This is a genomic window from Streptomyces albicerus (assembly GCF_008905045.1).
Classification (GTDB): Bacteria; Actinomycetota; Actinomycetes; order Streptomycetales; family Streptomycetaceae; genus Streptomyces; species Streptomyces albicerus.
In genome coordinates, this window is sequence record NZ_VWMY01000015.1 from 1 (window position 1) to 56,065 (window position 56,065).

Genomic DNA, 56,065 nt, shown 5'->3' on the forward strand with positions numbered 1-56,065 from the left:
TGAGGAGCGGGGGTTCGGGGGCAGCGCCCCCGACGGGGTCTGGGGCGGAGCCCCAGGGGATGGGACGGGTAGGGGCGGCGGGGGCGAAGAAAACCCCACGCCAACCCCGGACGGCGCGCTCCTAGAAACCCGCCGGCTCCGTATACACCCCCCACTCGTCCCGCAGGGCATCACAGATCTCCCCCAGCGTCGCCTCGACCCGCACCGCGTCGAGCATCGGCTCGATCATGTTCGAGCCGTCCCGCGCAGCGGCAAGCATCCCGGCCAGAGCCCCGCGCACGGCCGCCTCGTCACGCGCGCCCCTACGTCCGCCCAGCACCCGCACCTGCTGCCGCTCCACCTCATGACTGACCCGCAGGATCTCCAAGTCCCCGGTGACAGAGCCGTGATGGACATTCACCCCCACCACCCGCTTGTCGCCCTTCTCCAGCGCCTTCTGGTACTGGAACGCGGACTCGGCGATCTCCCCGGTGAACCACCCGTCCTCGATCCCGCGCAGGATCCCGGAGGTGATCGGCCCGATGGGATGCCGCCCATCGGGATGAGCGCGCAGCCCGCGCTCCCTGATCTGCTCGAAGATCCGCTCGGCGTCCGCCTCGATCCGGTCCGTCAACTGCTCGACGTACCAGGAACCGCCCAACGGGTCCGCGACATTGGCAACGCCCGTTTCCTCCATCAGCACCTGCTGCGTACGGAGCGCGATCTCCGCCGCCTGCTCGGAGGGCAGAGCCAGGGTCTCGTCCAACGCGTTCGTGTGGAGCGAGTTCGTACCGCCCAGCACCGCCGCGAGCGCCTCCACGGCCGTACGGACGACGTTGTTGTACGGCTGCTGGGCCGTCAGCGAGACACCGGCCGTCTGCGTGTGGAAGCGCAGCCACTGCGCCTTCTCCGACCGCGCCCCGTACACGTCCCGCAGCCACCGCGCCCAAATCCGCCGCGCCGCCCGGAACTTGGCGATCTCCTCGAAGAAGTCGACGTGCGCGTCGAAGAAGAAGCTCAAGCCCGGCGCGAAGACATCCACGTCAAGCCCGCGCGAGAGCCCCAGCTCCACATACCCGAACCCGTCGGCGAGGGTGTACGCCAGCTCCTGCGCGGCCGTCGAACCCGCCTCGCGGATGTGGTAGCCGGAGACCGACAGCGGCTTGTACGCCGGGATCTTCGTCGCGCAGTGCTCCATCAGGTCCCCGATGAGCCTCAGATGCGGCTCGGGCTGGAAGAGCCACTCCTTCTGCGCGATGTACTCCTTGAAGATGTCGGTCTGGAGCGTGCCGTTCAGCAGGCCCGGGTCGACACCCTGCCGCTCGGCGGCGACGAGGTACATGCAGAAGACGGGCACGGCCGGCCCGCTGATCGTCATGGATGTCGTCACGTCGCGCAGCGGAATGTCCTTGAACAGGACCTCCATGTCGGCCGCGGAGTCGATCGCGACACCGCAGTGCCCGACCTCGCCGAGCGAGCGCGGGTCGTCGGAGTCGCGCCCCATGAGCGTGGGCATGTCGAAGGCCACGGAGAGCCCGCCCCCGCCGTTGGCGAGGATCTTCTTGTAGCGCTCGTTGGTCTGCTCGGCGTTCCCGAACCCGGCGAACTGCCGTATGGTCCACGTCCGCCCTCGGTAGCCGGTCGCGTAGAGCCCTCGGGTGAAGGGGTACTCCCCCGGCCAGCCGATCCGCTCGAACCCGTCGTACGTCTCCCCGGGCCGCGGTCCGTACACGGGCTCCACGGGATCACCGGAGAGCGTCGTGAAGTCGGCCTCACGCTTGCGCGAGGCGTCGTAACGGGCCTGCCAGCGACGGCGGCCCTCCTCGATGGCGTCAGCGTCCATACCATCGAATTTACTAGGACGTCCTAGTAACTGTCGATGGCAGACCGCCACGGATCACCCGTGGCGGTGGTGGTGCCCCCATGCAAACGTCCAGAACGTCAGGCCGGGACGTCAGGCCTTGGCGACCGCGCCCGCGTCCTCCGCGACCTTGGCTTCCAGCTCGTGGCTCACCTTGCGCTCCACGAAGAAGGCGGCCGTGGGAATCGTGCCCGCGAGCAGCACCCACACCTGCTTGCCGACCGGCCACTTCGCCTTGGAGCCCAGATCGAAGGCGCAGACCAGGTAGACGACGTACAGCCAGCCGTGCGCGATGCCGACGATGCGCGTGAAGTCCGCGGCGCCGTCGAGGTCCAGCACGTACTTGGCGATCACACCGAGGGTCAGCAGGACCAGCAGCACACCGGTGACGTAGGCCATGACGCGGTAGCGGGTCAGCACGCTCTTTTTCATGGGTACGAGCGTAACCACCGGTTTCGCACGATCTTCGGGCGGCCCCCGGACCCGTACGACCCCGTACGGACCGGCCCCGCTCCCCCTCTACTCCTCTTCGAAGTCCTCCGCCGCCACTCTCAGCGGCCGCAGCATCGCGAAGATCTCCCTGCACTCCTCCGCGTCGTACACCCCGAGCCCGAAGTCCATCGCCATCAGGTCGCGGGTGGCGGCTTCGCAGACCTCTCGGCCCTTCTCGGTGATGGAGGCGAGGGTGCCGCGTCCGTCGTTGGGATTGGGGCGCTTGTCGACGAGTCCGGACCGCACGAGCCGGTCCACGGTGTTCGTCACGGAGGTCGGATGCACCATGAGCCGTTCGCCGATCTTGGACATCGGCAGCTCTCCGGCTTTGGAGAAGGTGAGCAGCACCAGCGCCTCGTACCGCGCGAACGTCAGCCCGTACGGCTTGACGACCGCGTCGACCTCGGCCAGCAGGATCTGGTGCGCGCGCATGATCGAGGTGATCGCGGCCATGGACGGCACGTTTCCCCAGCGCTGCTTCCAGTGTTCGTCGGCGCGAGCGATGGGATCGAAGGCAAGACTGAGCGGCTTCGGCACGGCAAAGACCCTACCGGCCGGTCATATCGTGGCCAGCCCCGTCTCGCGCTTCGGTACGCACTCCTTCCGTACGCCGCGATCCGTCCCCTTCGGTGCCCCTTGCTCCGGCCCCTGCCATGCCCTGCGCTCCGGCCCCCTCTGTACGCCGCGCGCGGGCGTCGTCCGTGCGCCGCACCTCCAGCACCAGGAGTACGCAGCCCACCGTCCCCACCACACCGACCCCGCCCACGACCGTGCTGACCGCCCAGAACTCGGCGGCTGCCCCGGCGAGCGCCATGCCCACGCCCTGGATCGTCATCAGCCCGGCCGTGTGCACGGTCATCGCCCGCCCGCGCAGCTCCTCTGGGACGGCGTCCACGAACCAGCGGTCGAGGCCGAGGGTGTACGCGCCCGCCGACCCGGCGAGGAGCAGCGCGAGCAGGATCCAGCCGAGGCCCGGGTGGAACGGATAGACGAGGAGCGGCAGCAGACCGGCGCCGGCGAGGGGCAGCACGATCCGGGAGCGGGCCGCGGGCGACAGGGCGGCGCCGGCGTACAGCTCTCCCGTGATCGTCCCGACCGGCATCGCGCACATCAGCAGCCCGACCCAGGCCGTGCCGACCCCGATCTCGTCCGCGTACGCGGCGGCGAGGGCCTCGGGCGCGACGACGAACATGGGCGGCACCCACAGGAGCAGCAGCAGCGCGCGGATCCGGCGGTCGCCGAGGACCTGCCGGGTGCCGGCGAGCGAGTACCGCACGAGCGTCCCGCCCCCGGCCCGCGCGGGCCTGCGCCGGGTGCCGAGGCGCAGGAGCAGCGCCGAGGCGAGGAAGGTGCCCAGTGTGATGAGCAGCGCCCCGCGCGGCGACATGAAGGTGAGCAGGACCCCGCCGAGCCCGAAGCCCACGAGCAGGGCGCTCTGCGACACGATCCGCAGCAGCGAGCGCCCGAGTACGAACAGGTCGCCGTCCCCGAGGATCTCGGTCAGCGTGGCCATCCGCGTCCCGCTGAACACCGGCGAGACGGCCGCGATGACGCACCGCAGCCCGAGCAGCGCCGCGACCGGTGTGGACGGCAGAGCCATCAGCGCCGCGCATCCGGCGCACACCAGGTCGCACACGACGAGCACCCGCCGCGCCGGAAACCGGTCGGCCACCCCGGACAGCAGCGTCCCGCCGACGAGGTACGGCAGGAAGCCCAGCGCGAACGCCAGCGCGCTGAGCAGCGGCGATCCCGTCAGCGCGTACACGAGCACGGTCAGCGCGATCTCGCTGACGACCACACCCAGCAGGGAAAGGGCGTGCGCGAGGAAGACGGCACGGAATTCCTTCACGGCGAAGGCACTGCGGTATCCGCCCTGCCGTGCTTCATCGGAACGGGTGGGCACCGTCGTCGCGCCCTTCGCTTCTTCTGGCATGCCCAGCAGCGTCACGCGTGCGTGCCGACCGCCCTAGAGTTTCGGCACAGGCCGAATCTCCCGCGAGGAGGCGTGATGCCGTTCCACCTCCACTTCGGTGAGGACGACCTTCTCAACTGCCGTTTCGCGGTGTCCCCTCTGTGGGAGACCCACGAAGCCGTACGCACCCTGCTGCGTCCGGATCGGCAGGGCTACCACCCCGCATGGCTGCGCCGCATCCGCACGGCGGCGGCGTCGCTGGATCTGGAACCCCTGTGGCTGCTCATGCCGCGCCACGGGCACAGCCCGGACTGTCTGATGCCGCCCCCGATCGGGCCCGCGGCCACGTTCGAGGAGGAGATCGCTGCCGTACGGGGTATCGATCCCGAAGTCGCGCGCGCCGAGATGGCGCTCTCGCTCGCGGACACCCCCGGTGCCGCCGAATCCCCGCTCGGCCGGGCGCTGCTCGCCGAGCCGGCGCGCGCGGTGCAGGAGCTGACGGCCACGCTGGAAGCGGCCTGGCGCACCCTCGTCCAGCCCGTGTGGCCAAGGCTGCGCGCCCTCCTGGAGGCCGACGTCGCCTTCCACTCGCGCCGTCTCGCCGAGGTGGGCCTGGGCGGGCTGCTGCCCGAGCTGGACCGGCGGTTCGCCTGGGACGCGGGCACGCTCACGGTCGACTGGAAGGGCGAGCACGTACGCGAACTCGGCGGCCAGGGCCTGGTGTTGATGCCCAGCGTCTTCTCCTGGCCGGACGTGGTCAGCGGCTTCGACCCGCCCTGGCAGCCGACGCTGGTCTACCCGGCGCGCGGTATCGCCGGCCTGTGGGCCGAGCCGTCCGACCGTACGCCCGAAGCCCTCGTACGACTCCTCGGGCGCGGCCGGGCCGCCGTCCTGGCGGCGCTCGACGAACCCGCCACGACCACGGCCCTCGCACACCGCCTCGGCCTCGCGCCCTCATCCGTGTCCGCGCACCTGGCGGCGCTGCGCGACGCGGGCCTGCTCGTCTCGCGCCGGTACGGGCACCAGGTGCTGTACGAGCGGACGCCGCTGGGCATCGCGCTGGCGTCGGGCGGCGCCTGACGCCCTGACGGTTCTGAGGCCCCGCCAGTTCCGACGGCCCGCCGGTTCCGACGCCCCGCCGGTTCTGACGGCCCGACAGGAAGCGTCGCCGCACGGTGTTGCATCCATGCCGGTTAAGTCCGTTATGTAACGATAGCCGGACACCGTCACTGATCGTTGCCTTCGCCCAAGGGGGCAGGATGTTCCGGCCGACCCGTACCCGTACTCTCGTGGTGCTCGCCGCGCTCGGACTCGCGGCGGGCTGCTCGTCCCCGTCCGAGGTCGACACGACCGCCGCCGCCCGGGAGACCCCCGCGCAGGTGAGCCCAGCCTCCGCTTCCCCGTTCTGGGTCGACCCGGCAAGCCCCGCCGCCCGGCAGGTCCGGCAGTGGGAGCGGCAGGGGCGCGGGAACGACGCCCGGCTGCTGAAGCGCATCGCGGACCGGCCCGCCGCCATCTGGCCCGCGGCGGACAACCCCGAGGCGAAGATCAGGGAGGCGACCGCGGCGGCGGCCCGGGAGGGGCGTACGGCCGTGTTCGTCGCGTACAACATCCCGCACCGCGACTGCGGACAGCACTCGGCGGGCGGGGCGCACGACGCGGACGCCTACCAGGACTGGATCGGGCGGTTCGCCGAGGCCATCGGCGACGGCAAGGCCCTGGTGGTGCTGGAGCCCGACGCGGTCGCGCACATCGTGGACGGCTGCACGCCGGGCGAGTACCACGGGGAGCGCGAGCAGCTGATCGCCGAGGCGATCGTGCGGCTGAAGCGGCAGCCCGGCACGCGGGTGTACCTGGACGCGGGCAACCCGGCCTGGGTCCAGGAGTCGTGGAAGCTCGTCGACCGTCTCAAGCGCGCCGGCATCGTGAACGCCGACGGCTTCGCCCTGAACGTCGCCAACTTCCAGCCGGACGAGACCACGAAGGAGTACGGCCGCCGGCTCTCGAAGGACCTCGGCGGCAAGCACTTCGTCGTCGACACCAGCCGCAACGGCAACGGCCCCCTGCACGGCGACCCCTCCCAGGCCTGGTGCAACCCGCCGGGCCGCGCCCTCGGCACCCCGCCCACCACGGACACCGGCGACCCGCTGGTGGACGCGTACCTGTGGATCAAGCGGCCCGGCGAATCGGACGGGCAGTGCCGCGGGGGCCCGGCGGCGGGGCAGTGGTGGGCGGACTACGCGTTGGGGCTGGCGCGCAATTCGAGGGCCTGACAAGCGACTCCGTCAGTCGTCGGCTCTCACGTGACCTGGATCCACTTCGCCTCGGACGGCGTCCCCTCCCCGTCCGTCACGAACAGCATGTACCAGCCGGGCGGCACCAGCGTCCGGTCCTCCGGTACGTCCACGGTCACCGAGTCCTTGGTCTTCGTGAGGCCGAGTGCGATGGACCGCTGCTCGACGTCCGTGGTGTGCGTGACCGCGCTGGGGCGCATCAGGCGGGCGTTCACGATCCGGTCCGGGTGCCGGGTGGCGAAGGTGGCGCGGCCCTCGCCGTCGACCTCCTGCGGGCCGTCGCCGAGTACGGGGCGCTTCTTGGCGTTCTTGTGCAGGGTGGGCGGGGTGTAGATCTCCATGCGCTGCTCGAAGTGGCCGAGCTTGGTGTTCTGCTGGTCGTCGAAGAGCGGGTCGGAGCCGAAGGTGGCGATCCGGCCGTCGGGCAGGAGCAGCGCCTCGGAGTGGTAGTTGCGGCCGACCCTGGGCGAGGCGGCGGCACGGAAGGAGTTGGACTTCGGGTCGTAGAACTGCGCCTTGAGTATGTTGCTGGCGCTGCGCCCCCGGTAGTCCTCGGCTCCGTTCGACGTGAACACCGAGTCGTCCGGCATGATCACGCTGTTCAGGTAGCGGGTGCCCTGCGGCAGGTCGGGGCCGTCCTCGAAGACGGGGTTGTTCTTCTTGAGGTCGACGACGGCCGTGCGCGGGGTCGACTTCTTGGACTCGCCGACGCCTCCGCCACCGAGGATCATCACCTTCTGGTCCTGCGCCGGGGGAAGGAGGAGAGAGGCGGAGGTCTCCGTCTGGTCGAGGTCGGTCAGACCCGGCACCTTCTCGAACTTGTTGGACTTCAGGTCCCACCAACCGGGTTCGCGGCCGAGTTCGGCCGGTCCGTAACCGGCGTTCGAGGCCGGGTAGAAGAGCTTGCCGCCCTTGGTGAGGAAGAGGGCGGGGTAGGTCGGGAAGTAGCGCTTGGGACCCGGAGTCCACTTCTTGGTCTTCGGGTCGTAGATCTCGTTGTCGCCCGGGTCGATCACACCGAGGTCGTCGAGTCCGGAGACCGCGAGCACCCGCCCGTCCTCCAGACCGACGAGCGTCGGATACCAGCGGGCCTTGTCCATCGGCTCGACGGGCACGTACTTCTCGGCCGTCGGGTCGAACTCATAGGCGGCCCTGATCCCCTGGAAGTCCTGCTTCTCCATGGTGATCTTCTCGGAGAGGCCGTACGTGTTGCTGGCGTCCTTGCCCTTCAGGCCGACGATCTCGTACTGGGCCTGCCTGTCCGTGACGGCCAGCGGGCCCCCCTTGGTGGCCTCGACGAAGACACGGGCCTCGCTCGCGGTGACCTTCGTCCGCCAGGGCTGCATCACGCCGGACTTGTTGTACCTGATCTCCTGTGTGCGCTTGGCCTTGGGGACGGTGACGTCGAACCTGCTGACGTACTCGACACCGGACGGCGCGCGGAAGCGGGTGCCCTTCTTGAGGACGATCGGCTTGTCCGGGTTCTCGTTCTTCACGCGCATACCGCCGCCGGCCCGCTCGACCTCGCCGTCGAGCAGTTCGTAGCGGGCGGTGCCGCCGGCCACGAGCAGGCGGCCGCTGGGGAGTTGTGCGTGACCTGAGCAGAAGAAGTCGTCGGGGGTGGGGATCTTCTTGAACGTGTCGGTCCTCGGGTCCCACAGGACGGTGTCGAAGGACCCCTCGTCGAACTTCTTCTGCTCATTGCCGGAGCCCGCGACGATCAGCACCTTGCCGGTGTGCAGGAGGGCCGCGTGGATGGCGTTGGTGCGGTACTCCTCGGGGATGTCCAGCTGCTTCCAGGAGCCGTACCTCGCCTTGTAGCCGGGCTGGGCGATCTTGTACTCGTAGTACTTCTCCGAGGCGAAGCCGATCGCGGCCGGGGCGTTGAGTCCGGCGAGCACCGCGATGCCGCCGATGCCGAGCAGGGTCTTCTTGGTCTTCTTCGAGGGGCGATAGGCCATGGCCTAGTTACCTCCTGTCGTACTTCTGGAGACCGTCCCGCTGGAGACCGTCCCGCTGGGGAGCGGGCCACTGGGGAGCGAGCCGCTGGGAACCGTGCCGCTCGGAACCGTGCCGCTCGGGACCGTGCCGCCGGCGTTGCCCGCGAGCGCGGGTGCCGGCTCGCCGCCGTTCGTGACCTGGGCGGCGGGGGCGACGCGCCGGCTGCCCTTGCGTTCCTGGACGCGGGTGGTGATCCATACGGCGACCGGCGAGAGGGAGATGCCCAGGGCGAGGACGGCCCAGGTACGCATGGCCGCGTGGGTGTGGCCGAGTACGAACGACACGACGAGCGAGGCCGTCAGGACCGCCGCCCAGAAGAGGTGGATCCGGAAGGTCAGCACGCGGTCGGGGCTGGTGTCACCGCCCTTCGGGGTGACGACGAAGCGGCTGGGGCGGCGGATCAGTGCCGCGCCCAGGGACCTGAGGTAGATCGGCGCGGAGAGGGCCGACATCGCCATGCCGGCGAGACCGCCCGAGCCTTCCGGTTCGTGCGGGGAGACGTTGTGCCGCCGGTTCCAGAGATAGAGGCCGATCTGGAGGGCGGCGGCGTCGCTGTAGAGCATCAGCCACATGGAGGCGGCGACCTGCGTACCGGACGCGCCGAACCACAGGAACAGGACGCAACTCAGGATGCCCAGCAGCCAGTTGACGGCCGTCATCGGGTAGTAGACGAGCATCAGCGTGTACGAGAAGAGCCGGCCGGGCGGCATCGTGAACGGTGCCTTCCAGTACTGCTTGAACAGCGTCTCGTACGTGCCCCGGGACCAGCGCATCTGCTGGGTGAAGAAGTCGGTCCAGGAGGCGGGCCCCTCACCGACGGCCAGCACGTCAGGGGTGTAGACGGACTCCCAGTGGTGCCCGGTCCTCGGATTCCTGTGCCGGTGCAGTTCGAACCCGGTAGCCATGTCCTCGGTGATGGAGTCGTACAGACCGCCGATCTGCTTGACGGCGGCTATCCGTACGACGTTGTTGGTGCCGACGAACATGGGGGCGCGGTAGCGGTTGCCGGCGCGCTGGATGAGGGCGTGGAAGAGGAACTGCTGGGACTCGGCCGCCTTGGTGACGGGGGCGGTGTAGTTGCCGTACACCTGCGGGCCGACGACGAACGCGACGTCCGGGTCGCGGAAGAAGCCCATCATCCGCTCCAGGAAGTCGGGGAGCGGGACGTGGTCGGTGTCGACGGAGGCGAAGTAGTCGTACTCGCCGCCGTGCATCGCGATCCACGCGTTGTAGTTGCCGTGTTTCGTACGGGCCTTGTGGACGCCCTTGGCCCGGTTCCACTCGGGGACGCCGTGGCGGGTGAAGTGGCGTACGCCGAGCTCCGCGCAGAGGGCCTTGGCCTGGTCGTCGTCGCCCTCGTCCAGGAGCCAGACGTCGAGGGGGCCGGCGTGGGTGACGCGGACGGCGCCCTCCAGGGTGGCCCGGACCATGGAGAGGGGTTCCTTGCCGGGCACGTACGTGGTGAGGAAGGCGACCCTGGTCCCTGCCTGCGGGACGACGGGTATGGGATCCCTGGCGACCATGGTCGCGTGGGCGATGGACACCACGTTGACGACCATGAACAGCTCGATCAGGCCGATGGATATGAGCATCGTGAGGTCGAGGCCGACCAGCCAGCGGGCGCCGCCCTCGCGGGTCACCCAGTGCGTGGGCCACACCAGGTAGACGAGCAGCACTCCCGTGAGCAGCGGCGCGAGCGTCATGAGCAGGACGGCCCGTATTCGGTGCGGCTCGCGCGCGAGGAGCTTGCTGTACTGCACCCGGTACGCGGTGCCGGACGGCTCCGTGAGCGGTCCGGCCAGTCGGCTGTGGGTGTCGTAGTCGTAGCCCTCCGGCCGCACAGCGCCCTCCAGTGATCGAACGAGCCGATACCCACACAAAAGTGGCTTTTCGGCGACGTGTCGAACGGAGGAGGTCCAGGAGAGTGGAGTTTGCCCCCGGCGGCTGGGCGGGATGGGGTTGCCTGTTTGGGTGCGGGCGAGTGGGGGCTTGTCACGCAGTTCCCCGCGCCCCTGACGGGGCGCGGGGCTGTGACAATTTGCGGCTCCGCCGCGTGGGCGCGATCAGCCCAAGAAGACCGGCACGTACCCACTACCTCGGGAGTCCGGGGGCAGAGCCCCCGCGCGGTCAGGCCGACAGATGACGCTCCACCGTTTCCACCTTCGATGTCAGCCCATCAGTCACGCCAGGACGGATGTCCGCCTTCAACACCACGGACACCCGCGGAGCGCGCGCCTCAACGGCCGCCACCGCGCGCTTGACCACGGCCATGACCTCGTCCCACTCACCCTCCACGGACGTGAACATCGCGTCGGTGCGGTTCGGCAGGCCGGACTCGCGGACGACACGCACGGCGTCGGCCACGTACTCGCCCACGTCCTCGCCGACGCCCAACGGAGTCACGGAGAAGGCGACGATCATGCGCTGACGCTGCCTTCCTTGCGGGCGCGCGACGCGATGACCGCGTTCTCGGCCTCACGCTTGAGCTTGCGCTCGGCGAAGAAGCCGCCGGTCGGGAGCACGGAGAGGACGAAGTAGAGGGCCGAGGTCTTCAGGTCCCACTTGGCGCGGTTCCAGGCGTCGGCCCAGAAGATCACGTACAGAATGAAGAGGATTCCGTGGACCATGCCCATCACCGGGACCGCGTTGAAGTCCGTGGTCCGCTTCAGCACCGAGGACACGAGCAGCAGCAGGAAGGACACGGCCTCCGGGGCGGAGACCAGGCGGAGGCGGCGGAGGGCGGAGGCGGTCTTGATGTCCACGAGTCACCTTCGGTGGAGAGGAGTCGGGAAAGGGGTCGGGAAGGCAGTCCATGCTGTGTGATCGGCTTTGTGAACGCGAGCACAAGCGTTTCCCATTGAAGCATCCGGGCCACCTAGGGGTGCCTTCAGGGTCGGATCATCCCGAAGGATCTGTTCGGTGGGAGGGCCCGACGGCTACCGTCTCAACCGTGGCGATGTTCCGACTCCAAGGCAGCAAGGTGCTGGCCGTCGACATGACCGGCGACGCCGTGAAGGCGAAGAACGGCTCCATGGTGGCGTACGACGGGCAGATGGCCTTCAAGAAGCTCAGCGGCGGCGGCGAGGGGATCCGCGGCATGGTGACGCGCCGGGTCACCGGTGAGCAGATGACCCTCATGGAGGTGAAGGGGCAGGGGACCTGCTGGTTCGCCGACCGGGCCAGTGAGATCAACCTCGTGAATCTCCAGGGCGACAAACTCTTCGTCGAGTCCAGCAATCTGCTGGCGACGGACTCGGGACTGCGTACGGGCACGTCCTTCACGGGCCTGCGCGGCGCCTCCCAGGGCAACGGACTGTTCACGACGACTATCGAGGGCCACGGCCAGGCCGCGATCATGTCGGACGGGCCGGCCGTGGTGCTGCGGGTCAGCTCGCAGTATCCGCTGACGGTCGACCCGGGGGCGTACATCGCCCATCAGGGCAATCTGCGGCAGTCCTTCCAGTCCGGTGTGACGTTCCGCACGTTCATGGGCGAGGGCGGCGGTGAGGCCTTCCAGATCCGCTTCGAGGGCGACGGCGTCGTCTACGTGCAGCCCAGTGAGCGCAACTCGATCGCGGGAGACGTGTGACATGCCCTTCCGTGAGGTCAACTCGAAGATGATCGAGGCCACGGTCATGCCGGGCCAGCGGCTGTTCAGCCAGCGCGGCGCGATGCTCGCCTACAAGGGCGAGGTCTCCTTCACCCCCAACATGCAGGGCGGCCAGGGCGGGGTCATGTCGATGATCGGGCGGCGGGTGGCCGACGAGGCGACTCCGCTGATGACCGTCGAGGGCTCCGGCACGATTCTGTTCGGGCACGGCGGCCACCACATCCAGGTGATCAACCTCACAGGCGACACCTTGTACGTGGAGGCGGACCGGCTCCTCGCCTTCGACGGCACGCTGGAGCAGGGCACGATGTTCATGGGCTCGCAGGGCGGGGTCATGGGCATGGTGCGCGGGCAGGTGACCGGGCAGGGGCTGTTCACCACGACGCTGAAGGGCCATGGCGCCGTCGCCGTCATGGCGCACGGCGGGGTGATCGAGGTGCCGATCAGTCCGCAGCGTCCGGTCCACGTCGACCCGCAGGCGTACGTGGCCCACCACGGGGACGTACGCAACAAGCTGTCCACGGCGCTCGGTTGGCGCGACATGGTGGGCCGCGGCTCGGGCGAGGCGTTCCAGCTGGAGCTGAGCGGCAACGGAGCGGTGTACGTCCAGGCGTCGGAGGAGAAGCTGTGACCACCTACCCGGGCGCCGGCCCCGTGATCCACGACCCGATGACGCTGCCCGCCGACGACAGCGTCAACGCGTACACCTTCTGCGTGGAGCTCAAAGGGAGCGAGTGGTTCCTGCAGAAGGGCAAGATGATCGCCTACTACGGCTCGATGGAGTTCAACGGCATCGGGCACGGGCGACTGGACCGGCTCGTGCGCACGTCGTTCCATTCGCCGTTGCACGCGAGCGACTGGGTCGTCGCCTCGGGTTCGGGCAAGATGCTCCTCGCCGACCGGGCCTTCGACGTGAACTCGTACGACCTGGAGGAGGGCAACCTGACCATTCGCTCGGGCAATCTCCTCGCTTTTCAGCCAACTCTCGCACTGAAGCAGTCGATCGTGCCCGGCTTTCTGACACTGATCGGAACCGGCAAGTTCGTGGCGGCGTCCAACGGTCCGGTGGTGTTCATGGAGCCGCCGATCCGGGTCGACCCGCAGGCCCTGGTCGGCTGGGCCGACTGTCCCTCACCGTGCCACCATTACGACCACGGGTACATGACAGGCTTGATGGGCGGTCTACGTGCGCTTACGGGCCTGGGCGGGGCCTCCGGGGAGGAGCACCAGTTCGAGTTCGTGGGCGCCGGTACGGTGCTGCTGCAGTCCAGCGAGACACTGATGGCCGAGCAGGCCACGGGGGCGGTCCCGCACGAACCCGGAGTACCGGGCGGCGGCGGGGTACCCGGCCGCCCGGGACAGCAAGCCGGCTCACCGCGCCTTCCCGGACAGCTGGGGGACCTCCAGCGTCGCTTCGGGCTGTGAGCGGTAGTCTGCGGAGTGTGACGTCGAACGTGTGCGCGCCGTCACGCAACCCTCACTAGTTCGCCTTTCAACATCTTAGGTAGAATGCATTCATGGAGACCGAGACAGCCCCACGCTGGCTGACCGATGCGGAGCAGTGCGCTTGGCGCACCCACCTGGAGGTCAACAGGCTGTTGACGTACCAGCTCGAGAGGGACCTCCAGCCGTTCGGCCTGACGATGAACGACTACGAGATCCTGGTGAACCTCTCCGAGTCGGAGGGCGTACGGATGCGGATGAGCGATCTCGCGTCCGCCACCCTCCAGTCCAAGAGCCGGCTCTCGCACCAGATCACCCGCATGGAGAACGCGGACCTGGTCCGGCGTGAGAACTGCGAGTCCGACCGCCGTGGGCTGTACGCCGTGCTCACGGACCACGGCATGGAGACGATGAAGAAGGTCGCGCCTCATCATGTGGCGTCTGTGCGGCGGCACTTCATCGACCTCCTCCCGCCGGAGGCCCTGGAAGAGCTCCACAAGTCCCTGACCCCGATCGCGGAGCACCTGCGGGGGCAGCGGGGGCGTCCGTAGCGTACGACCGGCCCTAGGGCCTGTCTGACAATTCCCGTCTGCCTCGCGACGCCATGCACGCACTCTCGCCGCACCGGGCACAGACCCAAGTACGTCCAGTACGAGGGTCTGCGCCCGGCACGCCGAGAGCACGCACCTGACGCCGCGCGGCCGCCCTCCGGGCGACGACGGGAATTGTCAGACACGCCCTAGGCCAAAGGCAGGCGGAGTTCGAACAGGGCTCCGCCTGCCGGCGCGTCCCGGACGGTGAGTGATCCACCGTGCCGCACGGCGACGTCGCGGGCGATGGCCAGGCCGAGACCGGCTCCGCCGTCGTCGCGGGCGCGGGACTCGTCGAGCCGCACGAACCGCTCGAAGACCCGCTCACGCTCGGCGGCGGGCACGCCCTTGCCGTCGTCGGTGACCCCCACGACGGCCCACTCCCCCGCGCGCCGCACGGTGACGGCGACCGACGACCGGGTGTGCCGCTGTGCGTTGTCCAGCAGATTGGCCAGCACGCGCGCCAACTGCCCACGCGACCCGGCCACTTCGACGGCGTCCGCGTCCACGGACACCGGGACACGGTCCCCGGCCCGCTGACCGGCCTCCTCGCGGACGAACGCCGCCAGATCCAAGCGCGCGTCCGCCGGCCGCTCCCCCGCGTCGAGGCGGGCGAGCAGCAACAGGTCGGCGGCCAGCCGCTGCAGTCGTACGGTGTCCTCGACGGCCCCCTCGACATCGAGCAGCTCAGGGTGCGCGGAGCCCACTTCGAGCTGGGTGCGCAGCGAGGCGATCGGGCTGCGCAGCTCGTGCGAGGCGTCGGCGACGAACCGCCGCTGCCGCTCCACGGACTGCTCCAGGGCGGCGAGCGTCTCGTTGGTCGTACGGGCCAGCCGCGCGACCTCGTCGTGCGTGTCCGGCACGGGGACCCGCCGGGTCAGGTCCTCGGACGCGGTGATCGCGGCCATCTCGCCGCGGATGCCCTCGACGGGGCGCAGGGCCCGGCGGGTGACCAGCCAGGTCACCAGGGCCACGAGGGCGAGCAGCAGGGGGAATCCGATGAGCATGACGGTCAACGCCGTGCTCACGGCGCTGTGTTCGGCGGTCAGCGGCGCGCCCGCGTACACGGTGAGCCTGCCCTTGTCCTTGGCGTTCACCGGCACGGCCGCGAACCGGTAGTCCGCCTCCTCGCCGTCGATCGTGGCCGACCCCTCGCTGTAGGTCGCCTCTCCGATCTCGCCGAGTTCGAGCGAGTGGCCGTCGTCCGCCTCGTCGTCGCTTTCGTCGTCGGCGTCGTCACCGCTGTCCGAGCTGTCCGACGGGGTCTGAGGGGTCTGCGGGGTCACGTCGTCGACCCCCGTACCGCTGATCCGCTCCAGGTCCTCGCTGACCGCGACCAGTTTCCGGGACGCGTCGACGATCTGGACCGGCCGGTCGTCGCTGTCCAGGGAAAGCTTGTCGTAGGGCCGCCCGGCGGCGAGTTCGACGGCGATCTCCCGAGCCGTCCGGTCGGCGTACGTGCCCGCCTGCCCGGTCAGGTTGGAGCGCAGCGACAGCAGCACCGCCGCCCCGGCCGCGAACAGCGCGACGGCGACCACGAGGGTCGCGGCCAGCGTGGCCCTGGCCCGTACGGACCCCAGGACGCGCCTCATCTCGCCTCCAGGCGGTAACCGGCGCCGCGTACGGTCCGGATCAGCGCGGCTCCGAGCTTGCGGCGCAGCGTGCTGATGTAGACCTCGACGATGTTCGGGTCGCCCTCATAGGCGAAGTCCCAGACGTGCTCCAGGATCTCGGCCTTGGACACCACCTCACCGGCTCGCACGACGAGCTGTTCGAGGACCGCGAACTCCTTGGTGGTGAGGGCGATCTCGTCCTCACCGAGGAAGACGCGCCGGGCGGCGGTGTCGACCTTGAGGTCGCCGAGCACATGCACGGGCGACGCCCCGCCCGCGGACCCGCGCCGCCGCAGCAGCGCCTTCACGCGGGCCACCAGGACGACGTACGAGAACGGCTTGGTGAGGTAGTCGTCGGCGCCCGTGTCGAGCCCCTCGGCCTCGTCGTACTCGCCGTCCTTGGCGGTGAGCATCAGGATCGGCACGTCGTGCCCGGCCGAGCGGAGGGTGGAACACACGCGGTACCCGTTCATGCCGGGCAGCATGATGTCGAGGATGACGAGGTCGTACGACCCGTCCGCGGCCTGGTGCAGGCCCTCCAGCCCGTCGTGGACGACATCCACGGCGAAGCCCTCGGCCGTCAGTCCCTTGGCGAGCGACAGGGCAAGTCGCTTCTCGTCCTCCACGATCAACAGGCGCATGCGTCAAGACTCGCAAACCGAACCTGAAGACGCCTTCAGGGTGCTTCAGCCTGCCTTCAGCGTCGTTCAGCCAGATTGGTCCACGTCGAAACGCACCGAAGACGACCGACACACGGTCGAAGCAGACGACTCCGGAGGAATCCTCATGAAGCGCAACATCGTCATCGCCACCGTAGCGGCCGCGGCCCTCGTCGGGGGCGGCACGGCGACGGCCCTCGCGGTCACGGGTGACGAGGACGCGCAGGTGAAGCAGTCCAGCGTGCGGGTGTCGGACGACGACCGCAGCGACCGCGACGACTCGGTCAACGGCACCGACGACGACCGCGACGACCGTCACGACAAGGCCGAGGACGGCGAGAACGCCGCCGAGGCGAAGGCCGCGAAGGTCGACGCGGCCGACGCGATCGCCGCCGCGCTGAAGAACACGCCGGGTACGGCGGTCTCCGCCGAGCTGGACGACGAGGGCAGCAGCCTGGTGTGGGACGTGGACGTGCTCTCCTCGGGCGGCAGCCGGCACAGCGTCCAGGTCGACCCGGGCACCGGCAAGGTGCTCGGCTCGCACGCCGACGCGGAGGACGCCGACGACACCGCGCAGGTCCGGGCCGCGCTGAAGGGCTCGTCCGTCTCCGCGGCGGAGGCCGCGGAGGCCGCCGCCGCGAAGGGTGCAGTCACGTCGGTCGACCTCGACGAGGACGGCCGCACCCACGCCTGGGACGTGGAGACGACCGCCTCGAACGGCGCCGAGAAGGAGTGGAAGGTCGACCTGAAGTCGGCCAAGGTCACCGCGGACACGTCCTCGGACGACGACTCCGCCGACGACAACGACTCGGCCGACAACGACTCCGACGACTGACGGTTCGGACGACCGGCGGTCAGCGGACCGGTTGCTCGGCGGCCTCCCCGGCACGTGGTGCCTCCGGGGAGGCCGCCGCATGCCATGAGACGAGTGCCGCGACCAGTGCCGTGGCGCCCGAGGCGACGAAGCACACGGCGAGCGGCAGCCGCCCGACCAGCAGGCCGACCGCCGCGGCTCCGGCCGAGGAACCCGCGTTCACCGCGGTGTTCACCCACGCGCCGGCCTGCACGCGGGAGCCGGGCGGCGCGCTCTCGTCGGCGAGCAGATACGACGTGGTGAGCGCCGGGGCGACGAACAGCCCCGCCACGGCCACGGCGGCGGAGAGCGTCAAGAGCCCCGGTGCCAGCCCGGCCGCGCCCAGGGCGAGCGCGAGGCCGACGGCGAGCAGCGGAAGCCGTACGCGGGCGGACGTACGCCAGTTGACGGCACCGTTCAGGAGCCCGCCCACCGCGCTGCCCGCGGACAGCGCGGCGAGCACCCAGGCCACGGCTTCGTCCCCGTGGTGGCGCTGTTCGGCGAAGGCCAGCACCAGCAGGTCGACGGCTCCCAGCGCGAGCCCGACCCCCGCCGCCACGACGACGGGCTGTACGAGTCCGCGGGCGCCCCGCATCCGCGCCCCCGCGCGTGACGCGCGCACAGCGACACTTTTCACGGCGGGGGATGTGACGAACGCCAGCGTGCCGAGGCCCACCAGCAGCGCGCTGGCGGCGACCCCGGCGGCGGGAGGCGCGAACCGCACGACCACGCCCACCAGCAGCGGGCCGGAGACGAACAGCAGCTCCTCGGCGACCCCGTCCAGGCTGTACGCGCGCTGCAACAGCCGCCGGTCGGTGATGAGTTCGCCCCAGACGGCCCGCATGGTGGCCCCGAGGGGCGGGGTGCACGCGCCGGCGGCGACGGCCACGGCTCCCAGGACCGCCGCGGGCGCTCCGGGGCGCCAGCTCACCGCCGCGAGTGTGCCGAGCAGGCCCGCGTACAGCGAGGCCATCGGCAGCAGCGCGCGGCGCGGGCCATGCCGGTCGACCAGAGCCGCCCTCAGGGGCGACAGGAACACGCTCGCGGCGCCGAAGAGCGCCATGACGGCGCCGGCCACGGCGTACGAGCCGGTGGCTCGGCTCACCGCCAGCATCACGGCGAGCGAGACCATTCCGTACGACAGCCGGCCGACGAGGGCCGCGGTGAAGGTGCGGGTGGCGTGGGGCATGCGGAATACCGCGGCATACGAAGGCCGCGTTGTGGACGCAGACATGCGAAGAGTTCCTCGAGGAGGGGGCGCCGAGACGGGCGCCCGGGCAGCGGGGACGCCTGTGCGCCGCGACGGCTACGCCGGATGCGCTGCCGATCGCGGGCCGGGGCGGGCCCTATGCCAAGAGGAGGAACACGCGGAAAAACGTACCAGCGGCCCCCGGCGGCCGACCAGGCTGTTTTCGCCCCCGCCGCCCCTACCCGTCCCATCCCTGGGGGCTGCGCCCCCGGACCCCCGCTTGTCGGCCTGAACGGCCTCGCCCTCAAACGCCGGACAGGCTGAAAATCAGCCCCTCCCCAGAAGGATGGGACGGGTAGGGGCGGCGGGGGCGAGGAAACCCTCCCGGGCTCAGCGCTCCGTCAAGCCCTCCACCAGGGAGTCCGCCGCCCGGTACGGGTCCAGCTCCCCCGCCACAATCCGCTCGGCCAGGGTGCTCAACCGCCGGTCACCGTGCAGGTCCCCGATCCGCTCCCGCAGCGCCGTGACCGCGATCGTCTCGACCTCGTGCGAAGCCCGGGCGAGACGCCGCTCCGCGAGCACTCCCCGCTCCTCCATCCACGCCCGGTGCTTCTCCAGGGCCTCGACCACCTCGTCGATGCCCTCCCCTCGCGCCGCGACCGTCTTGACGATCGGCGGCCGCCAGTCACCGGGGCCTCGGGACTCGCCGAGCCCCAGCATGTGGTTCAGCTCGCGGGCCGTGGCGTCGGCCCCGTCCCGGTCGGCCTTGTTGACGACGTACACGTCGCCGATCTCGAGGATCCCGGCCTTGGCCGCCTGGATACCGTCGCCCATCCCGGGCGCGAGCAGCACCACGGACGTGTCCGCCTGCGAGGCGATCTCGACCTCGGACTGCCCGACGCCGACGGTCTCGACGAGGACCACGTCACAGCCCGCCGCGTCCAGCACACGGATCGCCTGGGGGGCCGCCCAGGCGAGTCCGCCCAGGTGGCCCCGGGTCGCCATGGAGCGGATGTAGACACCGGGGTCGGACGCGTGCTCCGACATCCGTACGCGGTCGCCGAGCAGCGCCCCGCCGGAGAACGGCGAGGACGGGTCGACGGCGAGGACACCGACGCGCTTGCCCTGCCGCCGGTAGGCAGTCACGAGCGCCGACGTGGAAGTCGACTTGCCGACACCCGGCGACCCGGTGAGCCCCACGACGTACGCGTTGCCCGCGAGCGGAGCCAGCGCGGCCATGACCTCTCGGAGCTGCGGGGACGCCCCCTCCACCAGGGAGATCAGCCGGGCGACGGCCCGCGGCCGGCCTTCCCTGGCCTGGGCCACCAGCGAGGCGACGTCCTGCATCACAACTCCGTTCAGTAGATCACCAAGGTCGGCATGAAACGAACGTGCGTCAGGCCTTGGGTACCCGCACGATCAGCGCGTCACCCTGCCCGCCGCCCCCGCACAGCGCGGCCGCACCCACGCCACCGCCCCGCCGCTTCAGCTCGAGGACGAGGTGCAGTACGAGCCGGGCGCCGGACATGCCGATGGGGTGACCGAGGGCGATCGCGCCACCGTTGACGTTCACCTTTTCGGTGGAAACTCCGAGGTCCTTCATTGACTGGACCGCGACGGCGGCGAACGCTTCGTTGATCTCGATCAGGTCAAGATCCCCGACGCTCAGGCCCTCCTTCTTCAGCGCGTGCTGAATGGCGTTCGACGGCTGCGACTGCAAAGAGTTGTCGGGTCCCGCGACGTTCCCGTGGGCGCCGATCTCCGCAATCCACTCCAGGCCGAGCTCCTGCGCCTTGGCCTTGCTCATGACGACGACGGCGGCCGCCCCGTCGGAGATCTGCGAGGCCGAACCGGCCGTGATGGTCCCGTCCTTGGTGAACGCGGGCCGCAGCTTGCCGAGCGACTCGGTGGTCGTCTCGCCGCGGATGCCCTCGTCCTTGCTGAAGACGACGGGCACGCCCTTGCGCTGGGGAATTTCCACCGGGGTGATCTCGGCCTCGTAGACGCCGTTCTTCTGCGCGGCCGCGGCCCGCTGGTGCGACAGGGCGGAGAACTCGTCCTGCTCGGGGCGGAGGATGCCGAGCCGTGTGTTGTGCTTCTCGGTCGACTCGCCCATGGCGATGTTCTCGAAGGCGTCGGTCAGCCCGTCGTACGCCATCGCGTCGAGCATCTCGATCGCGCCGTACTTGTAGCCTTCGCGGGACTTCGGCAGCAGATGCGGCGCGTTGGTCATGGACTCCTGACCGCCGGCGACCACGACATCGAACTCACCTGCACGAATGAGCTGATCCGCGAGCGCGATGGCGTCGAGGCCCGACAGACAGACCTTGTTGATCGTGAGCGCCGGGACACTCATCGGGATGCCCGCCTTGACCGCCGCCTGGCGTGCCGGGATCTGCCCCGCCCCGGCCTGGAGCACCTGGCCCATGATCACGTACTGCACCTGGTCGCCACCGATCCCCGCACGGTCGAGGGCGGCCTTGATCGCAAAACCACCGAGGTCGGCACCCGAGAAGGATTTCAGGGAGCCGAGCAGCCGTCCCATCGGGGTGCGGGCACCCGCGACGATGACGGAGGTGGTGCTGTTCGTTCCAGACATGAGGAGCGATCCCCTTCCAGCTTGCACAGCTGAGGAGTGAACGAGGGTTTACTTCGAATGTACTGAGGGGTAGTCCACCCCGTCACCCGGCTGTCGGTGTGATCGCGCGCACGTTGCGTAACCGCCTCCGGAGCGCTGCACTAACAGCATGCTGACGCGAATCGACCACATCGGGATCGCCTGTTTCGACCTCGACAAGACCGTCGAGTTCTATCGTGCGACGTACGGCTTCGAGGTCTTCCACTCGGAGGTCAACGAGGAGCAGGGCGTACGCGAGGCCATGCTCAAGATCAACGAGACGTCCGACGGCGGCGCCTCCTACCTCCAGCTCCTGGAGCCCACCCGCGAGGACTCTGCCGTCGGGAAGTGGCTGGCCAAGAACGGCGAGGGTGTGCACCACATCGCCTTCGGCACGGCGGACGTGGACGCGGACGCCGCCGACATCAGGGACAAGGGCGTACGAGTGCTGTACGAGGAGCCGCGCAGGGGTTCGATGGGCTCCCGGATCACCTTCCTGCATCCGAAGGACTGCCACGGCGTCCTGACAGAACTGGTCACTTCGGCGCCTGTTGAGTCACCTGAGCACTGACCCCCGTACATATGGGCCGGTAGGGTTGGGGTCGGCCGTCGCCTCTTCGGGGCGGTCCGGGTCCTCATCGTCAGGATCCGAGGGCCGGGGTCCAGGTTTCGGGGGACGAGCGTCGGGGCAGCAGCCCGTGCTCCGCCGTTGATCTGACACCATTCCCCGGGGGCCCCGTTCGGCGGATGGACGGTGCTCGTTTGGAGAGACTTGCGACCAGGGGACGGATGGGACCGCGCAGTGCGGGGCTACGAACGCCAGGAGCGAGAGCCGGCGGCTGACGTCGACCACCTCTCTCGGTTCGAGGCCGAGATGGAGCGGCTGAAGACCGAGCGGGAGAAGGCCGTCCAGCACGCCGAGGACCTCGGCTATCAAGTCGAGGTGCTGCGCGCCAAGCTGCACGAGGCGCGGCGCAATCTGGCGACCCGGCCTGCCTACGACAGCGCCGACATCGGCTACCAGGCCGAGCAGATGCTCCGTAACGCGCAGATCCAGGCGGACCAGCTGCGCCAGGACGCGGAGCGGGAGCTGAGCCAGGCCCGCGCGCAGACCCAGCGGATTCTCCAGGAGCACGCCGAGCAGGCCGCCCGTCTCCAGGCGGAGCTGCACCAGGAGGCGGTCACCCGCCGCCAGCAGCTCGACCAGGAGCTCTCCGAGCGCCGGCAGAGCGTCGAGTCGCACGTCAACGAGAACGTGGCCTGGGCCGAGCAGCTGCGCGCCCGCAGCGAGCAGCAGGCCCGCCGGCTCCTCGACGAGTCGCGTACCGAGGCCGAGCAGGCCCTGGCCACCGCCCGCGCGGAGGCCGAGCGGGTCGCCTCGGAGGCCCGAGCGCGGCTGCAGAGCGACGCCGAGCAGGCGCGCGCGGAGGCCGAGGCGCTGCTGCGCCGGGCCCGCACCGACGCCGAGCGGCTGCTGAACGCGGCGTCGACGCAGGCCCAGGAGGCCACCGACCACGCCGAGCAGCTGCGCAGCTCGACCGCGACCGAGTCGGACAGCGCGCGCCGTCAGGCGACCGAACTGAGCCGGGCCGCCGAGCAGCGCATGACCGAGTCCGAGGCCGCGCTGCGCGAGGCGCGGGCCGAGGCGGACAAGGTCCTCGCCGAGGCGAAGGAATCCGCGTCCAAGGCCCTCTCCAGCGCGGAGTCGGCGAACGAGCAGCGCACGCGTACGGCCAAGGAGCAGGTCGCCCGGCTGGTCAGCGAGGCCACCAAGGAGGCCGAGACCACCAAGGCCGAGGCCGAGCAGGTCGTCGCGGACGCCAAGGCCGCCGCCGAGAAGATCATCGCGGAGGCCGAGGAGAACGCGCGCAGCCTCACCGCCGAGGAGACCGCCTCCCAGCTCTCCAAGGCGGCCCGGACGGCCGAGGACGTCCTCAACAAGGCGTCCGAGGAAGCCAAGAACACCACCAAGGCGGCGACCGAGGAGGCCGAGCGGATCCGCGCCGAGGCCGAGGCCGAGGCGGACCGGCTGCGGGCCCAGGCGCACGACATCGCCGAGGAGCTCAAGGGCGCGGCGAAGGACGACACCAAGGACTACCGCGCCAAGACGGTCGAGCTGCAGGAAGAGGCGCGCAGGCTGCGCGGCGAGGCCGAGCAGCTGCGCGCGGACGCGGTCGGCGAGGGCGAGCAGATCCGCTCCGAGGCCCGGCGCGAGGCCGTCCAGCAGATCGAGGAGGCGGCCAGGACCGCCGAGGAACTGCTCGCCAAGGCGAAGGCCGACGCGGACGAGCTGCGGTCGAACGCGACGACGGAGAGCCAGCGGGTCCGCACCGAGGCCATCGAGCGCGCCACGACGCTGCGCCGGCAGGCCGAGGAGACCCTGGAGCGCACCCGCACGGAGGCCGAGCGGCACCGGGCGGAGGTCGTCGAGCAGTCCGAGGGCATCAGGGCGGAGGCCGAGCGGGCCGCCCGGGAGCTGCACGAGGACACCGAGCGCGCCATAGCGGCCCGGCAGGCCGAGGCGGCCGAGGAGCTGACCCGGCTGCACACGGAGGCCGAGGAGCGCGTGGCCTCCGCCGAGCAGGCGCTGACCGACGCGCGCGCCGAGGCCGAGCGGATCCGCCGCGAGGCCGCCGAGGAGACGGACCGGCTGCGCGGCGAGGCCGCCGAGCGGATCCGTACGCTCCAGGCGCAGGCCGAAGCGGAGGCCGAGCGCCTGCGTACGGAGGCCGCGTCGGACGCGTCCGCGTCGCGTGCCGAGGGCGAGGCCATCGCCGTACGGCTGCGTTCGGAGGCCGCGTCGGAGGCCGAGCGGCTGAAGTCGGAGGCACAGGACACCGCCGACCGGGTACGGGCGGAGGCGCAGGCCGCCGCCGAGCGGCTCGCCACGGACGCCGCCGAGGCGCTGTCCGCCGCCCAGGAGGAGGCCGCCAGGCGCCGCCGCGAGGCCGAGGAACTCCTCGGCGCCGCACGGCAGGAGGCCGACCAGGAGCGGGAGCGGGCCCGCGAGCAGAGCGAGGAGCTGCTGGCCTCGGCGCGCAACCGCGTGGAGGAGGCCCAAGCCGAGGCCGTACGGCTGGTCGAGGAGGCGGACCGCCGGGCGACCGAGATGGTGTCGGCCGCCGAGCAGACCGCGCAGCAGGTACGCGACTCCGTGGCCGGGCTGCACGAGCAGGCCCAGGAGGAGATCACCGGCCTGCGCTCCGCCGCCGAGCACGCGGCAGAGCGCACGCGCACGGAGGCTCAGGAGGAGGCCGACCGGGTCCGCGCCGACGCGTACGCGGAGCGGGAGCGGGCCGCCGAGGACGGCAACCGGATCCGGCGTGAGGCGCAGGAGGAGTCGGAGGCCGCCAAGTCCCTTGCGGAGCGCACGGTTTCGGAAGCGATCGCCGAGTCGGAGCGGCTGCGTTCGGACGCCGCGGAGTTCGCCCAGCGGGCCCGTACGGAGGCGTCGGACACCGTCGCGGCGGCCGAGCAGGACGCGTCCCGCAGCCGCGCCGAGGCCCGCGAGGACGCCAACCGCATCCGGTCGGACGCGGCGACGCAGGCCGACACCCTCATCACCGAGGTGACGTCGGAGGCGGAGCGGCTCACCGCGGAGACCAACGCGGAGGCGGAGCGGGTCCGCTCCGAGTCCGTGGCGAAGGCCGAGAAGCTGATCTCGGACGCGACGAGCGACGCCGAGCGGCTGCGCGCCGAGGCGGCCGAGACGGTCGGTTCCGCGCAGCAGCACGCCGAGCGGGTCCGCAGCGAGGCGCAGCGGGTCAAGGCCGAGGCGGCCGACGAGGCCGAGCGGGTCACGGCGGCGGCGCGCGAGGAGGCCGACCGGACGCTGGACGAGGCGCGCAAGGAGGCCAACAAGCGGCGTTCCGAGGCGGCCGAGCAGGTCGACACTCTGATCACGGAGACGACCAACGAGGCCGACAAGCTGATCTCCGAGGCACGGCAGACCGCGCAGAAGACCACGGCGGACGCCGAGTCGCAGGCCGACACGATGGTCGGCGCGGCCCGCAACGAGGCGGAGCGGCTGGTCTCCGAGGCGACGGTCGAGGGCAACTCCCGGGTGGAGCGGGCCCGGACCGACGCGGACGAGCTGCTGGTCGGCGCGCGCCGGGACGCCACGGCGATAAGGGAGCGCGCGGAGGAGCTGCGCGACCGGATCACCGGCGAGATCGAGGAGCTGCACGAGCGGGCCCGCCGCGAGTCCGCCGAGGCGATGAAGTCGGCAGGCGAGCGCTGCGACGCGCTGGTGAAGGCCGCCGAGGACCAGCTGAAGGAGGCCGAGGCGAAGGCCAAGGACCTGGTGTCGGAGGCCAACTCCGAGGCGGGCAAGGTCCGTATCGCCGCGGTGAAGAAGGCGGAGGGGCTCCTCAAGGAGGCCGAGCAGAAGAAGGCCGCGCTCATCTCCGAGGCCGAGGAGATCAGGTCCGAGGCGGTGCGCGAGGCGCGGGCCGCGGTCGAGGAGGGCAAGCGCGAGCTCGAGGTGCTGGTCCGCCGCCGCGAGGACATCAACGCCGAGATCTCCCGTGTCCAGGACGTCCTCGAGGCGTTGGAGTCTTTCGAGGCCCCGTCGAGTGGCAAGGACGGTGGCGTGAAGGCGGGCGCTGCGGTCGGCGCGCCTCGATCGGGCGGCAAGCCGTCGGAGGGTTAGGGGACTCCAGTGGATCTCCGCGGAGGAAGGAGCGGCCTTGGGCGCGCCGCGAGCACGTGCCGGGCGTCGCGAGGCCGCGGAGGTCCCTTGGCAGCCCCCCCGGCCAAATGGCCAATTTCCGTGGGTGTAAGAGGCCTTCAGTGAAGTCTCTGGCAAGCGGTCCGGCAGTTAGCCACCAAAAAGGGTGTCATTCTCCATATCAATCGGGCTACTGCTCGATGACACACCGTCTTGACCCCTAGGATTCCCCCTATCACCTCACCGGTCTCATTCGACAGGAACCCCATGAGCGACACTTCCCCCTACGGCTTCGAGCTTGTGCGGCGTGGATACGACCGCGCTCAGGTGGACGAACGCATCTCGAAGCTCGTCTCCGACCGTGACAGCGCTCTGGCCCGTATCACTGCTCTGGAAAAGCGCATCGAGGAGCTCCATCTCGAAACGCAGAACGCCCAGGCCCAGGTCAGCGACGCCGAGCCGTCGTACGCGGGTCTCGGCGCGCGCGTCGAGAAGATCCTCCGCCTCGCCGAGGAGGAGGCGAAGGACCTGCGCGAGGAGGCCCGTCGCGCGGCGGAACAGCACCGTGAGCTCGCCGAGTCGGCGGCCCAGCAGGTGCGTAACGACGCAGAATCGTTCGCTGCGGACCGCAAGGCCAAGGCGGAGGACGAGGGCGTCCGGATCGTCGAGAAGGCCAAGTCCGACGCCTCTCAGCTGCGTGCCGAGGCGCAGAAGGACGCGCAGTCCAAGCGCGAGGAGGCGGACGCCCTCTTCGAGGAGACCCGTGCGAAGGCCGCTCAGGCCGCCGCCGACTTCGAGACGAACCTTGCCAAGCGCCGCGAGCAGTCCGAGCGCGATCTGGCGTCGCGTCAGGCCAAGGCCGAGAAGCGTCTCGCGGAGATCGAGCACCGCGCGGAGCAGCTCCGCCTGGAGGCCGAGAAGCTGCGTACGGACGCCGAGCGCCGCGCCCGCCAGACGGTGGAGACGGCTCAGCGCCAGGCCGAGGACATCGTGGCGGACGCGAACGCCAAGGCGGACCGGATCCGTTCGGAGTCCGAGCGGGAGCTGGCGGCTCTTACTAACCGCCGCGACTCGATCAACGCTCAGCTCACCAATGTGCGCGAGATGTTGGCGACGCTCACGGGGGCGGCGGTCGCTGCCGCGGGCACGCCGGAGCAGGACGAGCCGATCTCTCGTGGGGTGCCGGCTCAGCAGTCCCGGTAGGTGCGGGTTCGTGGGGAGCTGCGGGTCCGATTGGGCTGGTCGCGCAGTTCCCCGCGCCCCTTACGGGGCTGTGGCTGGTCGCGCCCGCGCGGCGGAGCCGCATATCGATACAGTCCCGCGCCCCTGAAGGGGGCGCCCCATTGAACCAAGTTCAAGGTCAAGGCCCCCTGTCGCTGAAGTGGCAGGGGGCTTTGTCGCGTTTTAGCGTTGGCGCGTGATCGAGCTCGAGGGGCTGACCAAGCGGTACGGCGAGAAGATGGCGGTGAACCATCTGACGTTCGCCGTGCGGCCGGGGATCGTCACCGGGTTCCTGGGGCCGAACGGCGCCGGGAAGTCCACGACGATGCGGATGATGCTCGGGCTCGACCGGCCGACCGCGGGGGACGTGCGGATCGACGGGCAGCACTACGACCGCCTCAAGGACCCGCTGAAGTACATCGGCGCCCTCCTCGACGCCAAGGGCATGCACGGCGGCCGCAGCGCCTTCAACCACCTCCTGTGCCTCGCTCAGAGCAACGGCATCCCGCGAAGTCGCGTGCACGAGGTCCTCGACACGGTCGGGCTCACGGCGGTGGCCCGCAAGAAGGCGAAGGGTTTCTCGCTCGGCATGGGCCAGCGGCTCGGCATCGCGGGCGCCCTGCTCGGCGATCCGCGCATCCTGATGTTCGACGAGCCGGTCAACGGGCTCGACCCCGAGGGCATCCACTGGATCCGCAACCTGATGAAGTCCCTGGCCGCCCAGGGCCGTACGGTCTTCGTCTCCTCCCATCTGATGAGCGAGATGGCGCTGACGGCCGACCACCTCGTCGTGATCGGCCAGGGCCGGCTGCTCGCCGACACGTCCATGGCCGACTTCATCCAGCGGAACTCACGGTCGTACGTACGGATCCGGTCGCCGCAGCGCGAGCGGCTGCTCGACGTGCTGTACGGGGCCGGGATCACCGTCGTGGAGACCGACGGCGGGACGCTGGAGGTGGACGGCGGGAAGCCGGAGCGCATCGGTGAGCTCGCGGCGCAGCACCAGATCGTGCTGCATGAGCTGAGTCCCCAACAGGCCTCGCTGGAGGAGGCGTTCATGCGGCTGACGGCGGAGTCGGTGGAGTACCACGCGCACGCGGACCCGTCTCTCGCCGACCCGTCACTCGCCGGCACACCGTCGCCGTCGGCTCCGCCTCCGCCCTCTGGGGGACAGGGGCGGCAGGCGTGGGGCAGCGACTGGAAGAAGGGCTGAAGCCATGGCCGCGACCCAGGTCGTCCGGTCCGAGTGGACCAAGATCCGGTCGGTGGCGTCCACGGTGTGGACGCTGAGTCTCGCCGCGGTGGTCACGATCGCGCTCGGCATGCTCATCTCGCTGCTGTCCAAGAACGAGTTCGACACCATGAGCAGGCAGGACCGGCTCTCCTTCGACCCGACGTTCATCAGCTTCGCCGGGATGAGCCTCGGTCAGCTGGCGATGATCGTGTTCGGCGTGCTGGTGGTGTCCAACGAATACAGCACCGGCATGATCCGCACCTCGCTCGCCGCCGTCCCGCAGCGCGGCACCTTCCTCTTCAGCAAGATCGCGGTGGCGACCGGGCTCGCCTTCGTCGTCGCCCTGGCCACCAGCTTCGTCGCCTTCTTCCTCGGCCAGGCGATGCTCGGCTCGCACCGGGCGTCGATCGGCGACCCGGGCGTCCTGCGCGCGGTCATCGGCGGCGGTCTCTACATGACCCTCATCGCCGTCTTCTCCATGGGCGTCGCCACGATGCTCCGCAGTCCGATGCTGTCCCTCGGCATCCTGATGCCGTTCTTCTTTCTGATCTCGGCCATCCTCGGCAACGTCGACGCCACCAAGAAGATCGGCCGGTACCTCCCGGACCAGGCCGGCAACAAGATCATGCAGGTGGTGACCCCGGTCGACGACGACACCCCGTACGGTCCCTGGGGCGGCCTGGGCATCATGGTCCTGTGGGTGGTGGTGGCGGTGGCGGGCGGATACGCGCTGCTGAAGAAGAGGGATGCGTAGGTCAACGATTTTGCATGGTCTTGGGGGGAACCGTCAGCGCCCGGCTATCCTCCTAACCCTTACGGGGGCGTGCGCCCCGACGTCCTGAACCTTTCGATGGGTGCGGAGAATGATCGAGGCAGTCGGCCTGACGAAGCGCTACGGCGACAAGACAGCCGTGTACAACCTTTCCTTCCAGGTAAGGCCGGGTTCCGTCACCGGCTTCCTCGGGCCCAACGGGTCGGGCAAGTCGACGACGATGCGGATGATCCTCGGGCTCGACAACCCCAGCGCCGGGCAGGTGACGATCGGCGGCTACCCGTACCGCAAGCTGCCCAACGCCCCCCGCCAGGTCGGCGCGCTCCTCGACGCCAAGGCCGTGCACGGCGGGCGGCACGCCCGCAACCACCTGCTGTGCCTCGCGCAGCTGTCGGGCATCCCGGCCCGTCGCGTGGACGAGGTGCTGGGCGTCGTCGGGCTCCAGGACGTGGCACGAAAGCGCTCCAAGGGCTTCTCGCTCGGTATGGGCCAGCGGCTCGGTATCGCGGCCGCGCTGCTCGGCGACCCGCAGGTGCTGCTCTTCGACGAGCCGGTCAACGGGCTCGATCCCGAGGGCATCCTGTGGGTGCGGAACCTGATGAAGTCCCTGGCCGCGGAGGGCCGGACCGTCTTCGTCTCCTCCCACCTCATGAGCGAGATGGCCCTCACGGCCGACCACCTCATCGTGATCGGCCGCGGCCAGATGCTCGCCGACATGAGCATCGGTGACTTCATCTCGCACAACTCCGCCGACTTCGCGCGCGTACGCACCCCGGACACCGATCCTCAGCAGCGCGAGAAGCTGACGGCCGCGCTGACCGAGGCGGGCGGCCAGGTGCTGCCGGAGCAGGACGGCGCGCTGCGCGTCACCGGCCTGCCGCTGCCCCGCATCAGCGACCTCGCGCACGGCGCCGACGTACGCCTGTGGGAGCTCTCCCCGCACCAGGCCTCGCTGGAGGAGGCATACATGCGGATGACGCAGGGCGCCGTCGACTACCGCTCCACCATCGACCAGCGCGCGGGGCTGCAGCAGGAGCTGCAGCCGGGCATGATGCCGCCGCAGCAGATGCCGGTGCCGGGCCAGGGCCAGCCGGGCTGGTACGCCCCGCCGCCGCCCCAGCAGGGCGGGCAGCCGTTCGCGATGCCCCAGGGACAGCCGCCCGCGGGCCCGTACGGCGCCCCGGCCGCCCCCGGAGGGGGAGAGCCCAACCCGTACGCCCAGGCCGCCCCCGCGCGGCCCTCCGCCGCCCCCGAACTGACCAAGCCCGAGGACGCCCGATGAGCACGCCCCAGCACCAGATGCAGCAGCAGGCCGCCCCTGCCCCCAACTGGCAGGCGGCGCCCGGGACTTCGTACACCTCGCCGATTCCCGTCACGCGCACCCACCTCGGTCACGCGCTGGCGTCCGAGTGGACGAAGATCAAGTCCGTGCGCTCCACGATGTGGACGCTCGGCGTCTTCCTGCTCCTGGTCGTCGGCATCGGCCTCCTGGTCGCCGCCCAGACGAGCGACGCCGACTACGCGGAGGTCCCGTACACCATCCCCGCCTTCTTCGGCCTGATCCTCGGGCAGATCTGCCTGATCACGCTGGGCGTGCTGGTGGTCTCGTCGGAGTACGGCACGGGCATGATCCGTACGACGTTCACGGCGTCGCCCCAGCGCTACCGGGTGCTCACCGCCAAGCTGTTGATCTTCTTCGTCGTCGCGTTCGTCGTGTCGGCCTTCGCCATCGGGTTCGTCGGACTCGCCACGTCGGGCATGCACGGCGGGGCGTCGGACAACAAGTGGGGCGGGACCGTCCTGATGGGCGCGCTGTACGTGTCGTTGCTGGGCGTGCTCGCGCTCGCGGTCGGCTCGATGCTGCGGCACTCGGCGGGCGCGATCACCTCGATGCTCGGTGTCGTGCTGGTGCCGGCGATCCTGCCCGCGTTCCTGATGATGTCCGAGAGCATGCGCACCATCGGCGAGAAGATGCAGGAGTACAACGCTCCCAACGCACTCGCCCAGATCTTCGAGCTCGACAGCGACAACGGTGGCGGCGGCCCCCAGCTCGCCCTGCTCGCCGGCGTGACCGCCGCGGCGATCGCCGGGGCCTACGCGCTGCTGGAGAGGCGGGACGTGTAGGCCGGCCGGGGACTCAGAACCGTGGCGCGTTCCGGGACCGCTGCACCCGCGTGGTGCGGCGGTCCTTCGCGTTCCAGCACGCCCTGTGCCAGTGGCGGCGGTCGTCCACGCCGGAGTGCTCGGGCCAGGCCACGACGTGCGGGACGCCGGAGGGAATCTGCTGCTCGCAGCCGGGGCAGCGATACGTCTTGCCCTGCGCGCTGGCGCCCGCCACATGCCGCACGCTCCACGACTCGCCCCGCCAGCTCTCCGTGGACTGCCAGCCGCCGTAACGGTCGGACGGATCCGTCTCCGCGCTCCGGCCGGAGTCACCGGCACCCTTGGGACGGTTGCGACGCGGGGACACAGGACACCTCACGGAGCTATACAGGGAGCAGGGGCGGCGTCCAGCCTACGCGGGGCGCCCAGGGGTAGTCGTACCTCGACAACCCGCACAGTCCCCCGCCCGACCGGCTCATTCTGCACACAATCCGCCAATCTCCCCGCCAGGCCGTGTCCTTGGCACGTGTCAGACGGTTATGCGGGATGGGGGAGCCGCGTCGGCACAAGGAGGCAGGAGTGCGATGCGTGTAGGAAGTTTTGTACTGGCGGCCCAGTTCCCGGGACAGGGCCAGGGGGAAGCACTGCACCGCGCGGTGCGGTCGGCCGAGGTCGCCGAGGAGGCGGGGCTCGACGCGGTATGGCTGGCCGAGCACCACTTCGTGCCGTACGGGACCTGCCCGTCGGCCGTCACGCTCGCCGCGTTACTGCTCGGCCGCACCCGTCGTATCCGCGTCGGCACGGCGGTCAGCGTGCTGCCCACCGTGCACCCCGTGGCGCTCGGCGAACAGGCCGCGCTGCTGCACGTGACATCCGGCGGACGCTTCTCGCTGGGGGTCGGGCGCGGCGGCCCATGGGTCGACCTCGAGGTCTTCGGGACAGGGCTCGACGCGTACGAGAAGGGATTCCCGGAATCACTCGATCTGCTGGTGCGCTGGCTGCGCGAACCGTCCGTCGCGGGCGGATCCGAGCGCTTCGGCTTCCGTGAAGTCCCCGTCGTACCAAGGCCTTCGGAGGCCCTGACGGGCGGTGAGGGCCCCGAGGTCGTCGTCGCCTGCACCTCACCGGCGAGTGTGCGGCTGGCCGCCGAGCGCGGGCTGGCGATGCTCCTCGGCATGCATGTCGGGGACGAGGAGAAGGCCGAGATGGTCGCGCTGTGGCGTAAGTACGCGCGCGCCGCCGGTCACTCGCCCGACGAGATCGCGGCCGCGGCCCATGTCTCGGCCGGTATCGCCCAGGTCGCGGACCGGCGCACGGACGCCGTCGAGACGCTTCTGAAGGCCATGCCGGGCTGGTTGAAGCAGGGGCTCGACGCCCATATGACGGTGGACGGCCGCGCCCGCTCGATGCGGGACCCGCTGGCGTACACCGAACTGCTCTGCGGGCTCCACCCGGTGGGCACCCCGCGCCTGTGCGCCGACCGCCTCGCGGCGACCTCCGAGCGCACGGGGATCACCCGCTTCGCGCTCCTCGTGGAGGGCTCCGGCGACCTGGCGGCGACCGAGGAGAACGTACGGCGAATGGGGGGCGAGGTACTGCCACGGCTGCGGTGAGCGGGGCTGCGCCCGAGCCGAGGGGCGCGACACCCCGGCCGAGCCGGGCTGCGCCCGGGCCGAGCAGGCCCGGGCCACGGGGAGCTTGCCGCCCCAGTACAAAAGCACCTCCCGCGTACGGGGCGGCAAGCCGTGCGGCATCGCAGCCTCAGCAGTCCCGGAACTCCGGCGACTGGTTCAGCAGCTGACTGCGCACCGAGGTGAAGCGGGCCAGGGTGTCGTCGACCGAACCGTCCAGCGGGAACACCGCCACCCGATGGCAGTTCTGGAAGGCCAGCCGCACTCCGAAGTGCCGCTGCAGCGCACCGCGTATCGCGTCACTCGCGAGCGCACGCAGCAACTGGCCACGCGCCTGCTCGTCCGGCGGAGGCGTCTGGTTGTCGGCGAACTTGCCGCCGTCCACCTTCAGCTGGGCCACCAGGGAGCTGATCATCTCCCATGCGTAGGGCAGGGAGGTCCGGACGCAGTCGACGAATTCCGCTTCGTCGACCTCGCCTCGCTCGGCCTTTTCGAGTAGGGCCGGTGAGACGTCCAGCGACATGGGTTCTCCTCTCGCACCCCCTCTGTGGAGGGGGTTGACGGACAGGGAAGGAGACCGCGATGTCGAACACGCTGGGTACATGCATCGCGACCTCCCGTTTATACGGTAAGCAACTGGTCGTGGCCGCACCAGGACATTGAGCACACAGAGGAGACTCAACCTGCTCACAACCGGCCACTTCCGAACAGGGCTTATACGGGGAAACAGGGGCGACAGGAACAGCGGCGGTCAGGGAAGTTGGAGACAAAGGGGGCGAACCGCGGGTTCTCAGTTGAGGCGGTGCTGGGAGACGGGTGGGCGGATCGCGTGAAGCCGTATCGGTCGAGTAGCGTTGCCGACCATGCGTCTCGTCATTGCCCGCTGCTCCGTTGACTACGCGGGCCGGCTCACCGCCCATCTCCCGTCGGCCCCCCGCCTCATCCTCGTGAAGGCGGACGGCAGTGTCTCGATCCATGCGGATGACCGGGCCTACAAGCCCCTCAACTGGATGTCGCCGCCCTGCACCCTGAAGGAGGGTTCGGGAGACGACGAGGGAGTCTGGACCGTCATCAACAAGGCGGGCGAGAAGCTCATCATCACGATGGAGGAGATCCTCCACGACTCCTCGCACGAACTCGGTGTGGACCCCGGCCTGATCAAGGATGGCGTGGAAGCACACCTTCAGGAGCTCCTCGCCGACCGCATCGAGACCCTCGGCGAGGGCTACTCGCTGATCCGCCGCGAGTACATGACGGCCATCGGCCCGGTCGACATCCTGTGCCGCGACGCCGACGGCCAGACCGTCGCCGTGGAGATCAAGCGCCGCGGCGAGATCGACGGCGTGGAGCAACTCACGCGCTATCTGGAGCTGTTGAACCGCGACCCGCACCTCGCGCCGGTCCGCGGCATCTTCGCGGCCCAGGAGATCAAGCCGCAGGCCCGCGTCCTCGCCACAGACCGCGGCATCGGCTGCGCTGTCCTCGACTACGACGCGATGCGCGGCATCGAGGACGACAAACTGCGGCTGTTCTGACGGCAACCGGGTCGTTTCGCACGGCTCGTTCATCACGGCTTGTTCATATGGCACGACAGTGGGCCGGGTCCTGCACACAGGACCCGGCCCACTGTCGTGCCATGCCGTACGCGGCTGCCGTACGCCGCCTCTCAGATCACCTGCGACGTGCTGGTCGTACCGGAGCCGGTGGGCGACTCGGGCGCGCTGCTGTCCGCCGGGCCGCTCGCGGAACTGCTGCTCTCGGCCGGGCTGGATGCCGGGCCGCTGGCCGAGTCGGAGGTCTCCGGTGACGACGGAGGGGCGCTCGTCGGCGGCTCGGAGGTCGGCGGCTGGGACGTGGGCGGCTTCGAGGTCGGCGGCTCGGACGTCGGCGGCCTCGACGAAGACGGCGGCCTCGACGAAGACGGTGGCCTGGACGACGACGGCGGCTTCGTCGTCGACTTCGTCGGGCTCGGGTCCTTCGACCCGCTCGGATCGTCCGACGGCTCCGTGCTCGAACTCGGCGTCGGGTCGTCCGAGGTGCCGATGACCCCGTCCTCCCCCGGGTCCGTCGGAAGGCTCGTCGAGTCCGCGTCGCTGCTGCCCTTCCTCGGGCGGTCGGCGCCGAGTCCGTCGCCGTCCTCGCCCGCGCTGGCCGAGGGGTTGACGCCGACCTTCTCCGACGGGGTGTTGTCGTCGGGGTTCGACGTCGCGCCGAGCGTCACCACCGTGCCGAGTACCGCGGCGAGGAGTGCGCCCGCGCCCGCGGCCACCAGATTGCGCCGGGTGCCGTTGACCAGGCCCTTGATGCGGCCGGGCTTCGCCGAGGAGGCGGGGCCCGTCCGGTGCGTGATCAACGTGGCGGGTTCGCCGGGCTGTTGGAGCGACGGCACCGGCGTGAATCCGGCCGGTACGCCACCGGGCGGCGACGCCGACTCCTCGTACCGCGCGTCGGGCACCTCCTCGCCCGCCGTCGAACCGATCCCGACCGGCGGCGTGGTGCCGGACCGGTCCGCGACCAGTGCGAGCGCGCGGCGGCCGGCGACGGTGCCGCGCTTGTCGGCGAGGGCGCCGCGCAGCCCGATCGAGGCCTCCAGTTCGGCGCGGGCCCGGTCGAGCTGCCCGCCGCAGAGCGCGAGGATGCCCAACTCGTGGTGGAAGTAGGCTTGATCCGAGACCTCACCGGACAGCCGGGCGGCCTCTGTGCCGGCGCGCAGCGTGCGCTCCCAGGCGCTCCAGTGCTGCCCCGCGGCGAACGCGGGCGCGGCCGTCCGGGCCAGCCGCACGGCGGTGGCGCTCTCCTCCTCCTCGGCGGGCGGCACGGTGACCGGCACCAGGGCGGCCAGCGCCGCGAGCACGGCGTCCGCCTCGGCGGCGACCCGCTCCGGGGTGACCGAGGGATGCCCGGCCCACCAGGCGTAGTGCTCGGCGGCGGCGCGCACCCGGTCCTCGGCGTCGGACGCGTACCCGACGGCCTCCAGCTGGGTCTGTACGCCGGCCGCGAGCCGGTAGTGCGAGCCGACCGGGGTGACGAGCGCGCAGCCGACGAGCTCCGCGAGCGCGGCGTCCGCGTGCGTGTCCCCCACCAGGGCGGGCAGATGGGCCTGGTGCGGCACCTCGCCGCCCAGCGCGGCCGCGAAGCGCAGCGTGGCGCGCGCGGACTCGCTGAGCCGGGACGCGAGCAGCGCGGCGGGCGCGGCGCCCTCGGCGAGGGACGGCAGCGGTACGTCATGGCCGTCCTCGGCGTCGAAGGGCGCGTCCACGGGCGCGTCCTCGTAGTAGCCGAACTCGTCGAAGGCGTTCGGGTCGGCGCGCAGCTGGTCGCGCTGCCGCAGCAGCGCGCCGGCCTGTACGAAGCGCAGCGGCAGCCCCTCGGACTCGAACCAGAGGTCGCCCGCCCAGTTCGCCTCGTCCTCGGTCAGTACGCGTCCTACGGCGCGCTCCAGCAGTTCGAGACCGCCGCCGCGGCCGAGGCCGCCGAGGAAGACCTCTTCGAGGAGCGAGTCGCTGGACGGCGCGGGGATGTCGGGCGTCGCGGAGATCAGGAAGGCGCACTCGGGTGTGGCGTCGAGCAGCTCGTCGAGCGTGCCGCCGCCGAACTCCACGTCGTCGAGGACGACGACGGCGCCGATCTCGTGGACGAGTGCGAGCAGTTCGTCCCGTTCCGGCCGGTACAGCGGTGCGTTGTAGACGTTGGCGAAGAGATCGTGCAGCACGTCGTCCACCGTGCGGCGGTGGCCGCTGAGGCGGACCACGCCGTCGGGCGCGAGATCCGCGCAGTCGTCGGCGACGGCGTCCAGGAGCACAGTGCGGCCCGAGCCCGAGGGCCCGGTGAGCCGTACGGAGCGCCCGCGAGCGAGCAGGCGCACAAGCCGCTCACGCTCCTCCTGACGCTCCAGCAGCGGCAGCCTGGGCAGCGAGGCCCCGGGTGGTACGGGCGGACGTGCCGCGCGCGCCAGTTCGGCACGCTCGGCCGCGCTGAACTTCGTGGGCCGCGGCGGCCGCTCCCCCGGTGGGCAGAGCTCGATCTCACTGCCGTCGACGGGATTGACGGTGAGCAGATGGTCGCCCGACACGAGTTGGACGGTGCGGGCGAGTGCTGGTGTGTGCTGGGCGCTTCCCTGCCCCAGGGCGTGCGTCAGCGGATCGCGCGGTGGTCGCTGTCGCGCCGCCGAGCCGTCGTCGTGGCCGTGCTCTTCGGGTCCCCGGTTCATCGGGTCCATAGGTCCAAGCCCCCCAAAAGCGTGGTGTGCCGAGCCCCTCCCGGCCTTGCTGCACACTGCGCTGTCGCTTCTGGTCCGGTGCCCACTCGCGGGTTCGTCAAGCAGCGGGCAGCCGAACCCTAAACCTTCGCACAGTATCTACGAACACACGGGGTACCGCGCCGTCCGAGACGTCACAGCTTCGTGAGGATTGTGCGCGGCATGCGCTTCGTACGCCGCTTTCCTACCTGATCTTCACTCTTTGCGGCAGTGACGCCCGGTTACACCCGAGGCAGTGATTCGACCCCGATGCCGCCCTCGATCGCCAGGATGCGGTGGAGCCGGGTGGCCACCAACAGGCGCTGCATCTGCGGCGGAACGCCGCGCAGCACAAGCCTCCGGCCGCACCGCCCCGCCCGCCGGTGGGCCCCCATGATGACACCGAGCCCGGTGGCGTCCCAGGAGTCCAGCTCTGACAGGTCGAGCACCAGGTCGCCGGCTCCGTCGTCGACGGCCGAGTGCAGGACCGTACGGGCGTCCGCCGCGCTGCGGACGTCGAGGCGGCCCCCGACGACCAGCTCGGCGTGGTCGCCCCTGATGTGCATATGCGCTCCCCGAGAGTGCGTTTTCGTATCAGCGTCTTCTCGTGTCCTGTGTTGCCAGGACTGACTGCCGTACCGGGGCAGAAGTTGCCCTCTGTAAGCGAACCGATACCGAATTCACCCCGAGGAGTGATCAGGGAAAGATCGCCGCAGAGTCAGTACGTGTATCAGTACGTGTAGAAGCCCTGCCCGCTCTTGCGCCCGATGTCACCGGCGTCAACCATCCGGCGCATCAGTTCCGGCGGGGCGAACTTCTCGTCCTGTGACTCCGTGTAGATGTTGCTGGTCGCGTGCAGGAGGATGTCGACGCCCGTCAGATCGGCGGTGGCGAGCGGCCCCATGGCGTGACCGAAGCCCAGCTTGCAGGCCAGGTCGATGTCCTCGGCGGTGGCCACGCCGGACTCGTACAGCTTGGCCGCCTCGACGACGAGCGCCGAGATGAGCCGGGTGGTCACGAAGCCGGCCACGTCGCGATTGACGACGATGCAGGTCTTGCCGACCGACTCGGCGAACTCCCGTGCGGTGGCGAGGGTTTCGTCGCTCGTCTTGTAGCCGCGGACGAGTTCGCAGAGCTGCATCATCGGGACCGGCGAGAAGAAGTGGACGCCGACGACCCGCTCCGGGCGCTCGGTGGCCGCCGCGATCTTGGTGATCGGGATGGCGGAGGTGTTGGAGGCGAGTACGGTCTCGTCCTTCACCAGCTTGTCGAGCGTGCGGAAGATCTCGTGCTTGACTTCCAGCTTCTCGAAGACGGCCTCGACGACGATGTCGGCGTCGGCGGCCGCGTCCAGATCGGTGGTCACGGTGATGCGGCCCAGGGCCTCCTCGGCCACGCCGGCGTCCAGCTTCCCCTTGCTCACGAACTTGTCGTACGAGGCCTTGATGCCGTCGGTGCCACGGGCCAGCGCCTCGTCGGTGACATCGCGCAGGACGACGTCCCAGCCGGCCTGCGCGGAGACCTGGGCAATACCGGAACCCATGAGTCCGGCTCCGATGACGGCGAGCTTCCGTGCCACTCCGACTCCCCTAACACGCTGTTTATATCTGCCTCTCCGGCGGACCCTAGCGCTCGTGAGGGGCTGTGTGACCGGTAAGTAATGCGCGTCACGTCTCAACTGACGGACATCACACCGACCGGGTCATTCCGTCGCCCGTACGGCGTAGTTGAGGACCTTCTCACTCAAAAGGTCCTCCATGTCGTCGAGCAGCGTCAGCACCTCGCGGGACACTTCGACCGGATCGCGTTTGGCCATCATCTCGCGGCCGATGGTGGCCATGACCGTCTCGTGGATCCAGCCGATCTGGCCGGCCATCAGGCCCGGCACCGGATCACCGGGGGCCGCGCCCGTGTCCTCGCGCAGGGCCGTCTCCAGGTCGTCGCGGATCTCCTGCTGGAGGCTCCACAGGTGGGACCGGAGGGCGGGCGCGCCGTGGATGACGCGCATGAAGCGGTCGTACCCCTCCATCAGGCCGACCCGGGGCGAGACCGCCTCGACCTCCTCGCGCAGCTCGCGCAGGACGGCGGCGACTGCCGACTCGCCCGCGCCCCGGCCGCGCACCCAGCGTGAGAGGCGGTCGACGACGCCGCTGCTGCGGTCGAAGAAGAGGTCTTCCTTGGCCGGGAAGTAGTTGTACACGGTGTTCACGGAGACGTCGGCCGCGTCCGCGACATCGGCCATGGTCACCGTGACGAACCCGTGCTCCAGGAACAGTCCGGTGGCGATGTCCGAGATGCGCTGCCTGGTCTCGCGCTTCTTCCGCTCCCTGAGCCCCTCTGCCATGGCTTCATCGTAGGCCGGATCAGGATTTTTGACGTTGCTGAAATTTTGGTGACGTTGCAAAATTTAAGTCCCTCTGTTTTTCTTGGCGCATGCCCATCATCAGCACGGCCGGCCTGGCCCGGACCTTCCAGACCAAACGCGGCCCCGTCGAGGCGGTCCGCGGCATCGACCTCACCGTCAAGGAGGGCGAGATCCTCGGCTTCCTCGGCCCGAACGGGGCGGGCAAGACGACCACACTCCGGATGCTCACGACTCTGCTCGCCCCCACCGGCGGCGCCGCCACCGTCGCGGGCCACGACCTGGCCACCGACCCGGCGGGCGTGCGCCGCGCGTGCGGTTACGTGGCCCAGTCGGGCGGCGTCGACCCCCAGGTCTCCGTACGCGAGGAGCTGGTCACCCAGGGGCGGCTGTACCGCCTGACGAAGGATCAGGCAGCCGAGCGCGCCGAGGAGCTGGCCCGCGACCTGGGGCTGACCGACCTCCTGGACCGCAGGACGTCGGCGCTCTCCGGCGGCCAGCGGCGCCGTCTCGACATCGCCCTCGGCCTCACCCACCGCCCGAAGGTGCTGTTCCTCGACGAGCCGACCACGGGTCTCGACCCGGCGAGCCGCGCGGACCTCTGGGACCTCGTGCGACGCCTGCGCGACGAGTACGGCACCACGGTCTTCCTCACCACGCACTACCTCGACGAAGCGGACGCGCTCGCCGACCGGCTCGTCGTCGTCGACCAGGGCGTCGTGGTGGCCGAGGGCACCCCGAGCGCGCTGAAGCTCCAGTACGGAGGGTCGATCGACGCGACGCTCCAGGACACGTTCCTCGCCATCACCGGCCGGGGCCCCGCGCCGGCCGACTCCGCCCCCGTAGCGGTCTAGCCGGCCGTTCAGTCGTTTAGGACGTCACAGTCATGCTTCTTCAGGACACCGCGCTGATCTTCGGGCGCTATGCCCGCCAGACCCTGCGCTCCAGGTTCGCGATGCTCTTCGGCGTACTGATGCCGCTGCTGTATCTGCTCTTCTTCGGTCCGCTGCTCACCGATCTGCCGCTGGGCGGCGAAGGCAGCTCCTGGCAGGTCCTCGTGCCCGGGCTGCTGCTCCAACTCGGGCTGTTCGGGGCCGCGTTCGCGGGCTTCATGATCATCGTCGAGAAGAACCACGGGATCGTGGAGCGCATGCGCGTCACGCCGGTCAGCCGACTCGCGCTGCTGCTCGGCCGGGTGCTGCGCGACGCCGCCGTCTTCGTCTTCCAGGCGGTCCTACTGGTCCTGGCCGCCGTGGTAATGGGCCTGCGCGCGCCGGTCGGGGGCATCCTGATCGGCTTCGCGTTCGTCGCGCTGCTGACCGTCTCGCTGGCCTCGCTGTCGTACGCGCTGGCCATGAGGAGCAGCTCGCCGCAGGCGTTCGGCCCGACGATCAACGCCGTGACCATGCCGTCCATGCTCCTGTCCGGGCTCATGCTGCCCATGTCGCTGGCGCCCGGCTGGCTGGACGCCCTCTCGCACGTCATGCCGTTCCGCTATCTGGTGGACGCGATGCGCGACGCGTACGTCGGCTCGTACACGACCGCCTCCATGCTGTACGGCGTCCTGGTGGCCCTCGGCTTCGCGGGACTCGCCGTGACGGTGGGCACACGAGTGTTCCGGAAGGCCGGAGCGTAACTACGCTGGCCGCATGGTCAATCTGACGCGCATCTACACCAGGACCGGCGACCAGGGCACGACGGCCCTCGGCGACATGAGCCGGACCGCCAAGACGGATCTGCGGATCGCGGCGTACGCCGACGTCAACGAGGCGAACGCGGTCATCGGCACGGCGATCGCCCTCGGCAACCTCGGCGAGGAGATCGTCAAGGTCCTCACCCGCGTCCAGAACGACCTGTTCGACGTGGGCGCCGACCTCTCCACCCCGGTCGTCGAGAAGCCGGAGTTCCCGCCTCTGCGGGTCGAGCAGTTCTACGTCGACAAGCTGGAGGCGGACTGCGACCACTTCAACGAGCAGCTGGAGAAGCTCCGCTCCTTCATCCTCCCCGGCGGCACACCGGGCGCGGCCCTGCTGCACCAGGCGTGCACGGTGGTCCGCCGGGCGGAAAGGTCGACGTGGGCGGCCCTGGAGGCCCACGGCGAGGTGATGAATCCCTTGACGGCGACCTACCTCAACCGCCTGTCGGACCTGCTGTTCATCCTGGCGAGGACGGCCAACAAGGAGGTCGGGGACGTGCTGTGGGTCCCGGGCGGCGAACGCTGAGGTTTTTGGGCGCGCGGCCCCTCTGGCAGCACGGGTCGCGCCCCGGCCTTTAGGGGCGCGGGGCTGTGACATTGTGCGGCTCCGCCGCGTGGGCGCGACCAGCCCCCACACACCCGCACTCCACACTCAACGCATCTTCGCCGACTTCACCGACTCCCGCTTGGGAAACAACGTGTAGCTGAGAGCGATGACCACGTTGATCCCGACCAGCCACACCATCCGCAACTGCCACTCCCGCAAAGACCCGGTCTCGCCGCCGGCCCCCACGTACCAGATCGCGGCCTGAAGCAACCCCATCGCCACCACAGCCGCCAGAATCCACCGCCCTGCGACCTTCCACTCATGCACGGCCCGAGCCACCCCGTACTTCGGTGGTTTCACAGGCCGAGGCCCACCCGCGAACCGGTACGCAACCCACCCGTCGGCCCACTTGATCGTCGAGTGCCCCAGCCCCACGGTGAAGCCGATGTACACGGCGGCAAGCCCGTGCTTCCAGTCCGGCTCCGCCCCGTTCTTCAGGTCGATCGCCGTGACGGTGAAGAGCACCACCTCCAGCAGCGGCTCGCACAGCAGCAGCCCAAGACCGACCCGCGGCATCCTGAACAGATAGCGGAAGGTCAGCCCCGCGGCCAGCAGCACCCAGAAGGCCACTTCACAGACGACGATCAGCGTGACGATCACGGCTCGCTCCTCTCGGTCACCCTTCCAGGCTCCCGGCGCGGCCGACCGCGATCGTCGTCGCCAGTGAGGAAAGGCCACTGCATCCTTCGATGTAGCCGAGGACCGTTCTCCGGGATCAGGCGACGCGACCGCGCGCCGTGTTGGATGGAGTCATGGCCCGCTCCCTCCCCCGCCCGCACCGCTTCGACGTGCACCTCGCCGTCGGCGGGCTGCTCGGTGGGCTCGTGTTCTGGGCGCTCGGGCTCTACACCCAGGGCGGCGGCCTGTTCTCGCAGACGTGGGGCCTGATCCCGCTGGCCGTGATGGCGGGCCTTGAGCTGCTGCGCCGCACCATGTCGCGGACCGCGCTGTGCGTCGGCACGCTCGCCCTGGCCGCCGACCAGTGCACTCTGGGCAACGCGGCGACGATCCTGATGTTCACCGATCTCGCCTACTCGGCCGTCCTGTACGGCACCCCGGCCGCGGCCCGCCGCATCCCGGTCATCACCGGACTGATCACCCTGGGGACGACACTCGGCCTGCTGGTCTGGTGGCGCGAACCGCAGGCGGTGCTCGTCGGTCTGGGCACCGGCATCGTGTTGTTCGGCCCGGCTGCCACGGGCGCTCTGGTCCGCAACCACCGCGACGCCGCCGAGGCCGCCCGGCTGCGCGCCGAACAGACCGCCTTGCTCGCCGAGATGGACCGCACCCAGGCGGTCACCGCCGAACGCGCGCGCATGGCACGGGAGTTGCACGACATGGTCGCCAACCACCTCTCGGCGATCGCCATCCACTCCACGGCCGCGCTCTCGCTCGACGACCCCGACACCTCGAAGCAGGCCCTCGGCGTCATCCGCGAGAACAGCGTCGAGGGGCTCGCCGAGATGCGCCGCCTCATCGGCATCCTCCGCGACAGCAGCGGCGACACGGAGCCGGTCGCCGCCCCCACCCTCGACGGACTCGGCGCGCTCGTGGACCAGGCCCGCGCCAACGGTCTCGACGTCGTCCTGGACTGCACGCACGCGGCGCTCCCCGCCCCGGTCGAGCTGGCCGCCTACCGCATCGTGCAGGAGTCCCTGACCAACGCGCTCAAGCACGCCTCCCCCGGCAGCGTCACCGTCGCCCTCGCCCAGCGCGACCACTCCCTCGACGTGCGGGTGACCAGCCCGTACGGCGGCACCCGGGACGACGGCCCGCGCGCCCCCGGCTCGGGCGCCGGCCTGGTCGGGATGCGCGAGCGGGTCGCCCTGCTGCACGGCACCTTCGAGGCGGGCCCCATCGAGGACCCGGCCTCCGCCGACGGCAAGACCTGGACCGTACGCGCCACCCTCCCGATCACCGAAGGAGAATCCGAATGATCCGCGTGCTCGTCGCCGAGGACCAGTCCGCCGTACGCGCCGGTCTCGTCCTCATCCTGCGCAGCGCCCCCGACATCGAGGTGGTCGGCGAGGCCGAGGACGGCGAGCAGGCGGTGGCCCTGGCCCGGGAGCTCAGGCCGGACCTCGTCCTGATGGACGTCCAGATGCCCCGCCTCGACGGCGTCTCCGCGACCCACCAGGTCGTCTCCGAGAACCTCGCCGACGTGCTCGTACTGACCACGTTCGACCTCGACGAGTACGTCTTCGGCGCGCTCCGCGCGGGCGCCTCCGGCTTCCTCCTCAAGAACACCGAGGCGCGCGGGCTCCTGGAGGCGGTCCGAACCGTGGCCCGCGGCGAGGGCCTGATCGCGCCCGCGGTCACCCGCCGCCTGATCGCCGAGTTCGCCGCGAAGCCCGTACGCGCGCCTTCGAGCGATCCGGCCGTCCTCGACTCGCTGACGCGGCGGGAGCGGGAGGTCCTGTCCTGCCTCGGGGAGGGGCTGTCCAACGCGGAGATCGCGGTGCGTCTCGACATGGCGGAGGCGACCGTGAAGACCCACGTCAGCCGCCTCCTGGGGAAGCTGGAGGTGCGCAGCCGCGTCCAGGCGGCCGTCCTGGCACAGGAGTTGGGCGTGTAACAAGTAACCGCCCCACTCTCCTCAGTGGTCTGGACCTATTGACCTATGGTCCAGACCTTTCTATTGTCCTGCGCACCTCATCAAACTCCCCTAGGAGACGCGGATGCGCCTCAGACACAGACTCCGACACAGAGCCGTGGCAGGGCTCACCACCCTGCTGCTGCCGTTCGCCGCCCTGGTCGGGCTCGCGAGCCCCGCCTCCGCCGCCACGTCGGCGACCGCCACGTATGCCAAGACCCAGGACTGGGGCACCGGCTTCGAAGGCAAGTGGACCGTCAAGAACACCGGCACCACCAGCATCAGCTCGTGGACCGTCGAGTGGGACTTCCCCTCCGGTACGTCGGTGACATCGGCCTGGGACGCCGACGTCACGTCCTCCGGCACCCACTGGACCGCCAAGAACAAGTCCTGGAACGGCAGCCTCGCCCCCGGCGCGTCCGTCTCCTTCGGCTTCAACGGCTCCGGCCCCGGCTCCCCCGCCAACTGCAAGCTGAACGGCGGCAGTTGCGACGGCGGCGGCACCGTCCCCGGCGACAAGCCGCCCTCCGCGCCGGGCAAGCCCACCGCCTCCGGCATCACCAATACCTCGGTCAAGCTCTCCTGGAGCGCGGCCACCGACGACAAGGGCGTCAAGAACTACGACGTCCTGCGCGACGGCGCCAAGGTCGCGACCGTGACCGGGACGTCGTACACCGACACCGGCCTCACCGCCGGCACCGACTACTCGTACACGGTCCAGGCCCGCGACACCGCCGACCAGACCGGCCCGGTCAGCGGCTCGACCGCCGTGCACACCACCGGTGGCACCGACCCGGGCCCCGGCCCCGGTGACAAGGTGAAGCTCGGCTACTTCACCGAGTGGGGCGTCTACGGCCGCAACTACCACGTGAAGAACCTGGTGACCTCCGGCTCCGCGTCGAAGATCACGCACATCAACTACGCGTTCGGCAACGTCAAGGGCGGCAAGTGCGTCCTGGACGACGCCTACGCCGCCACCGACAAGGCGTACACCGCCGACCAGTCCGTCAGTGGCACGGCCGACACCTGGGACCAGCCGCTACGCGGCAACTTCAACCAGCTGCGCCAGCTGAAGGCCAAGTACCCGCACATCAAGGTCCTCTGGTCGTTCGGCGGCTGGACCTACTCGGGCGGCTTCGGTGAGGCCGCCGCCAACCCGGCCGCCTTCGCCGCCTCCTGCAAGGCCCTGGTCGAGGACCCGCGCTGGGCCGACGTCTTCGACGGCATCGACATCGACTGGGAGTACCCGAACGCCTGCGGCCTGACCTGCGACACGTCCGGCTTCGGCTCCTTCAAGACGCTGAGCCAGGCACTGCGCAGCGAGTTCGGCTCGAACTACCTGGTCACCGCGGCCATCACCGCCGACGGCTCCTCCGGCGGCAAGATCGACGCGGCCGACTACGGCGGCGCCGCCCAGTACCTCGACTGGTACAACGTGATGACGTACGACTACTTCGGCGCCTGGGCGAACACCGGCCCGACCGCCCCGCACTCCCCGCTGACCTCGTACAGCGGCATCCCGACCGCCGGCTTCAACTCGGCCGACGCGATCGCCAAGCTCAAGGCCAAGGGCGTACCCGCGGCCAAGCTGCTGCTCGGCATCGGCTTCTACGGCCGCGGCTGGACCGGTGTCACCCAGTCCGCCCCCGGCGGCACGGCGACCGGCGCGGCACCCGGCACGTACGAGGCGGGCATCGAGGACTACAAGGTCCTCAAGAACTCCTGCCCGGCCACCGGCACGATCGCCGGCACGGCCTACGCGCACTGCGGCACCAACTGGTGGAGCTACGACACCCCGGCCACCATCGGTACGAAGATGACCTGGGCCAAGAACCAGGGTCTGGGCGGCGCGTTCTTCTGGGAGTTCAGCGGCGACACGGCGAACGGCGAACTCGTGACCGCCATCGCAAAGATCGACTAGGCCCTACGCGACATTGACGCGCTGACCGGGCGGGGCTGCCTCCAGCCACGCAAGAAATCCGGTCAGCGCGTCCTCGCTCATCGCCAGCTCAAGCCTCGTCCCGCGATGGACACACGTGAGGATGATCGAGTCGGAGAGCAGCGCCAGCTCCTCCTCGCCCTCGGGGGCGCGGCGGCCCGCCACCTCGATCGCCGAGCGTTCGAGGACGCGGCGCGGGCGGAGGGCGTACGAGAAGACGCGGAACCACTCGATCCGGTCACCGCTGTAGCGGGCGATGCCGTAGCCCCAGCCTTTGCCGCTGGTGTCGCTCTTCTCCGTGACGTTCCAGCGGAGGCTGCAGTCGAAGGTGCCGCCGGAGCGCTGGATCACTCTGCGCCGCAGCCCGAAGACGAAGAGTCCGATTACCACCAGCGCGACTACCAACCCGCACACAGTCAGAGCGAGGACCATCGACACCGACCTCCTCGTCTCCTAGGTAACGGATAGGGGAAAAGCACCCGCATCGCCTCAGCCGCGACCCGGTCCGGAAAAAGCTCCGGTCCTGGCCGCGGCTGAGTCACTTCCTGTGGCGCGCTGTGTTCAGCGCGCCGCCACCGCACGCAGACGGACGTCCGCGCGACGCTCGGCGTGGGCATCGCCCTCCGCCTTCGCGCGCTCGAGCTCCCGCTCCGCGCGCTGGACATCGATCTCGTCCGACAGCTCGGCGATCTCGGCCAGCAGCGACAGCTTGTTGTCCGCGAACGAGATGAAACCGCCGTGCACCGCCGCGACGACCGTTCCACCATCACTCGTACGGATGGTCACCGGGCCCGACTCCAGCACACCGAGCAGCGGCTGGTGACCGGGCATGACGCCGATGTCGCCGGACGTGGTGCGCGCGACGACCAGGGTGGCCTCGCCGGACCAGACACTGCGGTCCGCGGCGACGAGCTCGACATGCAGCTCAGCAGCCAAGGTGGGCTCCTCGGGTCACCACCCGGCCGTTGCCGCCGGGTGTTGGGTCAAAGTCTAGTAGGCGTACGAAGGAGGGCGGGACGCACCCCGCGAGGGCGGCCCCGCCCCCCTTCATGAACACGAGGTTCAGGAGACGCCGAGCTCCTTGGCCTTGGCCTTGAGGTCCTCGAGGCCACCGCACATGAAGAACGCCTGCTCCGGGAAGTGGTCGTACTCGCCGTCGCAGATCGCGTTGAACGCGACGACCGACTCGTCCAGCGGTACGTCCGAACCGTCCACGCCGGTGAACTGCTTGGCGGCGTGGGTGTTCTGGGACAGGAAGCGCTCCACACGACGTGCACGGTGGACGACGAGCTTGTCCTCCTCGCCGAGCTCGTCGATACCGAGGATCGCGATGATGTCCTGGAGGTCCTTGTTCTTCTGCAGGATCGTCTTGACCCGCATGGCGGTGTCGTAGTGGTCCTGCGCGATGTACCGCGGGTCCAGAATGCGGGACGTGGAGTCCAGCGGGTCCACGGCCGGGTAGATGCCCTTCTCGGAGATCGGACGGGAGAGCACCGTCGTCGCGTCGAGGTGGGCGAACGTGGTGGCCGGGGCCGGGTCGGTCAGGTCGTCCGCGGGGACGTAGATCGCCTGCATCGAGGTGATCGAGTGACCACGCGTCGAGGTGATCCGCTCCTGCAGCTGACCCATCTCGTCGGCGAGGTTCGGCTGGTAACCCACCGCGGACGGCATACGGCCGAGCAGGGTGGACACCTCGGAACCGGCCTGGGTGAAGCGGAAGATGTTGTCGATGAAGAACAGCACGTCCTGCTTCTGCACATCGCGGAAGTACTCCGCCATGGTCAGACCGGCCAGGGCCACGCGCAGACGGGTGCCCGGGGGCTCGTCCATCTGACCGAAGACAAGAGCGGTCTTGTCCAGAACGCCGGACTCTTCCATCTCCGCGATGAGGTCGTTGCCCTCACGGGTGCGCTCACCGACGCCCGCGAAGACGGAGACGCCCTCGTGGAGGTTGGCGACACGCATGATCATTTCCTGGATCAGCACGGTCTTGCCGACACCGGCACCACCGAACAGACCGATCTTGCCGCCCTTGACGTACGGGGTGAGAAGGTCGACGACCTTCAGGCCCGTCTCGAACATCTCGGTCTTCGACTCGAGCTGGTCGAACGCCGGGGCCTTGCGGTGGATGGACCAGCGCTCGCCCTCGTACTGCTCATCGGTGTTCAGCACCTCACCGAGGGTGTTGAACACCTTGCCCTTGGTGAAGTCGCCGACCGGGACGCTGATGCCCTTGCCGGTGTCGGTCACCGCGGCCTGGCGGACCAGACCGTCGGTGGGCTGCATCGAGATGGTGCGGACCAGGCCGTCACCCAGGTGCTGGGCGACCTCCAGGGTCAGGATCTTCTTCTCGCCGGCGTTGGCCGGGTCGGCCACCTCGACGTGAAGGGCGTTGTAGATCTCCGGCATGGCGTCGACGGGGAATTCCACGTCGACGACCGGGCCGATGACCCGGGCGACGCGGCCCGTGGCAACGGCCGTCTCAACTGTCGTCGTCATTACCTGTCACTCCCCGCGGTCGCGTCGGCCAGGGCTGCGGAGCCACCGACGATCTCGCTGATTTCCTGGGTGATTTCGGCCTGGCGGGCCGCGTTGGCAAGTCGGGAGAGCGTGGTGATCAGGTCTCCCGCGTTGTCGGTCGCCGACTTCATCGCGCGGCGGGTGGCGGCGTGCTTGGAGGCGGCCGACTGGAGCAGCGCGTTGTAGATACGGCTCTCGACGTACCGCGGCAGGAGGGCGTCGAGGACGTCCTCCGCCGACGGCTCGAAGTCGTACAGCGGAAGGATCTCGCCCTTGGCGTGCGACTCCTCCGCGACCTCTTCGAGGCTGAGCGGCAGCAGGCGGCTGTCGACCGCCGTCTGCGTCATCATCGAGACGAACTCGGTGTAGACGATGTGGAGTTCGTCCACGCCGCCGTCCGCCGTCGCCTTCTCGATGGCCTCGATCAGCGGAACGGCGACCTTCTTCGCGTCCGCGTACGAGGGCTGGTCGGTGAAGCCCGACCACGACTCCGCGACCTTGCGCTCACGGAAGTTGTAGTGAGCCAGACCGCGGCGGCCGACGATGTACGTGTCGACCTCCTTGCCCTCCGCCTCGAGACGCTCGGTCAGCTGCTCCGCCGCCTTGATGGCGTTGGAGTTGAAGGCGCCGGCCAGTCCGCGGTCACTCGTGAGGAGCAGCACCGCGGAACGGGTCGCCGTCTCCGCCTCCGTGGTCAGCGGGTGCTTGGTGTTCGAACCGGTTCCGACCGCCGTGACCGCGCGGGTGAGCTCGGTCGCGTACGGCGTGGAGGCCGCCACCTTGCGCTGCGCCTTGACGACGCGCGAGGCGGCGATCATCTCCATCGCCTTGGTGATCTTCTTGGTCGCGGTGACGGATTTGATGCGACGCTTGTAGACCCGGAGCTGGGCTCCCATGAGTCAGGTCCCTTCCGTCGTCACTTGCCCGCAGCGGCAGGGGTGTCCTCGCCGAGCAGCTTGCCGTCCGACGTCTCGAACTGCTTCTTGAAGTCCGCGATCGCGTCGGCGATGGCCTGCAGGGTGTCGTCCGACATCTTGCCGCCCTCCTTGATGGAGGTCATGAGGCCCTGCTCCTTGCGGTGCAGGTACTCCAGGAGCTCCTTCTCGAAGCGGCGGATGTCGTTGACCGGCACCTCGTCCATCTTGCCGGTGGTACCGGCCCAGACGGAGACGACCTGGTCCTCGGTGGCCATCGGCTGGTACTGAGCCTGCTTGAGCAGCTCGACCATCCGCTGACCGCGCTCCAACTGGGCCTTCGACGAGGCGTCCAGGTCGGAACCGAAGGCGGCGAACGCCTCCAGCTCACGGAACTGGGCGAGGTCCACGCGCAGACGGCCGGAGACCTGACGCATCGCCTTGTGCTGCGCGGAACCACCGACTCGGGAGACGGAGATACCGACGTTCAGCGCGGGACGCTGACCGGCGTTGAACAGGTCCGACTCCAGGAAGCACTGGCCGTCGGTGATGGAGATGACGTTGGTCGGGATGAACGCCGAGACGTCGTTGGCCTTCGTCTCGACGATCGGCAGACCGGTCATCGAGCCCGCGCCCATGTCGTCGGAGAGCTTCGCGCAGCGCTCCAGCAGACGGGAGTGCAGGTAGAAGACGTCACCGGGGTAGGCCTCGCGCCCCGGCGGGCGACGGAGCAGCAGCGACACGGCGCGGTAGGCGTCGGCCTGCTTCGAAAGGTCGTCGAAGATGATGAGGACGTGCTTGCCCTCGTACATCCACTGCTGGCCAATGGCCGAACCGGTGTACGGCGCAAGGTACTTGAAGCCGGCCGGGTCGGACGCCGGGGCGGCGACGATGGTCGTGTACTCCAGCGCGCCGGCCTCTTCGAGGGCGCCACGCACGGAGGCGATGGTCGAGCCCTTCTGGCCGATGGCGACGTAGACGCAGCGGACCTGCTTCTTCGGGTCGCCCGTGCGCCAGTTGTCGCGCTGGTTGATGATCGTGTCGACGGCCAGCGCGGTCTTGCCGGTCTGGCGGTCACCGATGATCAGCTGACGCTGGCCACGGCCGATCGGGGTCATCGCGTCGACGGCCTTGTAGCCGGTCTCCATCGGCTCGTGCACCGACTTACGGACCATGACGCCCGGTGCCTGCAGCTCGAGGGCGCGGCGGCCGGACGTCTCGATCTCGCCGAGGCCGTCGATCGGGGTGCCGAGCGGGTCGACAACGCGGCCGAGGTAGCCCTCGCCGACGGCCACCGACAAGACCTCGCCGGTACGGGTGACCGGCTGGCCCTCCTCGATACCGCTGAACTCGCCGAGGACGACCGCACCGATCTCGCGCTCTTCCAGGTTCAGCGCGAGACCGAGAGTGCCGTCCTCGAACTTCAGCAGCTCGTTCGCCATGGCCGAGGGCAGGCCCTCCACCTTGGCGATACCGTCGCCGGCGACGGTGACCGTACCGACCTCCTCGCGCGAGGCCGCGTCCGGCTTGTACGACTGGACAAAGTTCTCCAGCGCGTCCCGGATCTCCTCCGGCCGGATCGTGAGCTCCGCCATCTGGGTTCCCTGCTCTCCTTGTTGGGCCCGAAGTTTTCTTGGGGGGTCTGGGGCTGTTTCCCTCAGCGGCTACGCCGCGGGCCCCCAGGAATCCTCTGCACGGCCCAACCAGGGCCGTAAGTACTACTTGGTTACGCGTATTGAGTTGCTGCTAGCTCGCCATGCGGCGGCCGACGTCCTCGAGCCGGTCCGCGATGGAGCCGTTGATGACCTCGTCGCCGACCTGCACCCGGATCCCGCCGAGGACCTCGGGGTCCACGTCGAGGTTGAGGTGCATCTTGCGGCCGTAGAGCTTCGCGAGGGCGTCGCCCAGGCGCTGCTTCTGCGGGTCGCTCAGCGGAACCGCCGAGGTGACGACGGCGACCATGCGGTTACGACGGTCGGCGGCGAGCTTGGACAGGGACTCGAGTCCCGATTCCAGGCTACGTCCCCGGGGCGCGGTCACAAGGCGCGTGACCAACCGCTCCGTCACTGCGTCGGCCCGGCCGCCGAGCAGGCTGCGCAGCAGCTCGCTCTTGGACGCGGTGCCGGCGCCGCGGTGGGTCAGTGCGGCCCGCAGCTCGGTGTTCGAAGAGACGATCCGGCCGAACCGGAAGAGCTCGTCCTCGACGTTGTCGAGCGTGTTCGCCTGCTGGGCCGCCGAGAGGTCGGCGATGTCCGCCAGCTCCTCGACGGAGTCCACCAGGTCGCGTGACCGCGACCAGCGGGAGCGCACCAGACCGGCCACCAGGTCGGCGGTGGTGCCGCTGACCTGGCTGCCGAGGAGGCGCCCGGCCAGCTCGGCCTTCGCCTCGCCTGCCTGCGCAGGGTCGGTGAGGACCCGACGCAGCGACACCTCGCGGTCGAGCAGCGCGGTGACGGCGGCCAGCTCGCTGGCGAGCTGCGCCGCGTCCACGGACGTGTTGTCCGTCAGCGCGTCGAGACGCTCACGTGCGGCAGCCAGGGCCTCGCGGCTCGCTCCGTTCATCGCGACGCCTCGGCCTTCTCCTCGAGCTCGTCGAGGAACCGGTCGATGGTGCGGCTCTGCCGGGCGTGGTCCTCGAGGGACTCACCGACGAGCTTGCCGGCCAGTTCGGTGGCCAGCTGGCCGACGTCCTGGCGCAGCGCGGACGAGGCGGCCTTGCGGTCGGCCTCGATCTGGGTGTGGCCGGCGGCGATGATTTCCTCACGCTGCCGCTGGCCTTCCGCGCGCATCTCGGCGATGAGCGTGGCGCCCTGCTCCTGCGCCTCCTGGCGCAGACGCGCGGCCTCGTGCCGGGCCTCGTCGAGCTGAGCCTTGTACTGCTCAAGCACGCTCTGGGCCTCGGTCTGAGCGGCCTCGGCCTTCTCGATACCGCCCTCGATGGCCTCGCGACGCTCTTCCAGAACCTTGTTGATGTTCGGGAGGAGCTTCTTGGCGAGGAAGCCGAAGACGATGACGAAGGCGATCAGGCCGATGACAAGCTCCGGCCACGGCGGGATGAGGGGGTTTTCCTTCTCTCCCTCAGCCGCCAGGAATACCAGGGCGGGACTCACATCAATGCCTTTCGTCGAAAGGGTCGGTCGTCAGGGGCTCGTCTTAGTAGACGAACGGCATGACGAGACCGATGAGGGCGAGCGCCTCACAGAAGGCGAAGCCGAGGATCTGGTTGGCGCGGATCAGGCCGGCAGCCTCAGGCTGGCGGGCGAGGGCCTGGGTGCCGTTACCGAAGATGATGCCGACGCCGACGCCGGGGCCGATGGCCGCGAGACCGTAACCGACGGAACCGAGGTCACCGGTGACAGCAGCGAGGGTAGCCATGAGAGTTCTTCCTTCTCTTTACGGACCGGTGGGGGTTGGCCACCGGACGGCTATGGGTGCGAAAGCGGGGTGCTCAGTGGTGCTCGGCGAGCGCGCCCTGGATGAAGGTGCAGGTCAGGAGGACGAAGACGTACGCCTGGACTGCCTGGATGAAGAGCTCGAAAGCGGTCATCACGATGACCATCACGAACGAGACGGCCGAGTACGCGATGCCAATGCCGTTCAGCATGTACCAGGCGGCGATCGTGAAGAGCAGGAGCAGGGTGTGCCCCGCGAACATGTTCGCGAAGAGTCGCACCGCGTGCGTGAACGGGCGGACCAGCAGGTTCGAGAAGAACTCGATGGTCATGGCCAGCGGCAGCACCGGGCCGAGCGACTTGTCGTAGCCGGTGAAGTTCTTGAAGGCACCGACGAAGCCGTGGCGCTTGAAGGTCAGCGAAACCCAGGTGATGTACACGATCGCCGCGAGGACCATCGGGTACGCGATGATCGACGTCACCGGGAACGAGGCGAGCGGAACGATCGACCAGAGGTTCATCATCCAGATGAAGAAGAACAGCGCTACGGCGAGCGGAACATACTTCTCGCCTTCCTTCTTGCCGATCGTCTCGTAGACAATCCCGCGGCGTACGAAGTCGTAGCCGGCCTCGGCGACCATCTGCAGCTTGCCCGGAACCACCTTCGGCCTGGCGAACGCGGCCCAGAAGAAGCCCACCACGACGATGGAGCCGATCAGGGCGAGCAGCATGGGCTTGTTGAAGTAGAGGCCGTTGCCGTCGGCGTCGCCCCAGAGCGGCTCGAACAGGAACGAGTGCAGGCCCGGAGCCGGGAAGCCACACCCATCAAAAAGGTGGCAGTCGGTCTCGAAGGCGAGCACCTGCGTCGGGTCAGCACTCACCGCGGGCTCCTTCAGCGTGGCGCATAGGTACGGCAACCTCGTTGTGTCGGCGCGGCGCGCAGCCGCGGTTCGGCACTGGACTGGTGTTACGGATGTGGGGGCGGCAAGAGGGCATCGAGCCTCGCGCTAGAGCAGGCGTCAGCTCATATGCCCGCGCCCGCGATGCCGCAGTTGGCACCGGACGATAGCAGGATCTCTTACGCGCACTTATCCCGGCCCTACTCCTCACGACGAGTGCCCCGTCTTTTCGGGCTTGTCGCCCTTCGAGGAGTCGGGTTCGACGTAGAGGATCTTGGCCTTCATGTGGGCACGCGCCTGGGCGCCGATCCACGCGAGCGTGGTGGCGACCAGCGTGATCGCGAAGGCCTTGGGGTTGAACAGCGTGGTGTTCTTGAAGGCCGCGACGAAGATGAACAGCAGAAGAATCTGTGCCGTATAGAGCATCAGACCCATCGCCTGGAAAAGGTGCGGAAGCGTTTTGGCGGTGCGCTGCAGAACATACAGCCCGATGCCCATGAAGAGGATCACGACCAGCGTCGCGACGACCGCCCCGACCACTCCCTTGCCACCGGCGACCACACCACTGACGACGGCGGCAATCGCGCCGGCGGCAGCTGTGGGCACAGCGGCCTGGAGAAGGATCCGGACGTCATTGGACGGCATGGCGGCAACTCCGCTTACTAAGGGGGGCAGGGTGTCGTCATGGACGAGCGTAGTCCCGGGCCGAGAGAGAACCTCACGCCAATGGACCGTCGCACTGCGGTCCTTCGGCTCTGCCCCGGGGTCTCGTGAACCGTATCACAAACTATTTGATGAGGTCTTTACCTGGTTGGTGTGCCCGGCGTCACACATGAGAGTGAACCTGCACGTCTGTGCACCCGCGCGACCAGTTTGCCTGGTATTAGGGCAGTTCGCGATTGGGGCTGTCACGACGGCTCTTGCGAGATTCTTACCTCGAGTCAGCGCGACGACCCGGCCTTGCGCTCGTCCAGGAGGCGCGAACGGGATCCAACGGCCGTCGCCCCGTTGACACCTGAGACACCGACGGCAACCGGAGTGCGGTGTTCCGAGTCCTGGGCGGCGCCGTCACCATGAGCCTCGCCGTCCGCCCCGTCCTGCGTCCCGCCGCTGGTGGCGTACGCGACAGCCGGCGCGGCCTCCGCGGACACGTCCACGGCCCTACGACGGCGATAGCGGGGCGGCACGAAGTGCTCGGCCCAGCGCGGGGTGCGCGGCGTGAAGCGCGGCAGCAGGAGCAGGACGAGGCCCACCGCGCTGAGCGCCATGATGCCGAGCACGATCCACATGGCGCCCGAGTTCACCGAGTACGCGAGGGCGCCGAAGGCGACCAGGGCCGACCAGAAGTACATGATGAGCACGGCCCGGCTGTGCGAGTGGCCGATCTCCAGGAGCCGGTGGTGCAGGTGGCCGCGGTCGGCGGCGAACGGCGACTGGCCGTTCCAGGTGCGCCGCACGATGGCGAGCACCAGGTCGGCCGCCGGGACGGCGATGATCGTCAGCGGCAGCAGGAGCGGAATGTAGACCGGCACCGTCTGGTGCACGGCCTCCTTCTCGGACCCGGCGAAGAGACCCATCGCGTCGGGGTCGACCTGCCCGGTGATGGAGATGGCACCGGCCGCGAGCACCAGGCCGATGAGCATGGAGCCCGAGTCGCCCATGAAGATCCGCGCGGGGTGCATGTTGTGCGGCAGGAAGCCCAGGCACATGCCCATGAGGATCGCGGAGAAGAGGGTGGCGGGGGCGGCGGACTCCAGCCCGTAGCCGTACCAGATGCGGTAGGCGTACATGAAGAACGCTGCGGCCGCGATGCACACCATGCCGGCGGCGAGGCCGTCGAGGCCGTCGACGAAGTTCACGGCGTTGATGGTGATCACGACGAGCGCGACCGTCAGCAGCGTGCCCTGCCACTGGGTCAGCGAGACCGAGCCCACGCCGGGGATCGGCAGCCACAGGATCGTCAGACCCTGCATGACCATCACGCCCGCGGCGATCATCTGGCCGCCGAGCTTGATCAGGGCGTCGATCTCGAACTTGTCGTCCAGGACGCCGATCAGCCAGATCAGCGCGGCGCCGGAGAGCAGGGCCCTGGGTTCGTTGGAGTTCTCGAAGACCTCACTGAGGTTCGTCAGATGGTCGGCGACCAGCAGGCCGGCGCACAGT

General features: G+C 69.8%; 53 protein-coding genes (1 of these 53 cut by a window edge). 22 read left to right on the top strand and 31 right to left on the bottom strand.

From position 1 onward, the window contains the following. Positions 1–121 precede the first annotated feature (121 nt). From GAS53_RS14800 to GAS53_RS14815, 4 genes are all read right to left on the bottom strand, one after another. Positions 122–1,822: an acyl-CoA mutase large subunit family protein gene (locus tag GAS53_RS14800; protein WP_151478040.1), complete on the bottom strand. Its 1,701-nt coding sequence runs from the start codon at positions 1,820–1,822 to the stop codon at positions 122–124. A gap of 111 nt (positions 1,823–1,933) precedes the next feature. Further along, positions 1,934–2,272 (bottom strand): DUF3817 domain-containing protein, encoded by a 339-nt coding sequence (locus GAS53_RS14805; RefSeq protein WP_151478042.1) that lies wholly within the window; start codon positions 2,270–2,272, stop codon positions 1,934–1,936. 87 nt (positions 2,273–2,359) lie between these two features. Beyond that, the gene (locus tag GAS53_RS14810) at positions 2,360–2,869 is read right to left on the bottom strand and encodes a MarR family winged helix-turn-helix transcriptional regulator (RefSeq protein WP_151478044.1); all 510 of its coding nucleotides are present in this window, start codon (positions 2,867–2,869) and stop codon (positions 2,360–2,362) included. A gap of 10 nt (positions 2,870–2,879) precedes the next feature. Continuing rightward, complete coding sequence (locus tag GAS53_RS14815; RefSeq protein WP_151478046.1) at positions 2,880–4,265, bottom strand: MFS transporter; 1,386 nt, start codon at positions 4,263–4,265, stop codon at positions 2,880–2,882. A gap of 75 nt (positions 4,266–4,340) precedes the next feature. Between GAS53_RS14815 and GAS53_RS14820 the strand changes: the two genes are divergently transcribed. Beyond that, on the top strand, positions 4,341–5,324 hold the full coding sequence (locus GAS53_RS14820) for an ArsR/SmtB family transcription factor (protein WP_151478048.1): 984 nt from the start codon (positions 4,341–4,343) through the stop codon (positions 5,322–5,324). Between the two features lie 179 nt (positions 5,325–5,503). Further along, a complete protein-coding gene (locus GAS53_RS14825) occupies positions 5,504–6,517 on the top strand; it encodes a glycoside hydrolase family 6 protein (protein WP_151478049.1) in 1,014 nt (337 codons plus the stop codon). Positions 6,518–6,543: 26 nt separating this feature from the next. Here the strand turns inward: GAS53_RS14825 and GAS53_RS14830 are convergent, their stop codons facing one another. The 4 genes from GAS53_RS14830 to GAS53_RS14845 form a co-directional block, all read right to left on the bottom strand. After that, the gene (locus GAS53_RS14830; RefSeq protein ID WP_151478051.1) at positions 6,544–8,499 is read right to left on the bottom strand and encodes a radical copper oxidase GlxA; all 1,956 of its coding nucleotides are present in this window, start codon (positions 8,497–8,499) and stop codon (positions 6,544–6,546) included. 3 nt (positions 8,500–8,502) lie between these two features. Continuing rightward, entirely contained in the window at positions 8,503–10,380 is a 1,878-nt protein-coding gene (locus tag GAS53_RS14835; protein ID WP_151478053.1) for a glycosyltransferase family 2 protein, read from the bottom strand. A gap of 286 nt (positions 10,381–10,666) precedes the next feature. Then, positions 10,667–10,960 (bottom strand): MTH1187 family thiamine-binding protein, encoded by a 294-nt coding sequence (locus tag GAS53_RS14840; protein ID WP_151478054.1) that lies wholly within the window; start codon positions 10,958–10,960, stop codon positions 10,667–10,669. Next, on the bottom strand, positions 10,957–11,301 hold the full coding sequence (locus GAS53_RS14845; RefSeq protein WP_151478056.1) for a DUF3817 domain-containing protein: 345 nt from the start codon (positions 11,299–11,301) through the stop codon (positions 10,957–10,959). Before GAS53_RS14845 ends, GAS53_RS14840 begins: the two co-directional genes overlap by 4 nt. Before the next feature lie 194 nt (positions 11,302–11,495). Here GAS53_RS14845 and GAS53_RS14850 point away from each other — a divergent pair, with 194 nt between their 5' ends. From GAS53_RS14850 to GAS53_RS14865, 4 genes are all read left to right on the top strand, one after another. Beyond that, the gene (locus GAS53_RS14850) at positions 11,496–12,128 is read left to right on the top strand and encodes an AIM24 family protein (RefSeq protein ID WP_151478190.1); all 633 of its coding nucleotides are present in this window, start codon (positions 11,496–11,498) and stop codon (positions 12,126–12,128) included. Position 12,129: 1 nt separating this feature from the next. Next, positions 12,130–12,780 carry an AIM24 family protein gene (locus GAS53_RS14855; protein WP_151478057.1) on the top strand — a complete coding sequence of 217 codons (651 nt, stop codon included), beginning with the start codon at positions 12,130–12,132 and terminating at the stop codon, positions 12,778–12,780. Then, entirely contained in the window at positions 12,777–13,574 is a 798-nt protein-coding gene (locus tag GAS53_RS14860; protein WP_151478058.1) for an AIM24 family protein, read from the top strand. Before GAS53_RS14855 ends, GAS53_RS14860 begins: the two co-directional genes overlap by 4 nt. Before the next feature lie 92 nt (positions 13,575–13,666). Further along, on the top strand, positions 13,667–14,143 hold the full coding sequence (locus tag GAS53_RS14865; protein WP_151478059.1) for a MarR family winged helix-turn-helix transcriptional regulator: 477 nt from the start codon (positions 13,667–13,669) through the stop codon (positions 14,141–14,143). Between the two features lie 188 nt (positions 14,144–14,331). Here GAS53_RS14865 and GAS53_RS14875 read toward each other — a convergent pair whose 3' ends face one another. Beyond that, positions 14,332–15,774 (bottom strand): HAMP domain-containing sensor histidine kinase, encoded by a 1,443-nt coding sequence (locus GAS53_RS14875; protein WP_151478060.1) that lies wholly within the window; start codon positions 15,772–15,774, stop codon positions 14,332–14,334. After that, a complete protein-coding gene (locus tag GAS53_RS14880) occupies positions 15,771–16,436 on the bottom strand; it encodes a response regulator transcription factor (protein WP_151478061.1) in 666 nt (221 codons plus the stop codon). The genes GAS53_RS14875 and GAS53_RS14880 overlap by 4 nt, the downstream gene beginning before the upstream one ends. A gap of 145 nt (positions 16,437–16,581) precedes the next feature. On the opposite strand from GAS53_RS14880, the gene GAS53_RS14885 reads away from it, so the two are divergent. Further along, complete coding sequence (locus GAS53_RS14885; protein ID WP_151478062.1) at positions 16,582–17,289, top strand: PepSY domain-containing protein; 708 nt, start codon at positions 16,582–16,584, stop codon at positions 17,287–17,289. A 19-nt stretch (positions 17,290–17,308) separates the two neighbouring features. Here GAS53_RS14885 and GAS53_RS14890 read toward each other — a convergent pair whose 3' ends face one another. From GAS53_RS14890 to GAS53_RS14900, 3 genes are all read right to left on the bottom strand, one after another. Beyond that, positions 17,309–18,541, bottom strand: a complete 1,233-nt coding sequence (locus tag GAS53_RS14890) for an MFS transporter (RefSeq protein ID WP_225858924.1) — start codon at positions 18,539–18,541, stop codon at positions 17,309–17,311. A gap of 345 nt (positions 18,542–18,886) precedes the next feature. Then, positions 18,887–19,843 (bottom strand): methylmalonyl Co-A mutase-associated GTPase MeaB, encoded by a 957-nt coding sequence (gene meaB, locus GAS53_RS14895; RefSeq protein WP_151478063.1) that lies wholly within the window; start codon positions 19,841–19,843, stop codon positions 18,887–18,889. Between the two features lie 49 nt (positions 19,844–19,892). After that, positions 19,893–21,095, bottom strand: coding sequence for an acetyl-CoA C-acetyltransferase (locus GAS53_RS14900; RefSeq protein ID WP_151478064.1), 1,203 nt, complete (start codon positions 21,093–21,095; stop codon positions 19,893–19,895). 148 nt (positions 21,096–21,243) lie between these two features. Here GAS53_RS14900 and mce point away from each other — a divergent pair, with 148 nt between their 5' ends. From mce to GAS53_RS14935, 7 genes are all read left to right on the top strand, one after another. Continuing rightward, positions 21,244–21,684, top strand: coding sequence for a methylmalonyl-CoA epimerase (gene mce / locus GAS53_RS14905; protein ID WP_151478065.1), 441 nt, complete (start codon positions 21,244–21,246; stop codon positions 21,682–21,684). A gap of 231 nt (positions 21,685–21,915) precedes the next feature. Then, on the top strand, positions 21,916–25,764 hold the full coding sequence (gene scy, locus GAS53_RS14910; protein ID WP_151478066.1) for a polarized growth protein Scy: 3,849 nt from the start codon (positions 21,916–21,918) through the stop codon (positions 25,762–25,764). 285 nt (positions 25,765–26,049) lie between these two features. Continuing rightward, positions 26,050–26,985 carry a coiled-coil domain-containing protein gene (locus GAS53_RS14915; protein ID WP_151478067.1) on the top strand — a complete coding sequence of 312 codons (936 nt, stop codon included), beginning with the start codon at positions 26,050–26,052 and terminating at the stop codon, positions 26,983–26,985. Between the two features lie 214 nt (positions 26,986–27,199). Then, entirely contained in the window at positions 27,200–28,216 is a 1,017-nt protein-coding gene (locus tag GAS53_RS14920) for an ABC transporter ATP-binding protein (protein WP_151478068.1), read from the top strand. A gap of 4 nt (positions 28,217–28,220) precedes the next feature. Then, positions 28,221–28,991: an ABC transporter permease gene (locus GAS53_RS14925; protein ID WP_151478069.1), complete on the top strand. Its 771-nt coding sequence runs from the start codon at positions 28,221–28,223 to the stop codon at positions 28,989–28,991. A gap of 109 nt (positions 28,992–29,100) precedes the next feature. Continuing rightward, on the top strand, positions 29,101–30,291 hold the full coding sequence (locus GAS53_RS14930) for an ABC transporter ATP-binding protein (protein ID WP_151478070.1): 1,191 nt from the start codon (positions 29,101–29,103) through the stop codon (positions 30,289–30,291). Next, the gene (locus GAS53_RS14935; RefSeq protein ID WP_225858925.1) at positions 30,288–31,133 is read left to right on the top strand and encodes an ABC transporter permease; all 846 of its coding nucleotides are present in this window, start codon (positions 30,288–30,290) and stop codon (positions 31,131–31,133) included. Before GAS53_RS14930 ends, GAS53_RS14935 begins: the two co-directional genes overlap by 4 nt. Positions 31,134–31,146: 13 nt before the next feature. Here the strand turns inward: GAS53_RS14935 and GAS53_RS14940 are convergent, their stop codons facing one another. Then, on the bottom strand, positions 31,147–31,479 hold the full coding sequence (locus GAS53_RS14940) for an ATP/GTP-binding protein (RefSeq protein WP_151478071.1): 333 nt from the start codon (positions 31,477–31,479) through the stop codon (positions 31,147–31,149). A 217-nt stretch (positions 31,480–31,696) separates the two neighbouring features. Between GAS53_RS14940 and GAS53_RS14945 the strand changes: the two genes are divergently transcribed. Continuing rightward, positions 31,697–32,725 (top strand): LLM class flavin-dependent oxidoreductase, encoded by a 1,029-nt coding sequence (locus GAS53_RS14945; RefSeq protein ID WP_151478072.1) that lies wholly within the window; start codon positions 31,697–31,699, stop codon positions 32,723–32,725. 148 nt (positions 32,726–32,873) lie between these two features. Here GAS53_RS14945 and GAS53_RS14950 read toward each other — a convergent pair whose 3' ends face one another. After that, positions 32,874–33,266, bottom strand: a complete 393-nt coding sequence (locus tag GAS53_RS14950; RefSeq protein ID WP_151478073.1) for an SCO5389 family protein — start codon at positions 33,264–33,266, stop codon at positions 32,874–32,876. A gap of 340 nt (positions 33,267–33,606) precedes the next feature. Between GAS53_RS14950 and nucS the strand changes: the two genes are divergently transcribed. Beyond that, positions 33,607–34,278, top strand: coding sequence for an endonuclease NucS (gene nucS / locus GAS53_RS14955; RefSeq protein WP_151478074.1), 672 nt, complete (start codon positions 33,607–33,609; stop codon positions 34,276–34,278). 131 nt (positions 34,279–34,409) lie between these two features. Here the strand turns inward: nucS and GAS53_RS14960 are convergent, their stop codons facing one another. From GAS53_RS14960 to GAS53_RS14975, 4 genes are all read right to left on the bottom strand, one after another. Continuing rightward, a complete protein-coding gene (locus GAS53_RS14960; RefSeq protein WP_151478075.1) occupies positions 34,410–36,962 on the bottom strand; it encodes an ATP-binding protein in 2,553 nt (850 codons plus the stop codon). A 260-nt stretch (positions 36,963–37,222) separates the two neighbouring features. After that, positions 37,223–37,546 carry an STAS domain-containing protein gene (locus GAS53_RS14965; RefSeq protein ID WP_003997851.1) on the bottom strand — a complete coding sequence of 108 codons (324 nt, stop codon included), beginning with the start codon at positions 37,544–37,546 and terminating at the stop codon, positions 37,223–37,225. Between the two features lie 164 nt (positions 37,547–37,710). Next, the gene (locus GAS53_RS14970; protein WP_151478076.1) at positions 37,711–38,559 is read right to left on the bottom strand and encodes a 3-hydroxyacyl-CoA dehydrogenase family protein; all 849 of its coding nucleotides are present in this window, start codon (positions 38,557–38,559) and stop codon (positions 37,711–37,713) included. 123 nt (positions 38,560–38,682) lie between these two features. Then, positions 38,683–39,324: a TetR/AcrR family transcriptional regulator gene (locus GAS53_RS14975; protein WP_151478077.1), complete on the bottom strand. Its 642-nt coding sequence runs from the start codon at positions 39,322–39,324 to the stop codon at positions 38,683–38,685. Positions 39,325–39,413: 89 nt separating this feature from the next. Between GAS53_RS14975 and GAS53_RS14980 the strand changes: the two genes are divergently transcribed. From GAS53_RS14980 to GAS53_RS14990, 3 genes are read left to right on the top strand one after another with little or no spacing between them, the layout of a single operon-like run. Then, complete coding sequence (locus GAS53_RS14980) at positions 39,414–40,196, top strand: ABC transporter ATP-binding protein (RefSeq protein WP_151478078.1); 783 nt, start codon at positions 39,414–39,416, stop codon at positions 40,194–40,196. Between the two features lie 32 nt (positions 40,197–40,228). After that, a complete protein-coding gene (locus GAS53_RS14985) occupies positions 40,229–40,978 on the top strand; it encodes an ABC transporter permease (protein WP_151478079.1) in 750 nt (249 codons plus the stop codon). Between the two features lie 13 nt (positions 40,979–40,991). Then, on the top strand, positions 40,992–41,564 hold the full coding sequence (locus GAS53_RS14990; RefSeq protein ID WP_151478080.1) for a cob(I)yrinic acid a,c-diamide adenosyltransferase: 573 nt from the start codon (positions 40,992–40,994) through the stop codon (positions 41,562–41,564). 126 nt (positions 41,565–41,690) lie between these two features. On the opposite strand, the gene GAS53_RS14995 is transcribed toward GAS53_RS14990, so the two are convergent. After that, the gene (locus tag GAS53_RS14995) at positions 41,691–42,245 is read right to left on the bottom strand and encodes a hypothetical protein (RefSeq protein WP_151478081.1); all 555 of its coding nucleotides are present in this window, start codon (positions 42,243–42,245) and stop codon (positions 41,691–41,693) included. 152 nt (positions 42,246–42,397) lie between these two features. On the opposite strand from GAS53_RS14995, the gene GAS53_RS15000 reads away from it, so the two are divergent. The 3 genes from GAS53_RS15000 (at position 42,398) to GAS53_RS15010 (ending at position 46,159) form a co-directional block, all read left to right on the top strand. Beyond that, on the top strand, positions 42,398–43,582 hold the full coding sequence (locus GAS53_RS15000; protein ID WP_151478082.1) for a sensor histidine kinase: 1,185 nt from the start codon (positions 42,398–42,400) through the stop codon (positions 43,580–43,582). Then, positions 43,579–44,220, top strand: a complete 642-nt coding sequence (locus tag GAS53_RS15005) for a response regulator (protein WP_151478083.1) — start codon at positions 43,579–43,581, stop codon at positions 44,218–44,220. The genes GAS53_RS15000 and GAS53_RS15005 overlap by 4 nt, the downstream gene beginning before the upstream one ends. A 103-nt stretch (positions 44,221–44,323) precedes the next feature. Further along, positions 44,324–46,159: a glycoside hydrolase family 18 chitinase gene (locus tag GAS53_RS15010; RefSeq protein ID WP_151478084.1), complete on the top strand. Its 1,836-nt coding sequence runs from the start codon at positions 44,324–44,326 to the stop codon at positions 46,157–46,159. Positions 46,160–46,162: 3 nt separating this feature from the next. On the opposite strand, the gene GAS53_RS15015 is transcribed toward GAS53_RS15010, so the two are convergent. From GAS53_RS15015 to GAS53_RS15065, 11 genes are all read right to left on the bottom strand, one after another. Beyond that, positions 46,163–46,609 carry a DUF2550 domain-containing protein gene (locus GAS53_RS15015; protein WP_151478085.1) on the bottom strand — a complete coding sequence of 149 codons (447 nt, stop codon included), beginning with the start codon at positions 46,607–46,609 and terminating at the stop codon, positions 46,163–46,165. A gap of 129 nt (positions 46,610–46,738) precedes the next feature. Further along, the gene (locus GAS53_RS15020; protein WP_151478086.1) at positions 46,739–47,113 is read right to left on the bottom strand and encodes a F0F1 ATP synthase subunit epsilon; all 375 of its coding nucleotides are present in this window, start codon (positions 47,111–47,113) and stop codon (positions 46,739–46,741) included. A gap of 126 nt (positions 47,114–47,239) precedes the next feature. Further along, positions 47,240–48,676: a F0F1 ATP synthase subunit beta gene (atpD, locus tag GAS53_RS15025; protein WP_151478087.1), complete on the bottom strand. Its 1,437-nt coding sequence runs from the start codon at positions 48,674–48,676 to the stop codon at positions 47,240–47,242. Then, a complete protein-coding gene (locus GAS53_RS15030) occupies positions 48,676–49,593 on the bottom strand; it encodes a F0F1 ATP synthase subunit gamma (protein WP_151478088.1) in 918 nt (305 codons plus the stop codon). The genes atpD and GAS53_RS15030 overlap by 1 nt, the downstream gene beginning before the upstream one ends. Before the next feature lie 20 nt (positions 49,594–49,613). Next, the gene (gene atpA / locus GAS53_RS15035) at positions 49,614–51,206 is read right to left on the bottom strand and encodes a F0F1 ATP synthase subunit alpha (protein ID WP_151478089.1); all 1,593 of its coding nucleotides are present in this window, start codon (positions 51,204–51,206) and stop codon (positions 49,614–49,616) included. A 151-nt stretch (positions 51,207–51,357) separates the two neighbouring features. Next, entirely contained in the window at positions 51,358–52,173 is an 816-nt protein-coding gene (locus tag GAS53_RS15040) for a F0F1 ATP synthase subunit delta (protein ID WP_151478090.1), read from the bottom strand. After that, complete coding sequence (locus GAS53_RS15045) at positions 52,170–52,721, bottom strand: F0F1 ATP synthase subunit B (protein WP_151478091.1); 552 nt, start codon at positions 52,719–52,721, stop codon at positions 52,170–52,172. Before GAS53_RS15045 ends, GAS53_RS15040 begins: the two co-directional genes overlap by 4 nt. A 43-nt stretch (positions 52,722–52,764) precedes the next feature. Beyond that, positions 52,765–52,986 (bottom strand): ATP synthase F0 subunit C, encoded by a 222-nt coding sequence (gene atpE, locus GAS53_RS15050; RefSeq protein ID WP_151478092.1) that lies wholly within the window; start codon positions 52,984–52,986, stop codon positions 52,765–52,767. Positions 52,987–53,059: 73 nt separating this feature from the next. Then, positions 53,060–53,884 (bottom strand): F0F1 ATP synthase subunit A, encoded by an 825-nt coding sequence (gene atpB / locus GAS53_RS15055; protein ID WP_151478093.1) that lies wholly within the window; start codon positions 53,882–53,884, stop codon positions 53,060–53,062. Positions 53,885–54,109: 225 nt separating this feature from the next. Continuing rightward, positions 54,110–54,547 (bottom strand): hypothetical protein, encoded by a 438-nt coding sequence (locus GAS53_RS15060; RefSeq protein WP_151478094.1) that lies wholly within the window; start codon positions 54,545–54,547, stop codon positions 54,110–54,112. A 296-nt stretch (positions 54,548–54,843) separates the two neighbouring features. Next, positions 54,844–56,065: the 3' portion of an MraY family glycosyltransferase gene (locus GAS53_RS15065; protein WP_151478095.1), read on the bottom strand. Its footprint extends 167 nt past the window's final position; only the last 1,222 of its 1,389 coding nucleotides appear in the window; its start codon lies beyond the right edge, outside the window; the stop codon is at positions 54,844–54,846.

What these genes read in the sequence shown, in the direction of transcription:
- GAS53_RS14800 (WP_151478040.1), bottom strand. Translation starts at nt 1,822, where the DNA reads ATGGACGCTGACGCCATCGAGGAGGGCCGCCGTCGCTGGCAGGCCCGT.
- GAS53_RS14805 (WP_151478042.1), bottom strand. Translation starts at nt 2,272, where the DNA reads ATGAAAAAGAGCGTGCTGACCCGCTACCGCGTCATGGCCTACGTCACC.
- GAS53_RS14815 (WP_151478046.1), bottom strand. Translation starts at nt 4,265, where the DNA reads ATGCCAGAAGAAGCGAAGGGCGCGACGACGGTGCCCACCCGTTCCGAT.
- GAS53_RS14820 (WP_151478048.1), top strand. Translation starts at nt 4,341, where the DNA reads ATGCCGTTCCACCTCCACTTCGGTGAGGACGACCTTCTCAACTGCCGT.
- GAS53_RS14825 (WP_151478049.1), top strand. Translation starts at nt 5,504, where the DNA reads ATGTTCCGGCCGACCCGTACCCGTACTCTCGTGGTGCTCGCCGCGCTC.
- GAS53_RS14830 (WP_151478051.1), bottom strand. Translation starts at nt 8,499, where the DNA reads ATGGCCTATCGCCCCTCGAAGAAGACCAAGAAGACCCTGCTCGGCATC.
- GAS53_RS14840 (WP_151478054.1), bottom strand. Translation starts at nt 10,960, where the DNA reads ATGATCGTCGCCTTCTCCGTGACTCCGTTGGGCGTCGGCGAGGACGTG.
- GAS53_RS14850 (WP_151478190.1), top strand. Translation starts at nt 11,496, where the DNA reads ATGTTCCGACTCCAAGGCAGCAAGGTGCTGGCCGTCGACATGACCGGC.
- GAS53_RS14855 (WP_151478057.1), top strand. Translation starts at nt 12,130, where the DNA reads ATGCCCTTCCGTGAGGTCAACTCGAAGATGATCGAGGCCACGGTCATG.
- GAS53_RS14865 (WP_151478059.1), top strand. Translation starts at nt 13,667, where the DNA reads ATGGAGACCGAGACAGCCCCACGCTGGCTGACCGATGCGGAGCAGTGC.
- GAS53_RS14875 (WP_151478060.1), bottom strand. Translation starts at nt 15,774, where the DNA reads ATGAGGCGCGTCCTGGGGTCCGTACGGGCCAGGGCCACGCTGGCCGCG.
- GAS53_RS14880 (WP_151478061.1), bottom strand. Translation starts at nt 16,436, where the DNA reads ATGCGCCTGTTGATCGTGGAGGACGAGAAGCGACTTGCCCTGTCGCTC.
- GAS53_RS14885 (WP_151478062.1), top strand. Translation starts at nt 16,582, where the DNA reads ATGAAGCGCAACATCGTCATCGCCACCGTAGCGGCCGCGGCCCTCGTC.
- GAS53_RS14890 (WP_225858924.1), bottom strand. Translation starts at nt 18,541, where the DNA reads ATGTCTGCGTCCACAACGCGGCCTTCGTATGCCGCGGTATTCCGCATG.
- meaB (WP_151478063.1), bottom strand. Translation starts at nt 19,843, where the DNA reads ATGCAGGACGTCGCCTCGCTGGTGGCCCAGGCCAGGGAAGGCCGGCCG.
- GAS53_RS14900 (WP_151478064.1), bottom strand. Translation starts at nt 21,095, where the DNA reads ATGTCTGGAACGAACAGCACCACCTCCGTCATCGTCGCGGGTGCCCGC.
- mce (WP_151478065.1), top strand. Translation starts at nt 21,244, where the DNA reads ATGCTGACGCGAATCGACCACATCGGGATCGCCTGTTTCGACCTCGAC.
- GAS53_RS14915 (WP_151478067.1), top strand. Translation starts at nt 26,050, where the DNA reads ATGAGCGACACTTCCCCCTACGGCTTCGAGCTTGTGCGGCGTGGATAC.
- GAS53_RS14925 (WP_151478069.1), top strand. Translation starts at nt 28,221, where the DNA reads ATGGCCGCGACCCAGGTCGTCCGGTCCGAGTGGACCAAGATCCGGTCG.
- GAS53_RS14930 (WP_151478070.1), top strand. Translation starts at nt 29,101, where the DNA reads ATGATCGAGGCAGTCGGCCTGACGAAGCGCTACGGCGACAAGACAGCC.
- GAS53_RS14935 (WP_225858925.1), top strand. Translation starts at nt 30,288, where the DNA reads ATGAGCACGCCCCAGCACCAGATGCAGCAGCAGGCCGCCCCTGCCCCC.
- GAS53_RS14945 (WP_151478072.1), top strand. Translation starts at nt 31,697, where the DNA reads ATGCGTGTAGGAAGTTTTGTACTGGCGGCCCAGTTCCCGGGACAGGGC.
- GAS53_RS14950 (WP_151478073.1), bottom strand. Translation starts at nt 33,266, where the DNA reads ATGTCGCTGGACGTCTCACCGGCCCTACTCGAAAAGGCCGAGCGAGGC.
- nucS (WP_151478074.1), top strand. Translation starts at nt 33,607, where the DNA reads ATGCGTCTCGTCATTGCCCGCTGCTCCGTTGACTACGCGGGCCGGCTC.
- GAS53_RS14960 (WP_151478075.1), bottom strand. Translation starts at nt 36,962, where the DNA reads ATGGACCCGATGAACCGGGGACCCGAAGAGCACGGCCACGACGACGGC.
- GAS53_RS14965 (WP_003997851.1), bottom strand. Translation starts at nt 37,546, where the DNA reads ATGCACATCAGGGGCGACCACGCCGAGCTGGTCGTCGGGGGCCGCCTC.
- GAS53_RS14975 (WP_151478077.1), bottom strand. Translation starts at nt 39,324, where the DNA reads ATGGCAGAGGGGCTCAGGGAGCGGAAGAAGCGCGAGACCAGGCAGCGC.
- GAS53_RS14980 (WP_151478078.1), top strand. Translation starts at nt 39,414, where the DNA reads ATGCCCATCATCAGCACGGCCGGCCTGGCCCGGACCTTCCAGACCAAA.
- GAS53_RS14985 (WP_151478079.1), top strand. Translation starts at nt 40,229, where the DNA reads ATGCTTCTTCAGGACACCGCGCTGATCTTCGGGCGCTATGCCCGCCAG.
- GAS53_RS14990 (WP_151478080.1), top strand. Translation starts at nt 40,992, where the DNA reads ATGGTCAATCTGACGCGCATCTACACCAGGACCGGCGACCAGGGCACG.
- GAS53_RS15000 (WP_151478082.1), top strand. Translation starts at nt 42,398, where the DNA reads ATGGCCCGCTCCCTCCCCCGCCCGCACCGCTTCGACGTGCACCTCGCC.
- GAS53_RS15005 (WP_151478083.1), top strand. Translation starts at nt 43,579, where the DNA reads ATGATCCGCGTGCTCGTCGCCGAGGACCAGTCCGCCGTACGCGCCGGT.
- GAS53_RS15010 (WP_151478084.1), top strand. Translation starts at nt 44,324, where the DNA reads ATGCGCCTCAGACACAGACTCCGACACAGAGCCGTGGCAGGGCTCACC.
- GAS53_RS15015 (WP_151478085.1), bottom strand. Translation starts at nt 46,609, where the DNA reads ATGGTCCTCGCTCTGACTGTGTGCGGGTTGGTAGTCGCGCTGGTGGTA.
- atpD (WP_151478087.1), bottom strand. Translation starts at nt 48,676, where the DNA reads ATGACGACGACAGTTGAGACGGCCGTTGCCACGGGCCGCGTCGCCCGG.
- GAS53_RS15030 (WP_151478088.1), bottom strand. Translation starts at nt 49,593, where the DNA reads ATGGGAGCCCAGCTCCGGGTCTACAAGCGTCGCATCAAATCCGTCACC.
- atpA (WP_151478089.1), bottom strand. Translation starts at nt 51,206, where the DNA reads ATGGCGGAGCTCACGATCCGGCCGGAGGAGATCCGGGACGCGCTGGAG.
- GAS53_RS15040 (WP_151478090.1), bottom strand. Translation starts at nt 52,173, where the DNA reads ATGAACGGAGCGAGCCGCGAGGCCCTGGCTGCCGCACGTGAGCGTCTC.
- atpE (WP_151478092.1), bottom strand. Translation starts at nt 52,986, where the DNA reads ATGGCTACCCTCGCTGCTGTCACCGGTGACCTCGGTTCCGTCGGTTAC.
- GAS53_RS15060 (WP_151478094.1), bottom strand. Translation starts at nt 54,547, where the DNA reads ATGCCGTCCAATGACGTCCGGATCCTTCTCCAGGCCGCTGTGCCCACA.